Below are 57,270 nucleotides of genomic sequence, written 5' to 3' on the forward strand. Positions count from 1 at the left end.
AAGATCGAGACAAGTTCCCGCCTTTGTGTCCCGATTTTGTGATTGAATTACGTTCTCGTACCGATTCTTTAACCTCTTTACAGGACAAGATGCGCGAATATTTAGCTAGTGGTTTACGTTTAGGTTGGCTGATTAATCCGCAACAGCAGCAGGTGGAAATCTACCGACTAAATAGCGATGGGGAAATTATTAATTTACCTGCTATTTTATCCGGGGAAGATGTGTTACCCGGGTTTGTTTTGAATTTAACTTAGGAAGGATTACAGGGAATAACAAAGGGAATGACACCGAATCAGGCTATCTCTATTTTGTCAAGACATTTCCAGAAAAGCGATCGATTGTCAGCTTGGCGGTGTATAATCTCTCAAAAGCAGGCATCAAGCTACAGAGTTCTCAATATCGTCCACAAAAAACAATCAGGATTTCAGGAACAGATTCTCTCGCTACTGCTTCAAAGAAAGAGGAAACTCTCAGTCACAACATTGATATTTGTCAATAATGTCACCTAAAATTTTCAATCATCACTTTACTCCTCTTAAATCCCTCTCTCTGGGATTATTTCTCCTGCAAGCTTTCACTCCCCTCACCCTAGCAGCCCCCCCGCGAGAACTGGATCAAACCGTCGGCTGTGATATTCTGGTGGTGGGTGGTGGTTTAGCCGGTGCCGGTGCGGCCTACGAAGCTTTATTATTAGGAAAAACCGTCTGTTTAACCGAGATTACCGACTGGGTGGGGGGACAGATATCTTCTCAGGGAACCTCCGCATTAGATGAAAGACGAACACAAAGAGAAAAATTATTTTTCCCGAAAGGTTATCTAGAATTTAGGGAAAGAATTAGAAAGCATTACGGGAAACGCAACCCCGGAGAATGTTGGGTAAGCGGGTCTTGTTTTTTGCCTTTTGATGGACATAAATTATTATTTCAACAGTTAGAAGACGCTGCCAAAAAAGGCAAAGGAACCCTGAAATGGTTTCCCACCACGGTAGTCAAAGAATTAAATATTGAAACTTTACCCAATCGCGGTACCGGTCAACAGATTACCAGTGTAATTGCTATTCAACATAGTCCCGCAAAAGGTACTCCTCCCCTAAATACCGAGTTTTTGTCGCAAAAAATGGAGGATATCTATCGCTACGAAAATTCTCCCCGTTTTGATAAGAAAATCCTCCGTTTTGTCCCCAAATCCTCCCAACCGAATCAATTAGCAGATTGGTATGTGATTGAAGCGACCGAAACCGGGGAAATAATCGGATTATCAGATATTCCCTACCGTTTAGGTGTCGATAAGCGCAGTTATCTCGAACCTTCTTCCTCTAGCGTCACTGGCGACCCCTACTGTACCCAAGGCTTTACCTATACCTTCGCCATGGAGGAAACAGAAAAACCACAAACCCACGAGAAACCCGTTTATTATGAACGCTATGCCCCCTATTTTAGCTATGAATTGCCGCGATTAGCCGATTTTGACCTCGTTTTCACCTATCGTCGTATTTGGAGTCCGCAACTGGGTAAAGAGAAAACCTTTGGGGGAATTACTTTTACCGAACCCCTACCGGGGGATATTTCCATGCAGAATTGGACCTGGGGAAATGATTATCGTCCGGGGACTGCGAAGGATAACTTTATCTACACCCGTGAACAGTTGCAACAGCTAGGACAGTTATCTCCGGGGGGATGGATGGGAGGATTACGCACCGAAACCCTCGCGAGGGGCGAAGAACACGCCATTTCCTACTATTATTGGTTAGTAGAAGGAACCACCGATTCCCAGTTAGGGGACGGGGTAAAAGTTCCCCATTTGAATAACCGTTATCTCTCCGGTTTTGATTCTCCCATGGGTACTGCCCACGGTTTGTCAAAATATCCCTATATTCGGGAAGCAAGACGGATTATCGGTCGTCCTTCCCTGACTTTCCCCGATGGTTTTACCGTCACAGAAATCGATATTTCCCGACAAAATTTTCAAAGCGATTTCTATCGTCAAAATCTTTCCCCAGCAGAATATCGGCGCTTAATTGCCACCTTGGCAGGATTAGAGGGATTTTCCGTACTTGATGGCACATTATCCCCCGATCAGGCCGTTAAACGCAAGCGATCGACTATTTACCCCGATTCCGTCGGTATCGGTCACTATGCGATTGATTTTCATCCCTGCATGACGGAACATCCCCCCGAAAAACCGGGTAATACAGAAAAAGCAGGAGAAAGACAGGGACAAGGGCAAGCTTACCCCTTCGAGATTCCTTTAAGGGCTATAATTCCCCAAAAAATCGATAATTTACTGATAGCGGGGAAAAGTATCGCCCTTAGTCATATTGCCGCGGCCGCCTATCGTGTCCATTCCTTCGAGTGGTCCTCTGGGGTAGCTGCCGGCATCACGGCAGTGTATGCTTTAGATAATAATGTACTGCCCTATCAATTAGTAGAAAGTGATTTTCTCATCGGCAATCAACAACTGCGAGAATTACGGCAAAAAATCGACGCTAGTGGTAATCCAACTATGTTCCCCGATGCCTCAATTTTCCAGTCGATGGATAATTGGTATTAATTAGGGTTTGCTGAAAAAACTTTTTCAGCAGACCCTAGGTACTGCTCATCCATGTCTCTCAGATTGCCCGATTTCGTCCCCCCCCTCAACGGTTACGACTTTTTTGGGTTGAGAATACTATTAATAATCAGAGCGTTTTTGGGAAGATAAGGAGGATCAATCATTTCACGATGAATACCAGTGGCATAATGATTGATTCTTTCCCCTTTTGTTGCTTGTGTCCAATCATCTTGAGCTTCATAGTTTCCCTCAGCACGAATCAAATGAATAGTCCCTTGAATTTGTACATTTTTTAAGTCAGAATTCCAAAGAAAATTAAAGTATTCCCACACTTGATTATAAGTGCGATTGCGGAGTTTTTGATTCTCTAAAAAGTAACCTCTTAATTCCTGACGTTTGGGATTTAATAAGAAAGCATCAACCCCTTCTTGAATCTCTGACATATCAGCTTTTTTAGCCTCACGTCCTCCTCTGTAAGTATCCAGTAAAATGACATCAGAAACAACTCTCCCTCGACTTTCTAATTGTTGCGCCATTAACATCGCTAAAAATCCGCCGGCGGAATGTCCCATTAATTTTATATCTTGATTCTGAGCCAAATCCTCAATTAATTCAGCGTATTTTTCTAACATTAATTCATCGCTAATATACCGGAAAGTATAGAGAGCATAATCCGTTATATACTCTGCTAAATTGGCATAAGCAGCAGCGAAACCAAGGGCGGGGGGAAATAAAAAGACGGCTTTTTTTTGCTCCTTATTAAACACCACATAAGGACGTTCTTTCGGTTGAATATTCATCTCCTGAGCATAGATAATATAATCGCTTAATTCGGCTACTGTTGGCTTTTCATAAATCATTGATAAAGGAATTTCTATGGCCATTTTTTCATAAATTAAAGCCATAAGATTCATAGCTTGTAAGGAATGACCACCCAACTCAAAGAAGTTATCATTAACCCCTATCTTGCCAGCTTGTAGAAGTTGTTGCCAAAGGCTTACTAAGATAGTTTCCGTTGAATTGCGGGGGGCTAAATAGGGTGATTCAACTAGAGAAGTCTCATCCGGTATAGGCAATTTATGAACGTCTATTTTCCCATTAGGATTTAAGGGAAAATCCGACAACATGACAAAGGCAGAAGGGATCATGTAAACGGGTAATTTCTGCTGTAAGAAACGACGCAAATCCTGGGAAGTTAATAAAGTATCTTTTCTGATTACATAAGCAACTAACCGTTGATTATATAAGGTATCTTCCCGCATAATCACAACAGTTTGTTCAACGTTGGGATGAGTTTCTAAAACCGTCTGAATTTCTCCTAATTCAATGCGTAAACCTCTCAGCTTGACTTGATTATCAATCCGCCCTAAATATTCAATATTGCCCTCAGGAAGATAGCGAGCTAAATCCCCGGTTTTATATAATTTACCCTGAGCAAAAGGATGAGGAATAAATTTTTCAGCCGTTAATTCAGGTTGGTTGAGGTATCCACGCGCTAAACCCATTCCACCAATATGTAATTCTCCAGCAACACCAATAGGAACCGGTTGGAGATAACTGTCGAGGATATAAACTTGGGCATTAGCAATGGGACGTCCAATAGGAATTAACTGGGAATTTGGCTGACAGCACCAGACAGTAGCATCAACGGCGGCTTCTGTTGGTCCATAAGCGTTATATAATTCACAGTTTAACTGCTGAAAAAATCGTTGATTGAGTTCATAAGATAAGGCTTCTCCCCCGACAATTACTCGTTTTAAACAGTGGCAATCTTTGCTCTTGGGATGTTGCAGAAAAACTCGCAATATTGAGGGAACACAAGTGAAATAAGTTACTTGTTCTTGCACAATTAAATCTATTAAATAATCTATATCTTTATACCCGTCAGGTTTAGCCACGACTAGGGTAGCACCAGATGTTAAAGATGAGAAAACTTCCCAAACCGAAACATCAAAACTAAAGGGAGTAATTTGGAGAATGCGCTCTTCAGAGTTAAGATTATAATTATCAATATTGTATTTTAGAGTATTGCAAATTCCTCTATGAATATTCATCACACCTTTAGGTTTTCCTGTTGAACCAGAAGTGTATATAACATAAGCTAAATTTTCTGGTTTAACTGGAGAGGTCAAATTCTCTTGACTATAATTAGCTATCTTTAACCAATCTGTATCTAAACACAGTATTTCGGGGCAATTTTCTGGTAGAGATTGAACTAAAGATTGCTGAGTTAACAACAGAGAGATAGCTGAATCAGATATCATATAATCCAAGCGCTCAGGGGGATAATTAGGATCCAAAGGAACATAAGCTCCCCCAGCTTTCATAATTCCCAATATTCCGATGATCATCTCAAAGGAACGCTCAATAAAAATCCCCACTAATACTTCTGAAGTTACGCCTTTTTCTTGTAAATAGTGACCGACTTGATTAGCTCGATTATTTAACTCTCGATAGGTCAATTTTTCGCCATCAAAAATAAGAGCTATTGCCTCGGGATTATCTCTAACTTTTTCTTCAACTAACCGGTGCAGACACTGTTGAGGATAAGCAACTTCGGTTTGATTCCACTCTATTAGTAATTGATGCTGTTCTTCAGGAGTTAATAAATTAATCTCAGATAATTTACAATCGGGATTCTGAATTACACTTTTAATAATTTGTAAAAAGTGACCGTTCATTCTGGCGATGGTTTCAGGCAAAAATAAATCTGGCTCATATTCGATCACTAATGTAAGATTATGACTATCTTCAAAGAAGCTCCAAGTCATATCAAATTGAGCCATCCGTGGTTTTAAGGGATAAGGTTGATGTTCCAAACCAGGAATTTTTAAGACAGTTTTGCTTTCTTTACTCAGTAGAGAAAACATGACATCAAATAAGGGATTTCTGGACAAATCACGTTCTAAATTGAGAGCGGATACTAATTTATCAAAAGGATAATCACGATATTCATAAGCATCAAGACAGGTGTTAGTTACTTCCCCTAAGACTTGCTTAAAAGTTACTCCCTCTGGTAATAAAGATCTCAAAGCCAAGGTGTTAACATAAAACCCGATCTGGTTTTCTAAATCAGGATGATTTCGTGCTGAAATAGGGATACCAACTACTAAATCCCGTTGGCCGGTGTGGCGGTAGAGTAATATTTTAAAGAAAGTCAGTAGGGTAATAAATAGAGTTGTCTGATTTCGAGTTGCAAAGGTTTGTAATTGTTGGCTAAGACTCTCACTAAATTGATAAGTGTAGGAAGCCGCTTGAGAAGATTTTACTTGAGGTCGAGGGAAGTCTATCGGTAAGTTTAAGATAGGGGGATGTTCGGCAAAAACCTCGCACCAATACTCATGTTGTTCTCTAACTTCTTCACTTTCTAACCACTGATTTTGCCATGCCGCATAATCTTTATACTGTAGGGTAAGAGGGGGTAATTCAGCTTTTTTTTGTTGAGTATAAGCAGAGTATAATGTAAAGAACTCTTGAAAGATAATATCAAGTGATTGTGCATCTCCAATAATATGATGGACAGTCAAACCAAAGATAAATTCTTCTGACTTAATCTGCACCAATAAGACCCGAATAAGGGGCAAATTTTCTAAACTAAAAGGTAAATTTGCCGAATCTTGAATTAAATCATCTGCCAAGAGTTCAGCATCTTTTTCTTCTATTAAATCTTTAAAAATGATTAACTGTTCTGTGGGGATTTGCTCATGAATAACTTGCTTAATATTGCCCCCAACACTGGTAAAAGTGGTTCTGAGAATTTCATGACGGTTCACCAGTTCTTGAAAGGCTGCTGTTAATATAGAAACATCTAAATTGCCATTAATTCTCATGGCAAGCCTAATATTATAAGCACTAGAAGATTCGCTGATGTGCTGCAAAATCCAAAGCCTTCTTTGACCGTGAGAGACTTGGTAATATTTTTGTTTTTCCAGTGGGTTAATTGAGTCAGATTGTGGTAAGTTGATCATCGTTTTTGTCGGGATTGAATTAATACAGCTTGTTCTTTTAAAGTATTATGGGTAAAAATTTCCCGTAATCGGAGAGAAACTCCAAATTGATTACGGATTTGTGACACTAAGCGCATCGCCTTCAGACTGTTTCCTCCTAGTTCAAAAAATGACTGATTACTGTTACTAACTTCTGCTTCTAATAACTCACCCCAAAGGGAAGCTAATAAAGCTTCTTGTGGATTAAAATCTGGGACTTGGTTAGTTGAGTCAGTAATATTTTCTTCGGGTTTTGGCAAAGCTAGACGATGAATTTTTCCATTAGGTAACAAGGGAAAAGCTTCTAACCGCATTAAAAAGCTAGGCTGCATATAAATCGGTAAGAGTTGCTTTAATTTACCTCGAATATATTCCTGATGAACTGTATCCTCTGCCTGATAATAAGCAATTACGTTTACTAATTCCTCCTTTTTATTAGCCATAACTAAGGCTTTTTCTACTCCCTCAATCCCACTGAGGACATCTTCAATCTCTCCTAATTCAATCCGTACCCCATTTAATTTAATTTGATTGTCACTGCGTCCTATTACTTCTAAAGTTAGATCAGGAAGCAGTCTGCCTAAGTCTCCAGTACGATAAACTATATCCCTCCCCCCATTCAAAGGATTAGGCACAAAAACTGAATGAGTTAAGCTTTCATCTTGATAATAACCTTTTGTTAAATAGGGGGATTTAACGAACACTTCTCCTACTTCTCCTATTGCCCTGGCGCGATTTCCATCAACCACTGCATAAGCGGCATCTGGCAAAGTTTGACCACCCGGAACCCGTTCATAGGGAATATTATTAGGGTTAGGAATTCGATAAAAATGCTTAACAAATGTAGTTTCACTTGCCCCATAAATATTCACAAATTCTGTCTGAGAGCCAAAAATTTGATGCCATTCAGCCAGTTCTTTCACAAATAAAGGCTCTCCTCCTAAGACAAAAATTCGCAAACTTTTCAGGAGATTATGAGCATTAATTAAACCACGCCCCATCTTTAAAAATAGACGCATTACCGAGGGGACAGTGTGTAGTAAGTTAATTTTCCATTCTCCTATTCGCAGTAATAAAAGCTCTAAGTCTTCTCGCTCTGTACTCTCTGGAATATACAGAGTTCCCCCTGAGCATAAAGTCACACAGGTTTCCCTCAAATAAGCATCAAAATTAATTTGAGCAATTTGTAAACAGCGCCAACTTTCATTAATGCCAAATTCCCGTTTTTCCCAATCAATGAAATGACGTAAGCTGCCGTGACTGCCTAAAATTGCTTTAGGTTCACCGGTTGAGCCAGAAGTAAACATAATATAATTAGAATCATCAGCATCCGGCATAGCTAGAAGGGGTTGCAGTTTGCTTAATTGGCAAGGAAACTCTTGATAATCCATGCCATTCCACTGATGATATTGCTGAATTTTATGAGCCTTAACCACTAAGATATGAGGCGGTTTTTCTAATGCGGATAGTTGGGGTTTAATCCCCTCTAAATTCTCAGCCGCAACTAAGATAATTTCGGGGCTAGTTTTAATCATCATGCGTTGCCGGCGCTCCTCGGGTTCATCTAAACGTAGAGGTAAATAGATTCCTCCGGCTTTAAATACTGCCAGCATGGCGATTAACTGACGATAATCTCCCTCTAGGAGAACACCACAAACCTTGTCTTTTTCCACGCCTAATTCTTTTAAGGCATAAGCCCAAAAGTTAGTTAGTTCATGTAATTCTTGATAGCTAAATTTACCCCCTGGATAAATAATCGATGTTTTCTCCGGTTTGGCTTCAACTTGGTCAATAAAATCGTGGATAATAGTACGGGTTTCTAAGCGAGGAATAGGATTGATAAAATTGGCAATGAAAGCGGTTTCTGCCTCCGATAACAAAGAAATGTCTTTGACGGGTTGGGCGGGGTTAGATAGCATTTCATTCAAGAGTTTATCGAAGTGAATGAGACATTTTTTCATCCTCTCCTCTTGGAATAAGTCGGTGTTATAAATTAGCTCTAATCTGAGTTTTTCCTGATCTTCACTAAACACAAAAGATAGATCAAACTTACTGGTCGGGGTCAGGGAATCTAGAGATTTTATTTGTATATTTTCCAAGCCTACAGGTTGATCAAAATTTTGCAGAAGGACTAATATATCAAACAAGGGAGTGCGGTTAATTTCTCTAGAAACAGCTAATTTTTCTACTAAAATATCAAAGGGATAATCGGAATGTTCTAAGGCTTCGGTAACGGTTTGACGAACCTTTGCGAGTAGATTTTTGTAGCCTTTTTCGGGTTCAATTTGGTCACGAATAACTAAGGTATTGAGAAATAAACCGATTAGAGATTGCAGTTGAGGATGGCTTCTGGTGGCGATTTCTGTACCAATAGTAATATCATGTTGACCACTGTAGCGATACAGTAATATTTTGACAGCCGCTACCAATGCCATGAATAGGGTTATTTCGTTTTCTTGACAAATTTTTCTTAATTTAGAAATCGTTTCTCGGTCAAATGTCCAGCTTAAATGAGAACCCTTAAACGTCTTTATTTGGGGACGTTTAAAGTCTGTCGGTAAGTGAACTCTGGTCAGTTGTCCATTGTCCAGTTTTTGCCGCCAGTAATCTAGGTTTTTGGGATTATTTTCGCTTCTTAAAAGATTATTTTGCCATCCTGCATAATCTTTATATTGTATCGGCAATGGCTCTATACTAGGCTGTAATCCTTTGGCTAAATCAGAGTAGTATTGTAAGCATTCTTTAGCTAACAAACTCATTGACCAACCATCACAGATAATATGATGAATTTCTAACTCTAAAATATATTCATTCGGAGATAGTTTATAAATCTTAGAGCGCACCAGGGGACTTTTCTCTAAGTCAAACGGTTTTCTCTCTTTTGCAATCGTTTCTAGGATTTCTTCATCAGGTTTATTTGTCCAGTCTTTAAATTCCCAATCAAAAGGACGATTTTGCAGGATTTTCTGTTGTGGTTCACCGTTAATTAAAATGAAAGATGTCCGCAGGGATTCATGACGGGAAATCAATAATTGTATGGCTTTTTCAAAGACATCTGGACTAAAATCTCCTGCTATTTTGAGGGTGGAAACAATATGATAAGCTACATTATTGAGATCCATCTGTTGCAAGACATAGAAACGTCTCTGAGCATGGGATGTTTCGTAGGTTTCCTGTGCAGATACAAGGGGAATAGTGGCTACCGTCAGAGGGGTAACAGTGCTTAATAATGCTGCTTGTTCAGCAATGGTAGGATGGGCAAATACTTGTTTAATGGGCAAAGATTGCCCTAACTTTTCCTGAATTTTACTCACTAGAGAAATAGCTTTTAAGCTATGTCCTCCTAACTCAAAGAAGTTGTCACTAACCCCTATTTTGGATACCTGAAGAACATCTTGCCAAATCTGAGCTAAGAGGCTTTCTTTTTCATTTCTTGGGGCTATATAAGCAGATTCAATAATTGATGTCTCATCGGGGATAGGTAATTTTTTCCTGTCTATCTTGCCATTGTTATTTAAGGGAAAATCCGACAACATTACAAAGGCAGAAGGCACCATATAAGCGGGCAGTTGCTGCTGTAAGAAACGACGCAATTCTCCGATACCTAATGAGGGGGATTTCCTGACTATATAAGCGACTAAGCGTTGATTTTCTGAGGTATCTTCTCGCAAAATAACTACGGCTTTTTCCACTTCAGAATGTGTCTCTAAAACTGCTTCTATTTCCCCTAATTCAATCCGTAATCCCCTCAGCTTAACCTGATTATCAATGCGCCCTAAAAATTCAATATTGCCCTCTGGAAGATATCGAACTAAATCACCAGTTTTATATAATATACCCGAATTAAAAGGGTTAGAAATAAATTTTTCTTGAGTTAATTCCAGACGATTGAGATAACCCCGCGCTAACCCCAAACTGCTAATATGTAACTCTCCAGGAACCCCAATCGGAAGCGGTTGTAAATTCTGATCTAAAATATAAATTTTTGTGTTATAAACTGGCTTACCAATAGACGGGGATGGGGGGTTTCCTTCTTCATAGTCGGGAACTAATCCTGAAGTAGTTACTACTGAATTCTCTGTGGGTCCATAATTATTAATAAGCTTAAAAGGCATTGATACTGAAGGGTAATGATGGAGTTTATCCCCACCCGTTAAGATAATTCTAAGGGCTATATTTTCATCCCATTCTAAAGATAAAATCTTCTCAACTAGGGGAGTTGGTAAAAAGCTGACGGTGATTTCTTGGGCAATTAACCAGTCTCGCAAGTCTGGGGGAGATTGCATGATTTCAGGTTTAACTAAGACAAGACTCGCCCCCGCCGTTAAACAGGGCCATAACTCCAAAACCGCAGCATCAAAAGCGATTCTTGCTAGTTGAGTGGTTTTGTCTAAAGGCGTAATTTCAAAAGCGTCTTGATACCAACAAATTGAATTCATTAACCCTCGATGGCTAATTAATACTCCTTTGGGTTTTCCCGTTGAACCTGATGTATAAATAACATAGGCTAAATTCTCAGGAGTCGTTAGATTGAAGGGATTTTCTGGACTATAGGTAGCTATCTTTTCCCAATCCCTATCTAAACACAGTAACTCGGCCCCAGTTTGGGGAAGAAAATCCCCTAAAGATTCCTGAGTTAACACGAGAGAAACCCCCGAATCTGAGAGGATATCCCCCAAGCGCTCGGTAGGATAATCCGGATCCAAAGGTACATAGGCTCCCCCGGCTTTTAATATCCCTAATAAACCGATGACCATCCCTAGGGAACGCTCCATAAAAATCCCGACCAAACTTTCTGGACCTACACCCTTATCTCGTAAATAGTGAGCTAACTGATTGCCCCGGTTATTTAACTGTTGATAGGTTAATTTTTGGTCTTCAAAAATAACCGCTATTCCCTGCGGATTCTGTGCAACTTGTTCCTCAAATAATTGATGTAAAGACTTATCTAAAGGATAATCTGCCTCGGTATTGTTCCACTCTACTAATAACTGATGTTGCTCTTGTGTTGTCAATATAGGTAATTGTGTTACCCGTTGCCGAGTATCAGTAACAATCCCTGTTAAAATAGTCTGTAAATGTCCTGCCATCCGTTCAATCGTATCCTGAGTAAAACGGCTAGTATCATAGATTAACTGAATCAGTAACTCCTGTTTAGGAATAGCAACCACCGTCAAAGGATAATTAGTTTCCTCAAAATTCTCCACATCCTTAACCCTTAAGGATTGACGAGAATCTCTCGATAACGCTTCTCTGGGATAATTCTCAAAAACGACCAAACTCTCAAACAGGGGAACCCCCGGTGGAATATCACTTAATCTCTGTATTTCAGCCAGAGAAACATAAGCATAATCCTGAATTTCTGCTTGCTTTTGCTGTAATTCCTGTAACCAAGATAGCAATAAATCTGATTCTCTGATGGAGACTCGCAGCGGCAATGTATTAATAAATAATCCTACCCTATGTTCTACCCCTGATAAATCATGAGGGCGACCAGAAACCGTAACCCCAAATAAAACTTCTGACTCCCCACTATAGCGACTGAGAAGAATCGCCCAAGCGGCCTGTACTAGAGTAGATAAGGTCAGATTATGCTTTTGCGCCAAAGATTGCAGGTCTTTGGAGTGAGAAGCCGATAAATGACAGTTATACTCTTTATAAGTCGGCTTACCTTCAGATTTCATTAACTGGAGTCTGTCCACCCTCAGGGGGGTGGGAGTCATAAACCCTTCAAGAGTTCGCTGCCAAAAACTCTCAGCAATAGATGGGTTTTGCTGCTGTAACCAAACAATATAATCTTGATAAGGACGCGGCAAAGGAAGATGATAACTTTTCCCTTGAATACCTGCCTCATAAAACCCTAAAACTTCTTGATAAATAATAGGCATACTCCAACCATCCAGAATAATATGATGATGATTGCAGAGGAATTTATAAGTTTGGTCCGATAGTTGAATCATCAAGCAGCGCATTAAAGGAGCAACTTTGAGTTCAAACCCTTGTTGACGCTCTGTTTGTAACAATAAATCTAAACGTTGTTGTTGCTCTGTGGGGGAAAGATTGCGCCAATCTTGATAATCCCAAGGCAAATCAACCTTTTTTCGCACAATTTGCAGAGGTTTTTCCCGTTTTTCCCAAAGAAATAGAGTCCTTAATACCGAGTGACGCTCTACAACTTTTTCCCACGCTTGCCTAAAAACTGTAAGGTTAATTTCTCCCTCCAGAGTAATTAGAGTTTGACTACAATAAATCCCTGAATCAGGAGTATAAAGACTATGAAAGAGCATCCCTTCCTGCATGGGGGAAAGAGGATAAATAGACTCCACATTTTTGGCGGGTTGATTTTTTGTATCTGCCATGAAAGATTCTCCTTATTAGTCAATTTCTGCCAGAATATCGTCTAATTCCTGTTGATTCAAGTGCGCTACTGGAAAATCTGAGGGAGTGTAACCCCCAGCATCAGGAGATAAACAATGCTCAATCAATTTCAGCAAAGCTTCTTTATAGCTGCGCCCTAAATATTCTACCGTCGAACGTTCATAGATGAGATCGCTATAAGTCCAGTTTACTTGTAACTGTCCCTCGATAACTCTGGCCGTAATCTCTAACAAATGACTACGATGTCCCTTAAGACTGTGATTAGGCCCCTTAGACTCATCCGCTAATTTCCAATCCCCTTTTTGCAATTGTCCTTGCTCAAATTGACCTAAATAATTAAACAAAACTTCTCTGGCAGGAATTTCAGCTAATTGAGACTTAATATCAGCATCATCACTCAAATATCGCAAAATTCCATAGCCAATTCCCCTGTGAGGAATAGCTCGTAACTGTTCTTTAATAGATTTGAGCCGCTCACCGGGGTGATTTTCGGGGGGGAGTCGCAAAATAACCGGAAAAAGACTGGTAAACCAACCTACCGTCCTCGATAAGTCAACCTCACTGAACAAATCTTCTCGTCCGTGTCCTTCTAAATCAAGAGATATGGTCAAATTTTCTGTCCATTCTGTCAAAGTTTCCGCTAAAGCGGTTAACAAAACCTCATTAATTTGAGTGTTATAGGCAGCGGGGACTTTTTGCAAGAGGGTGCGGGTTTGTTCTTCATCTAGAGTCACCGTGACATCATTTGCCGTCGCTACTGTATTGTATGGTTTTCCAGTCTCGTCATCTACAGGTAAATTGCTTGCCTCTAACCAAGGTTGAGTTAACCAATAGTCTAATGGCTCTCTCGCTTTCTCCCCTTGTCCATAATCCCTCAAGAGAAGCGCCCAATCCTGAAAGGCTATGGTTTTAGGTGGAAGTTCTACATTCTCCCCCCTTTCTAGCTGTTGATAAGTCGTCAATAAATCTTCTAACAAAATTCGCCAAGATACACCATCAACCCCCAAGTGATGAATAATAATCAGTAACCGACTGGGTTGATAGGGTGCCAATTCAAATAGTACCGCCTTGATTAATAGTCCACTAGAGAGATTTAAACTTGCCTGTTGAGTTGTTGCCATTGCTAAGAGAGTTTCCCCTTGCTGAGATTGAGGAATAGAAGACAAATCAATCACTTCAAAAGGTACTTCCTCCGGCATTCCTTCATTAACTTGTTGCCATTGTCCTTCCTCCACAGTAAACCGTAACCGCAAAGCGTCATGATGTTCAATTAATTTTCTCAGAGATTGAGCTAACAAATCAGCTTTCAGGTGATGAGGAACTTCTAAGAGGACAGACTGATTAAAGTGGTGCATTTCAGCGCGATTTTGCTCAAAAAACCACAGTTGAATGGGAGTGAGAGGCACAATACCCGTCACTAAACCCTGTTTAGCTAATTCGGCTGTGGAATAATCGGCAACTGTAGCTAGTTCAGCAAGAGTAGGATATTCAAATATCTGTTTAGGGGTAATCTTCAACCCGGCTTGACGAGCGCGAGCGACAACCTGAATACTGAGAATAGAATCGCCCCCAACTTCAAAAAAGCGGTCATAACGACTCACTTGTTTAATTCTGAGAACATCTTGCCAAATACTGGCCAAAATCTTTTCTTTCTGAGTATGCGGGGGGACAAAATCCTGCTCAGATGTCCAAGGTATCTCAGGGAGGGGTAATCTGGAACGGTCAATTTTTCCATTGGGAGTCAGAGGGAGAGCTTCTAAGGAGACAAAAAGAGCCGGAATCATATACTCTGGCAATTTCTGTCCCAAGAAACGACGCAAATCCTCAGTATTTATCGGACCATTTTCTCCTACTAGATAAGCGACTAATCTCTTATTCCGATAGGAGTCTTCCCAAATCTTCACCACCTTTTGCTTAACTTGGGGATAAGTCCCTAGAGTTGCCTCAATTTCTCCTAATTCAATGCGGAAACCCCGCAATTTTACCTGATTATCACCCCGCCCCAAAAAATCAATATTTCCATCGGGTAAATATCGGGCTAAATCTCCTGTTTTATAGAGTTTGGCATTGGGTTCATTACTAAACGGATTGGAGATAAATTTCTCGGCGGTTAATTCAGGTTGATTCAGATAACATCGAGCTAACCCTTTACCCCCGATATATAAATCACCAATAGTTCCTAGAGGAACCGGTTGCTTAAAAGAGTCCAGAATATAAACTTGAGTATTGGCAATAGGCCGGCCGATACTCGGTTGTCCATGGTGCCCTTTAGGCACTAAGCTAAAAGTGGAATAAGTGGTATCTTCTGAAGGACCGTAGAGATTATAAACATTCTTAATGTTTTCCTGCTGGTAAAGCTTCTGTACCAATTGATTAGACAAAGCTTCTCCGGCGAGGTTTACCGTTTGCACAGTCTCAGGTATCGCCTCAATTTCCAGCAGTTGAGCGATCGCTGTAGGTACGGTATTAATTAATGTTACCTCTTTGGCTGCACTTAAACTAGGCAAATCTAGAACATTCTGGGCCAGAATAATCTTACCCCCCACAGCCAAGGGCAAAAATAGTTCAAATACTGACAAATCAAAACAAATAGAAGTAGCTCCCAAAACCCCCGCTAATTCCTCACTGCTAAAGACTTCCTTGGACCAATTGAGTAAGGTTGTGGTGCTGTGATGCTCAATGACAACCCCTTTTGGTTTCCCCGTTGAACCGGAGGTATAAATCACATAAGCGGTATTACTGGAACTTACGGGTAAAGAGAGGTTTTCGGGACTTTCTAGGGCTATATTTCTGGCTTCTGCCTCTAATATCACCAGATTCCCTGGATAATTCCCTAATTTCTCTACTAATTTTGCTTGTGTTAGCAACAAGGAAACTTGAGCATCTTCTAAGATAACATTGAGGCGTTCAGTTGGATAAGCTGGATCTAAAGGTACATAAGCTCCCCCTGCTTTGAGAATGGCTAATAACCCTATAACCATCTCAGGGGTCCGTTCTAGGCAAATTCCCACCAAAGACTCCAGTTTTACCCCTTTTTTGCCTAAATAATGCCCTAATTGATTCGCTTTTTCGTTTAATTGACGGTAGGTTAATTGTTCATTTTCTGTAATAATAGCGATCGCATCAGGACTGCGCTTAACTTGCTCCTCAAACAATTGATGAATACACCCATCCGGATAGTGAACCTCAGTATCATTCCATTCTTTTAATAATTGATGTTGTTCTTGCTCAGAAAGTAAACAACAAGTTTCATAACGTTCTAACCCTTCCGTTGCCATAGCGATGAGAGTTTTCTCGTAGTATCCTCCGATTAACTCCATCTGCTTTTCCCCTAGATAATTCCCATCATATTTAAGGGTAAGTTCTATTTGAGATGAAAGGGGATGAAGACTAAAATTAGCTAACAATGTAAAATTAGTTTGATTAAAAAACTTCCCTCCTAAGACCTCTAAATCTTTCACCCCGATGATACCTTGATAAACATGGAAATGAATAAAATTAAAAGCCGTATCAAACAAAGGTTGACCTGATTTTTGTAACTCAGCGAGGGGATATCTTCGCCAAGATAAGCATTCTCTTTCAACATCAAAAGCTTGCTTAACTAAATCGCTCCAAGGGCCTCCAGATAACTCTAAACGTAGGGGCAAAGTATTCAAAAATAAACCTAATATCTTTTCCCCATCGGCTGCTTCTAACCGTCCATTAGAGACTAAACCCGTAACAATATCCCTCTGATTATTCAGTAAACTTAATACCCGAAAATGAGCCGCCAATAAAACACTTTTTAGGGGTACTCCCACTTGTTTACCGAGTTGTTTTAATCCCTGAGATACCTGACTAGATATAGGAACTAACCAATCCCAATCTTGATTAACTTGATTAGATTTCGACCACTGAGGAAGTTTAGTCAGCGTCACATCTCTGAGTTTTTCTTGCCAATAATTCTGGCATTCTGGCGATTGGACAGTTTTCTTTTCTAAGGCAACAAAATCCCTAAAACTGAGAGCGGGAGTTGGAGAGAGAGGGAGAACTTTTTTGTCGAGAAGATAGAGATACTGTTGTAACAATTCTGTGAGCAACGAAGCTACACTCCAACCATCTAAAATAGAGTGATGAAAACTGAAAGTTAGGTTAAAGTTATCCTGACTGCGGCGATGGAGATGAAAGCGAAATAAAGGAGGACTATTCCAGTCAAAAGTGCGGATTTTTTCCCGCTCAATCCAATCATCAATAGCCGTGTCTTGTTCAGAAGTAGATAGATGGGTTAGGTCATCTAATCCTAAAGGAACATCGATTTGTCGATGAACTAATTGTAGGGGTTCCTGATATTCAAAGAGTGCGAAACTGGTTCGTAATACCGGATGCCGCTGGACAATCTCCTTAATAGCACTATGTAAAGCGGGAAAACTAAAATCAGCACGAATATGATAGGTAAACACATCATGGTACACCGATAGATTCCCCTGATATTCACTATGAAATATCATCCCCAATTGTAGAGCAGTTAGAGGATAAGCATCCTCCACTTCCTCTGGTAAATTGAGGCGAACTTCTTGAGAAATTAAACTAAAAACTTCCGTTTTTTCAGTCCCTAAAGTATCAATTTCATAGCTAACGCAATTGGCCAATTCTTGAATGGTTTGATGTTGCAATAATTGGGGTAAGGAAAAATGAAAACCCATTTGTCGCGCCTTAGCGATCACTTGTATGCCCCGAATCGAATCCCCCCCAAGTTCAAAAAAATTATCGTGAATACCAACCTCTTCGATGCCCAAAACTTCAGCCCAAATCAGTGCTAAAATTTCCTCAAGAGGGGTACAAGGTGCTACAAAATTCTCCGAATTCCTTAAACTGTTATAGCTTGGAGAGGGTAGGGCGCGACGGTCAATTTTTCCACTATTTGTCAGAGGAATAGCATCCAATTGCACAAAGGCATGAGGTATCATGTATTCTGGGAGTTGGTTTTGCAGATAACTCCGCAGTTGGGGAATCAGTTTACTGTTTAACTTAGACCTTAAAGGGTGATTTGCATAAAGTTGCCATTCAGGTTTTGCGGTGTGGGTGGGGGTAAAAGCGATGTAATTTCTACGGGAATTTTCCAGCGGGGCAAAAATCACATCGTAACGGTCTGGAGTATCCGACCAAGTTACCCAAACCGAAAGGGATAAATCCTCAGCTAAAGCCGAAAAATCTTCAGGTTCTACAGCATTTTCTGGTATAATGTCCGATTTAATAGCTCTAAATTCCTCGGTCGTCCCAAAGTCTTGAGAATTCCTCAACAATTCCGCACTTTTTAAAGGTCCGAACAAGCGAGAATTAGGGACACCTATCACCCTTAACCCCTCAGATTTCCCCAGTTGATTTCTTACCTCAGATAAAGTCAGCTGCTGTTCAGTCCAGTTTAATTCTGGAAAGTCGGTGCTAAAATCCAGAATCGTTTCAATCCGCAGAACAACATTATAACGGAATTGAGTTAATTCGTTGTGGTGTTGACCTCTCTCTAGATGAATCTCGACTTCAGTAATCTGAGGAAAATAGGACTGAATTGCTCTAAAAAAATCCGGGTCAATGAATAACTCATTTTCTTGCTCAATTTTTCTCTGTACACGCTGTTTAAAATCCTTAATCGCATCCTCAGGGTTAGCCTTATAAAGTTCTACATCAGCGTGAAAAGCTTCCATGAGTTGCAAGTTTCGCACATCTCCAAGGAAAATACACCCCCCCGGAGTTAGTACCTTGATAGCTCCCTCTAAAACCCGCAATAAGTAATCTATATGGGGGAAATACTGCACAACCGAGTTAAGGATAATTGTATCGAATCCTTCTGACTCCAAACCCTCAAAATTATCGGCTGTGCTATGCAATAGCCTGACTTGCTCTAGCTGAGGCCCTTCTTGATTAATTCGCTGAATATGGTCTAAGGCTACTGATGAAATATCGGTTCCCCAATAATGCTGACAATGGGGAGCAACTTGGAATAATATTAACCCAGTTCCACAACCTATTTCCAGAACTTTTTTAGGTTGTTGAGCGAGAATAACCTTAACTTTATCATCTAGCCATTCTCGCATCTGAGCAACTGGGATAGGTTCCCCCGTGTAACTACTATTCCAGCCAACAATATTAAATATACCCTCAGAATCTGCCGATGTTTGGCTGTAAATTTGGTTATAGAGGCTTTGCCATTGCTCGATTTGCTCATCGAATAATTGCCCTTTTTCTGAAGTCGCCAAGAGTTCCCCCTCTTGAGACTGACCCACAACATAAGCAATTAGTGTTTTACTCCCTGTTTCTGTCTCCGATGCAATGACTACCGCTTGCTCAACTGCTGGATGTTGACTGAGTATAGTTTCAATTTCCCCAAGCTCAATCCGGAAACCTCGAATCTTAACTTGATGGTCAATACGCCCCAAAAATTCAATATTTCCATCGGGTAAATACCGGGCTAAATCTCCCGTTTTATATAATTTTGCCCTAATTTCTCCCCCTATTTCTCCTTCGACCTTAGCAAAAGGATTAGGGATAAATTTCTCGGCCGTCAATTCGGGACGATTGAGGTATCCACGAGCTAAACCTATGCCACCAATATGTAATTCTCCCACAATCCCTATAGGAACTGGTTGTAAATCCGGATTAAGAATATAAATCTGAGTATTGGCAATTGGTTGACCAATACTCACTAGAGCTTTTTGATTCTCCGGCAAACAGGGCCAGTAAGTCACATCAATCGCCGCCTCAGTCGGACCGTAGAGGTTGTGAAGTTCACAGTCAAAATGCTCAAAAAAGCGTTGTGTTAAGTCTAATGACAAAGCTTCCCCACTACAGAAAACCCGCTTGAGAGAACTACATTCTTTTAGCTCTGGTTCTTGCAGAAACACTCGCAACATTGAGGGGACAAAATGAAGGGTAGTGATTTGCTGCTTTTGGATCAATTGTATTAAATAGGTACTATCTTTATGACCTTCTGGTTTAGCTACCACTAGGGTTGCACCGGCTAATAAAGGCCAAAAGAATTCCCACACTGAAACATCAAAACTAAAAGGGGTTTTTTGTAAAATGCCATCACTCTTAGTTAACTGATAAGTATCCTGCATCCACAACAAACGATTCCTAATCCCCTTATGATTATTCATTACGCCTTTAGGCTTACCTGTGGATCCCGAAGTATAAATAACATAGGCTAAATTTTCCCCCGTTACGCCACTGTCACAATTGTTCTGACTTTCTTGAGAAATTGCTGGCCAATCTGTATCCAAAGCAACAACAATTCCCCGGTATTCCCCCAACAATCCCCGCAGCGATTCCGCAGTAATGATCACTTTTACCCCAGTATCTTCTAATAGATAACTTAGGCGTTCTTGAGGATAATTAGGATCTAAGGGGACGTAAGCTCCTCCGGCCTTCAAAACAGCCAATAATCCTACTACCATTTCTAAGGAACGCTCTAGATAAATTCCTACTAATTCCTCTGGTTTTACTCCTAATTTTTGTAGGTAATGACCAAGTTGATTGGCTTTTTCATTTAATTCTTGATAAGTTAATTCTTGATTTTCAAAAATGACCGCCACTCTCTCAGGGTAAAGTTTGGCTTGCTCTTCAAATAGCTGATGAATCCATTGCTTTTCAGGATATTGAATGGCCGTATCATTCCAATCTCTCAGCAATTGTTCTCGTTCTTTTGTCGTTAATATATCAATTTCTGACAAATCTATATCGGGATTACTCGTCACTGTTTCTAAGATTTTCTGGTAATGTCCTAGCATTCTCTCGACAAAATCTCTGGGAAATTTATCTTGAATAAAAGTGACAGAAACACCACTATCATCCGCTGCTATGGCAAAAACTAATTGAAACCGATTTAACGAAGAAATGTCGGCGCACAGTCCTTCTTTGATCACAGCAACGTCAAAAATATTCTCTAGATTTCCTCCTCTTGCTGCCAAGGTTTTGACCAAACTATCCAGAGTATAGTTTTGATGGCGATATCCTTCTTGTAAATCTTTACGAATGATCCTTAGTAAATCTTTAAATGAACTAAAATTCTGTTGATTGAATCGGCAGAATATCAGGCTCTCTAATTTTTCTGTATTCAAAGCTGCTGTAGCCGTGGCAAACTCGACTTGAGCAGTATATTTAAACATTAAAACCTGGACAACAGCCAGATAAAATGCTAATTTATTAACGGAATTTTTTGCCGTTAAACTGTTGATTTTTTCCTGTAAATCTGTAGAGATAACTTCAATAACGCTATCTTGCTCCCCGGTTTTATTCTGACTTACATTACCAAATAGAGTAGTTACTGGATCTATTTCTTGAAGTTGCCGAATTTGGTAATCTATTGAAACCAGATGTGCTTCCATTGCTGTTCTAACTTTTTCCCTAAATAGTGGTTGATGGCGGTATTCAGAGTCATGGGGTACAATGCTTTTTTCCCCGTTCCCTGTTCCCTTAAAGCGATAATTCCCGTCTCTGACGAGTGGGATTATTGCTATACGAACTACAGGAAACCCGACTAGGGCTAAGGTCGAGGTTTCTGTCGCTTCTTCAAAATTGTTCTGAGCCTCGACATCATAGCATATTAACCGACATTCCGCACATCTTCATAATATACTTTTGTATATTTTTACATTCCCCAAGCTGTTTTGACGAAAAATCTTCATTGTAGAAACTACTGTGGGAGCAATAAATTAGTAAAAATTATTAATTAAATATTAAGAAGTGCGGAAAGTGTGACATTTAAAGATAGATTAGCGCAAGACTATCAGATCTGAAGATGCCACACCCCACACCGGGTTATTGGAGATGTCTGTTGACGATTACTACCTCGATCAGGTATGATTAGCTGTCTGGTCGTAATAGCTGAAGGGGTGACAACGAGGTGGAAATTTAAGTGAGGTGGGTGGAAATTTTCCTCACTGTAAGCCATCAAATTAATCGACTTACCCGGTAAAAACCAAATTCCCTCGTTATCTTTCGGCGAAAGTCTCAAGCTTTTTCCCTAAACCCGACACTCTACACCCTGTTTCACTTTCCATCTGCTTGTCACCCCGTCAGTCGCAATAATTATTCTTTTCCAAGTCGAGTCTAACAATATGGACTTTCAAGATAAAAAGAACTTATCCGAAAACGACCAATCAATCCAAGCTAGAGTTTTTAAAGCTCTTAGTGAAGCTAAAGAAAAATTAAAAGCTTTCGAGTCTCAACAAAGCGAACCCTTAGCTATCGTGGGTTTAGGTTGTCGTTTCGGTCATAATATTGCGACACCTGAATCCTTCTGGTCTTTCCTGAAAGCGGGTAAAAATAACCTCAGAGAAATACCTAAGGAGCGCTGGAACCAGCAGGATTTTTATGATTCAGATCGGAATAAAGTGGGTAAAATCTATGTTTCTCAGGGGGGGTTTCTCGATGATGTCTCCCAGTTTGATGCCCATTTTTTCGGAATTGCTCCCAAGGAAGCCGTCGCTATGGATCCTCAGCAAAGGTTGCTTTTAGAGGTAGCCTATGAAGCTTTGGAAAATGCAGGAATGGCAACAACGACGGCCAGAAGGGGAAAAACAGGGGTTTTTATCGGGATTACCAACAATGACTATGCCCGTATTCTTACCTCAAATGAGGACTATAATGCCATCGGAGCCTATCATATTTCGGGTAATCATACTAATGCGGCAGCTGGGCGTATTTCTTACCTTTTAAATCTTAATGGTCCGAGTTTGGCAGTAGATACCGCTTGTTCTTCTTCCTTAGTCGCTGTTCATCTCGCTTGCCGTTCCTTACGTTCCCAAGAATGCAGACAAGCGTTAGTCGGAGGAGTGAACTTAGTTTTAACTCCAGAAGTCGTCATCGCCTTGTGCCGCAATCAGATGTTGGCCCCAGATGGCCAATGCAAAACCTTTGACGAAAGTGCCGATGGGTTTGGAATCGGCGAAGGTTGCGGAGTCATCGTCTTAAAAAGACTCAGTGACGCTCTTCAAGATGGTGATCACATTTGGGCAGTGATTCGAGGGACCGCAGTCAACAACGATGGAGCTAGTGGCGGCTTTACCGTTCCTAATGGGCCTGTGCAGAGAGAATTAATCAGAGAAGCTCTGGCTGACGCTCGTTTAGATGCCGAGGTGATCGATTATGTTGAAGCTCACGGTACAGGAACATCTTTGGGAGATCCCATCGAAATTAAAGCCATAGCCGAGGCATTATGCGTCAATCGTCGGAAATCTAACCCGTTATTAGTCGGTTCTCTCAAAACTAATTTAGGTCATCTGGCGGCGGCGGCCGGAATTTCAGGATTAATTAAAACCGCATTATCGCTACACTACCGTGAAATTCCGGCTCATCTAAATCTTAAAAAACCCAATCCTCATATTAATTGGGATGCCTTACCGATTAGTATCGTCACGCAAAATTGTCCTTGGAATGTTAACAATGGCAAGCTCAAAGCGGCTGGAGTCAGTTCTTTTGGAGCATCGGGAACCAACGCTCATGTTATTTTAAGCGAACCGCCTCAACCGCAACCCCAAAACCCCAAAATATCCCCCATTCTCGTTACTTTTTCGGCTAAAGAACCCGAACGTTTACGTCTTTTTACGACTCAATTTGTGGATTATCTTGAGCAGAAAACATCTCTCAACGTCAAGGACATTGCCCTATCTTTAAATACCGGTCGTTTTCCCCATAAACATCGTCTCGCTCTTTTAGTTTCTAATCAAGAGAATCTGCGCCAAGGCATTCAGGCTTTTCTCAAGAGCGATGGGGATGAAAAGCAATTTCAAAATATTCAAAATAATAGCTTCGACATCATTTATGGAGAAGCGCAAAGCAATCCTAAAATTGCTTTTCTCTGCAATGACGAGCAAGAAATTAGTCCAGAAATCATTGAAACCCTGCTCAATAATGAGCCAGTATTTTATGATGCTTTTAGGCACTGTGATCATCTGTTTAAAAAATATTTAGAATTTTCTCTTCAGGAATTATTGTCATCTAAAAAAGCCTTAGAGCCTCAGATTCCTTTGTCTGTACAACCGGTATTATTTGCCTATCAATATGCTCTTTGTGAACTCTGGAAATCGTGGGGAATTTCTCCTTCTGCGATTTTAGGTTCTGGATTAGGGGAATATCTCGCCGCTCAACAAGCGGGCGTTTTTTCCCTTGAAGATACCGTCAAGCTGGTGGCGAAACGCGCTCAAATTGGTCCACAAAACCCCAACTCAGAAGACCTTTTATCCTTGCTCAAAAGCACCCCAGAAGTCGATTCTAACTCTCCCGATATTACCCTAATTTATCAGGGTGAAGTGGTGAAAAAATCGCTCAGAAATTCCGTGAATAGAGGGGAAAGGATTAGGCAAAAATCCGACGAAATCGCCCAGGGAATTTCTACTTTGCATCAAATGGGATATCAAATCTTCCTAGAAATGGGAATCAGTGCCAATCTCATTAATATAGGTCGTCAAAAGTTAGGGGTAAATTCAATTCTATGGTTATCTAGTTTAGGGGAAGATTGTCACAGTGATCAGCATGAGCAAAGGGTGCTAGGTCAACTCTATGTACGAGGATTTAATATTAACTGGGAAGCCTTTCATCGCTCACATCCCGGGCAAAAAATTAGTTTACCTAATTCGCCTTTTATCCGCAAACGCTACTGGATAAATTCTGGCAATAAATCAGAGTCTTCTAGCTATAAAAACCCTAATTATTACTCTGGACATCCCTTACTAGGCGATCGTTTTCCTTCTCCCTTAGCTCTCCTTCAATATCGAGGGAGCATTAGTCAACATAAACCTGCATTTTTAGGAGAACATCAGGTTTTTGATCAGGCCATATTGCCAGCATCTGCCTTGATAGAAATGGCTTTAGCTGCCGGGGAGAATCAAAGAGTTATTTTAGAAAATGTTGAATTTAAGAAGGCATTAATTTTAAAAGATACGGAAGACACATTACAGTTAATCATTGAGGAAAAAAGCTTTAAAATTTACCATGAACTTGAGCCAAATTGGGAAATATTAGTTACTGGAAAAATTGAGGAATTGAAATCAACTAATTTAACCCATTGTCATCTAGAAGAAATCGCCAAAAATTGTTCCGAAGAAGTCGATATCAACTCCTTTTATGAAACTTATCAAAAATCAGGGATAAATTACGGGAGTAACTTTCGGCTCATTCATCAACTGAAGCGGGGGGAAAATACAGCTTTTGCTCAAATCAAATTAACCGATAGGTTAGAGCGGGAAAAATATCATTTCCATCCTGCTATGTTAGACGCTTGTTTTCAAGGGATTGCTGCCATTTTATTTCAAGAAGAATCCTCAGTAACTTATGTTCCTGTTCGCCTTGGGCAATTGGCATTTTTCCACCCTCCTGATGAGCAGGTAATCAGCGCGGTTCGACTGAAAAACTCCACCACTAACCCTAACATTATTATCGCTGATATTGATATCTATTCCCCCCAAGGTCAACCCTTAGCATCCCTCACCAACTTAGAACTAAAAGCCGTTCAATCTCAAGAGATTATCCCCCAAGAAATCCCCCCTCAAATCTATCTAGAAGAATGGATGCCTGGCGAGGAATTATTAGGGAATGGTAGAGACACTTTAGTAGCTCCCCAGGTGATTAAAAATCAAATTCACCCCGCACAGTTAGAACAACAACTAGGGGAAAAATTGGGGCAATATGAGCGCTTAATGGAGGCCTTAGAAAAGTTAAGCGTAACCTATATTTGGCAAGCCTTAACAAAACTTAATAGACAGCCCAAATTAGGTCAAACTTATTCCGAAGCACAGATAGCAAATCAAGGTCAAATTGTCGATTTTTACCGACCTTTATTATCTCGATGTTTAAGCATTTTAGCTGAAGAAAAAATCGTTAATCAGACAAAAGATGGCTGGTTATTCGTCAAAGAATTAGAAGCACCTTCATCGCCATCGCAAATTAAAATTCTCCGCCAAGAATTTGCCGATTATCCAGCAGAAATTAGTCTCATGGAGCGTTGTGGCTCTGCTTTGGCAGCAGTCATGAGTCGTCAAGTTGAGCCATTAGAATTACTCTTTCCTCAAGGGGATTTAGAAGCGATCGCATCAATTTATTCGGAAGCTGCCGGAGCTAAATTGATGAATCAGTTAGTCGCCACCACAATCAGCCGTGCTATTGAGAATTTACCCCCCCATTATCCCCTAAGAATTCTCGAAATTGGAGGAGGAACAGGAGCCGTTACTGCTGGCATTTTACCTCACTTACCCACAGAACATATCGAATATGTATTCACCGATATTTCCTCTAGTTTCTTAACAAGAGCTAAGGAAAATTTTAGAAACTATCCCTTTCTTAAATATCAAACTTTAGACATTGAAAAAAATCCCTTTACTCAAGATTTTCTCCCCGGCAGTTTTGACATAATCATCGCCGCTAATGTTCTTCATGCCACAGCCAACCTTCAAAAAACCCTGGAAAATGTGCGCTCTCTCATCGCTCCTAAGGGACTACTAATCCTCTTAGAAAGTACAGGGGCAAGACGTTGGGTAGATTTAACCTTTGGCTTGACAGAAGGATGGTGGTTATGTAGTCAAGATCTGCGGCGGAATGGTTATCCGTTAATCAGCACAAAAGATTGGCAAAATTTACTGATTGAGAATCAATTTGAAGACATTAATATTATCGAACCAAGCCAAGCAAAAACCCGAAATTTATTAAAACAAAGTGTCATCATTAGTCGCAGCAGTGAGCAATTACCTTCTCTTCCGGCAAAATCTTACTATCATCAAATAATCTGGGCAGATAGTCAAGGAATTGCTAACGGTTTAATCCCTCTATTCCAACAGAGAGGAATAAGTTGTTCCTGCGTCTTTTCCCAAGATATTAACCCAGAGATGGCTGAAGATTACCTATCAATATTGAGAAACTCGATAACTTCAGAAACTCGTCAAATACTGTACTTCTGGGGCTTAGAAAAAATCCCTGGAGAAATGGATCAACAAGTCGAGATTCATTGTCAAAGATTTCTCTTTTTCTTACAAGCCTTATTGCAGCAAGAAAATCCGCCGGCTCTGATTTTAGTGACTCAAGGAGCAGTACCAGCAAAAGCCATTAAAACCCTGACCTCTCCCTCTCAAGCATCCTTATTAGGAATAGCCTTCAGCCTAGTCTTAGAACATCCTGAACTTAATTTTAAGGCGATTGACCTAGATCCAGATGAAGTAAACTCAGCCGACAAACTGCTGCAAGAAATCTACAGTAATCCCCAAGAAAACCGGGTTGCTTTGCGGGGGGAACAGCGTTTTTATCCCCGTTTAGTGCAGAGAAAACTTGAAGATGGAAATATCAATTTTAGTCCTGATGGCTATTATTTAATCACAGGAGGCACAGGGGGGTTAGGATTAGCAACAACCCGATGGATGATTGAAAAAGGGGCGCGGAATCTAGTTTTGTGTAGTCGTCGAGGGGCAGAAGGAGTTAGCCCTGAAATATTAGCCAATCTCTCCTCTAGTGGGGCAGAAATTACCCTCAAAAAACTTGATATTACCGATGCTGAAAAACTGCACACTGTCTTAGAAGAATGCCGTTCTAAATATCCTGTACGGGGCGTTTTTCACATTGCTGGAACCTTAGACGATACCACCTTATTAAGACTAACACCAGAGCGCTTTAATTATGTTTTAGCTCCCAAAGTTAAAGGAACTTGGTTGCTTCATCAACTCACCCTAAATGACCCATTAGAATTCTTTGTCTGTTATACTTCTGCTGTATCTTTAATTGGCTCAGCTGGACAAGCCAATGCCGCGGCAGCTAATGCCTTTGAAGACGCTTTTATCTATTATCGTCAGGCGCATCATTTACCCGGAACGGTCATAAATTGGGGTCCTTGGAGCGAAATAGGTGCAGCAGTAGATCGCAATGTTTTGGAGAGATTAGCCGCTAAAGGATATGCGGCTATGAAACCCGATTTAGCCCTTAATGCTCTCGAAAAAATTCTCCTAAATCAGATTATTCGCGCTGGTGTAATTAAGATTGACTGGCAACAATTTCCTTATATTCATCAAAGCTTTTATAAAAACTTTCTGCCTCAAGGAAACCCCCAAGCAGCCCCCTCATCTGAGTTTTTAAAACAATGGCAAAATTTAACCTTAAAAGAGCGTCCTAATTGGCTAACTAATCATATCATTATGCGTGTTTCTACTGTCTTAGGACGCTCAAATGATGAAACTTTTTCCCCTCAACAAGGCTTTTTTGATTTGGGGATGGACTCTCTCACTTCTACAGAGTTACGAAATCTGTTACAAACTGACTTTAATTGTTCTCTCCCTTCGACAATTACTTTTCGTTTTCCGAATGTTGAAGTATTAGCTAATTATTTACAGCGAGAAGTTCTAGATAATTGTCAACCGGTATTTACCCCTCAAATAAAAGCAGAAATTTCTCAAAAACAGCCAGAAAAATCACAACTCGATGATGATCCTATTGTTATTGTCGGCATGGCTTGTCGATTCCCCGGCGGTGCTAAGAATTTACAATCTTTCTGGGAACTTTTAGAACAGGGAAAAGATGCTATAACAGAAATTCCTCAAGCTCGCTGGGATCAGGAAACATGGTATGATCCTAATCCCGATGTCCCTGGCAAAATATACGCTCCTTACGGTGCATTTCTAGAACAAATTGAGGAATTTGATGGAGAATTTTTTGGCATTATTCCTAGAGAATCTGTCGCCATGGATCCTCAGCATCGTTTACTCTTGGAAACCACCTGGCAAGCTTTAGAATCTGCTGGACAAAATCCCCAAAAATTACGCAACAGTCAGACGGGAGTTTTTATCGGTTGCATGACTCAAGATTATGCCCAATTAAGTTATTCTCCTCAAGCCATTAATGCTTATACTGGTTCAGGAACTTCTGTTAGTATGGCGGCGGGTCGTCTTTCTTATGTCCTTGGTTTACAGGGTCCATCAATGACTATTGACACCGCTTGTTCCTCCTCATTAGTAGCGATTCATTTAGCTTATAATGCCTTACTTAATGGTGAGTGCGATCTGGCTTTAGCCGGAGGGGTTAATATTATTTTAACTCCCATTATTTCTTTAATCGAAAGTCGCGCCCATATGCTTGCCCCTGATGGACATTGCAAAACCTTTGATGAGAGCGCAAATGGCATGGTGCGAGGAGAAGGCTGTGGAATAGTTGTTCTGAAAAGATTGAGCCAAGCAGTTAAGAATGGAGACCAAATTTTGGCGAAAATTTATGGCACAGCCGTCAATCATGATGGTCCAAGTAGTGGGCTAACTGTTCCTAATGGTCAAGCTCAAGAAAAATTATTACATCAAGCCCTTAAACGTGCTAATCTCAAGCCTGAACAAATCGATTATATTGAAGCTCACGGCACTGGAACAGCCCTTGGTGATCCCATTGAATTAGAAAGTATGTCCGCCGTTTTTGGCCAACGCTCCCCTAATCGGCCTTTAATTATTGGTTCAGTAAAAACGAATTTAGGCCATTTAGAAGGTGCTGCCGGAATTGCCGGATTAATTAAAACCGTTCTAGCGTTACAACACCATAAAATACCTCCTCATCTTCACTTTAAAAATCCTAATCCCCGCTTTGATTGGAGTTCTCATATTTTTGAAGTTCCTGTACAAGGAAAACCTTGGGATATCAGCGAACGTACAAGGATTGCTGGAGTAAGTTCCTTTGGATTTAGTGGAACGAATGCTCATATCATTGTTGGGGAAATTGACGCTGATTTACCTCAACCTTCGGAGAATAATTTTTATCTATTACCCCTTTCGGCTCGTTCTGAAAAATCGCTGCAAGAGTTAGCGAGAAATTATCAAGATATTTTGACTGAGTCTATCAATTTAGCTGATGTTTGTTTTACCGCCAGTACAGGGCGGGGGATTTTTCCGCAACGAATCTGTATTTTAGCAGACTCAATAACCACGGCACAACGAGCATTAATTGATTACCAAGATGGTGAAAATTCTGACTCATTAATCCGACCGATTTTATCAGAGACTCCGCAAAAGATAGCTTTCCTATTTTCTGGACAAGGCTCTCAATATTCCGGCATGGGAGAAACCCTTTATAACCGAGAAGTTGTTTTCAAGGAAACATTAGAGCTTTGTGATCAAATTCTAGAACCCCTTTTAGAAAAATCTCTCTTAGATTTAATCTTTCACGAGCAAAATAGTGAGTTATTAGAGGAAACCCAAATCACTCAGCCGGTGATTTTTTCCCTTGAATATGCACTCGCCAAATTATGGCAATCTTGGGGAATACAACCTTCAGCCCTTTTAGGACATAGTATTGGGGAATATGTGGCGGCTTGTTGGGCAGGAGTCTTTTCATTAGAAGATGCCTTAAAATTAGTGACTCAACGGGGTAAATTAATGGGAAAATTGCCCCAGAATGGCAGTATGTCCGCTATTTATGCTGATTATGAGACGGTAGCAAACGCTCTAACTTCGTATGAAAATCAAGTTAATATTGCTTCAGCCAATGGCTCAATTACCGTCATTTCTGGATTTAAAGAGATTGTTGAGCAACTCGAAAAAGAATTTATTGATCAAGGGTATAAAACTAAACGTTTAGCGGTATCTCATGCTTTTCATTCTCCTTTAATGCAGCCCATTCTTGATGATTTTTCCCAGGTCTTAAAAACAATTTCTTTTCATGAACCTAGCTTAACGATTATTAGTAATCTGACAGGGAAACCTGTAGGTTCAGAAATTACAACTCCTGATTATTGGGTAGATCATCTGCGTAATACTGTACAGTTTAGTCAAGGATTTCAGTCTTTAATTGATCAGGGTTATCGTTGTTTTCTAGAAGTCGGTTCTAAGCCTGTATTACTGAGTATGGCTCGCCTTATTGCTGCCAACCAAGACCTATTATGGTTGCCTAGTATTGTACCCGGGCAGGATGAACAGGCACAAATGTATAGAAGTTTAGCGACACTTTTTGTTAATGGTTATTCCCTAGACTGGACTAAAGTATTTAAACAAGGTAAGCGAATTAGTTTACCGACTTATCCCTTTCAAAGAGAACGGTATTGGCTATCTAATTCGGAATTTTCTCTAGGGCAAATCAAGACTCAGTTACATCCTTTCATTAGAGATTTTAAAAAGTTAGCAACGGGAGACATGATCTTTGAAGGTGAGGTGAGTTCTCTTAACCCTAGTTATTTAGAAGAACACAAGGTATTTGAGAACATTGTATTTCCAGCTACCGGTTTTATTGAAGCCATTTTAGCCGCAAGTCAGAAAATATTTAATGGGCATTTTGTCACCCTTGAAAATGTCTCTATCCATCAGGGATTAATCTTATCTCCAACTCCCTCAATAATCCAAATAATTTTTAAACCTAAAAAATCATCTCAACTGATTTATACTTTTGAGATATTTAGCAGTGATTCTGCACAAGAACAATGGCTTCTTCATGTTACAGGTGAAGTCAAACCTAAGGATATACAAAGCTTGGCTGCCTCAGAATTAAACCCAACTAAATTAGAAAGAGAAAACCCTAAAGAATCGATTTCTATCCGTGAATTCTATGAGCTTTATCAGCAGATGGGTATCAGGTATGGGGAGCAGTTCCAAGCGATTCAAGAGTTATATTCTTTCAAAAAAGGCTCTCAAGCTAAAATTAGTATTAACCCTAGTTTAGCGGATCGGCGTTATTATTTTCATCCAGTTCTTTTGGATGCTTGCTTACAGAGTATTGGGGCAGCTTTCCCCGAAATTCATGGTCAAGAATTGCATCTACCTTATGGATTCTCTTCCTTGGAAATATTCCTAAATCCAACTTCGCAAGTTTGGACGGAAGTTCAGGTCATCTCAGATACTAATGGTGAAATGAGAGTAAATGTTAATATTTATGATGAACAAGGACAGCTTTGCGCTCGCTTTACTGACTTAACAGCACGGCGCATAAATCCGGCTATTTTACAGAGTTTATGGCAAGAAAAGTCAAATAATTGCTTTTATAAAGTGGAATGGAAAAAACTTTCTTCAATGCCAACTGTTGCCGTCGATCCTCAAAATTCTTGGTTAGTCTTGGTTCGTCCAGAAACAGACTTAAATTCCCTAATTAATTTATACAAAAAGGCAGGAGAAAAAGTAATTACTGTAGAAATGGGGCAGAATTATCAATGTTATTCTCAAGATTATTTTGTGATCAATCCGGCTCAGAAATCTGATTTTCAGCGTCTCTATCAAGAAGCTTATCCATCTGGAGAATTTCCGACTGGTGTTGTTTTTTGTTGGGAATCTTCAGAAGCTGAAGAAGTTCTAGATACAGTAGCTCAGAGTTCTCATGCCGTTTTAAATTTAGTGCAAACCCTCACTAATAACTGGGAGAAATTACCCCATTTATGGCTGATTACTCGCGGGGCTAATAAGATTATCAATGATACGGCTTTATATCCTCAACAGTCCCATTTATGGGGATTAGGAGCAGTCATTAATCAAGAGTATCCTAAAATGGGTTGTGTTTGTTTAGATTTACCAATCCATAAAGAAGCTAATGAAGCTGAACTTTTATTCAATGAATTAAAGTGTTTCCCCCATGAATTCCGTTTGGCTTTACGTCAAGGAAACCGCTACGCAGCCAGGTTAATTTCTGCATCTCTTCCTATCTCAGAAAAACGACAGTTTATTAATCAGTCAGGGGCTTATTTAATCACGGGAGGGGGAGGAAAACTCGGCGGATTAGTGGCTCAATGGTTATCAGAAATGGGAGCAAGTCACCTAGTTTTGTGTAGTCGCCATGTTAAATCTTCAACAGAATTGATAGCCCCATTAGTGGAGAAAGGAACAAAAGTAACCTTGATTGAAGCTGATATTACTTCCCCCACAGATATGAAAAATTTATTCTCTCGTTTTGGGGCAGACTTGCCCGTCTTACGAGGAATAATTCATGCAGCAGCGGTCTTAGAAGATGGGCTTATCAGTAATCAAAGTTGGCAAAAATATCAAAAGGTAATGAGTCCAAAAGTAGCAGGAACTTTATTATTAGATCGTTATACTCGCTCTCTATCTTTAGACTTTTTCGTAAGCTTTTCTTCTGCGGCTGTCATCCTTGGTTCACCGGGTCAAAGTAATTATGCGGCGGCTAATGCTTTCATGGATGCTCTAATGCAGCAACGGCAAAGTTTAGGATTACCTGGTATTAGTATTAATTGGGGAGCTTGGGAGACGAGCAACCAAATTGATCAACAACGTTTCGCTAATTGGGGTTTGCAGATGATGCCTTCTGAGCAAGCGTTTCAATATCTCAACCAGATAATTTTAGATGATATTAACCCAGGGATAGTTATCGATATTAATTGGTCGATTTTTAACCAAACTTTCAATATTAATCAACCCTTCTTTAGCGAGGTATTAACCCTAAAAAATCAACAACAAACAAGTCCAGCAAAACTATTAGAACGATTAAAATCTGTCTCTATAGACGAACGAATAAACGCTTTAGTAGAAGGACTGGAGAAAATATTAAGAGAAGTGACAGGGTTAAATGGGAACAAAGTTATTCCTCAACAAACATCATTCTTAGACTTAGGTTTAAACTCTCTAATGGTCATAGAATTTAAAAATCGCTTAGAAACAGATTTAGGGTGTAAATTGCCATCTTCGATCATTTTCGATTATCCTAATCTTCTCAGCTTAAGTACCTACTTAAGGGAACAAATTCTAGCCAATCATCTCGATTTTGAGATTAAAATAAATCCAATTCCTGACAATCATAATCCCTATGACAGCCTCAGTGAAGACGAACTGGCAAGATTACTTAATCAAAAATTAACGGAGCTTGATCAATATGGAGGTTAAATTTTAAAAATCATGCTTCAAAAGCCATAAGATGTGGTAGGCTAAGTAGGTGAACATGAGTAAGCTTAACTCTGTGGGGGTTAAACTTTTGTTTATATTCACTGATAGTAGCATCCTAATTTATGTTTAACGGCGTATAAACTTAGAAATTATCGAGAATGGGGCATGGTTGAGAGTATAGATTACAAAAAATTAATGGCAACGACCTTAAGCAAAATGGAGGTAATGCAAGCTCGTATCCATGAATTAGAGACGAGACAAAGTGAATCCATTGCGGTGGTCGGAATGGCTTGTCGTTTTCCTGGAGGTATTAATTCCCCAGAAAAGTATTGGAGTTTTTGTCAAGCCGGACTTGATGCTATAGTAGAAGTTCCTAAAAGCCGTTGGGATATCTCAAAACTGTATTCTCAAGAACCAACTTTAGGAAAAATGAACACCGCTTATGGGGGATTTCTTCAAGAGAATATCACAGAATTTGATGCCCGTTTCTTTTCGATCTCAGCAAGAGAAGCAGCCTCCATGGATCCTCAACAAAGGTTACTCTTAGAAGTTGCTTGGGAAGCGTTAGAAAATGCCAATTTACCTCTGAAAAATTTAGCCGATAATAAGGTAGGGGTATTTGTGGGGATTACTAGCATTGATCATGCCCTGAAGGTTTACGGCACAAACTATGATCAAATTGACTCTTTTTTTGGCACCGGCAATGCTCTAAGCGCAGCCGCCGGAAGGCTATCTTATTTTCTCAATCTTCACGGTCCTTGTCTCTCCATTGATGCAGCCTGTGCATCCTCATTAGTAGCCGTCCATCAGGGGATTCGTAGCCTGAGAAATCGTGAATGTGAACTCGCTTTAGTGGGTGGGGTAAACCTCATTTTAGAACCCGCAATTACGATTAGTCTTTCTCAGTCGGGAATGATGTCCCCCGATGGGCGTTGCAAAACCTTCGATGCCTCTGCCAACGGATATGTGCGAGGGGAAGGCTGTGGGGTTTTAATCTTAAAAACTTTATCAGAAGCCCAGAAAAACGGGGATCAAATTCTTGCCCTGTTGCGAGGTTCGGCGGTGAATCATAATGGTGCTGCTGCCGGTTTAACCGTACCCAGTGGACCCGCTCAGCAAGAATTGCTCCGTCAAGCTCTAGCTGATGCCAGAATACTCCCTGAAGATGTGAGCTACATAGAAGCTCATGGCACAGGTACTTCTTTAGGAGATCCCATCGAATTGAATGCCATTGCCTCAGTTTATGGAAAGCGCTCCGACCCTCTTTATGTCGCCTCAGTGAAAACCAATATCGGCCATCTTGAAGCCGCCGCTGGCATGGCTGGAATGATCAAAACGATTCTGATTCTTCAACAGGGTGAAATCCCGCCCCATCTTCATTTCCAAAGCCCTAATCCTCTGATTAATTGGCAAGACCATCCTATTAAAATTCCTACTCAAAATATACCTTGGCCGAATAACAATAAAGTCCCCATAGCTGGGGTAAGTTCTTTCGGGTTTTCCGGCACAAATGCCCATGTCATTGTTCAACAGGCTCCCGTCAGCAAAATCTCAGAAATTCAACAACAAATTCCTAGTCATCTCTTAACTCTTTCAGCCCACAACAAAACCGCTTTAAAAGAATTAGCTAAACGTTTTCATACCCTCCTAGAATCTCATCCTGAAATTGGAGATATTTGTTATAGTGCAGCTGTCGGCAGGATAGATTTACCTGAACGTTTAGCCATTGTTGGCGATACTTGTCCAGAATTACAACAAAGATTAGCCGCTTTTGCTGAAGAAAACCCGCTTGATGATTTGACTTTTTATCAACGTTTTACATCGGAAAAATCCCCTAAAATTGTTTTTCTTTTTACAGGGCAAGGGGCTTGTTATCCTGGCATGGGACATCAACTCTATCAAACTCAGCCGACATTTAGTCAATATATTGATCAATGTGCCGAAATATTAGCGAAGTATTTAGACCATCCTTTAACTGAAATATTATTTGGTGAACAGACCGATTTACTCAATCAAACCGCTTACGCTCAACCGGCTATATTCGCCCTAGAATATTCCCTAACAATGCTATGGAAATCTTGGGGAATTACTCCCAGTTTACTGATTGGCCATAGTGTGGGAGAATATGTAGCAGCTTGTATCGCAGGAGTATTTAGCTTAGAAGCTGGACTCGCCTTAGTTGTCAAACGGGGGCAATTAATGCAAACCACGACCTCTGGGAAAATGGCTTCAATTTTTGCTGATGAAGAGACAGTAATTTCCCTAATTAAAAATTATACTCAAACAGTTTCAATAGCTGCCATTAATCACCCTCAACAGATTGTTATTGCTGGAGAAAGTGCCAGCCTTGAGGAAGTTATTAGCACCTGCAAAAAGGAAAAAATTCCCGCTCAATATCTTCCCGTTACTCAGGCTTTTCATTCCCCTTTAATGGAGCCAATTTTAAAAGAATTTGAAAAAGAGGCTCGTCAAATTTCTTATCAACGCCCCCAAATTCTCTTACTTTCAGGACTTAATGGAGAGGTTTTAGAAAATGCACCAGATGCCACTTACTGGAGCAAACAATGCCGAGAACCAGTAAGATTTTTGTCGAGTTTAATAACCGCTTTCAACAAGGGATATAACCTATTTTTAGAAGTGGGACCAAGACCAATACTGGCAGAACAAGGTCGTCGTTATAAAGATGAGGTCATCTGGTTAAGTTCTCTCAATCGTGGCTTAGATAACTGGCAGACAATTCTTTCAGCCTTGGCACAACTCTACCTCAATGGCCTGCCTTTCAACCCAGAACAATTCAATCAGAATTATGGCTATAAAAAAGTCAGATTGCCGAACTATCCCTTTCAAAGGAAACCTTTCCAATTTCAGCCTAATCCTCGAACAGAAAATCAGAGCATTGACAAAATATTCCTAGACTCACAAACCTCTAACCTTACCGATACCGAAACCACAGTTTTCAATATGCAAAAACATCAACAGGAAATCCGTAATCAATTAAAATCAATTCTAGCTTTACTTCTGAAAGAAGATGAGAACGATCTGCCGGAGGATGAGACATTACTAAACTTAGGAGCAGACTCAATTATCTTGACTGACTTTTCTCGCAAAATTGAAGAAAAATTTCAAGTCAAAGTGAAAATAGATCAACTATTTACCGATTTACAAACTCTTGTTGATATCGCCGAATACCTCTGCCAATTTGTCAAAGAAAAACCCTTAGAAAATGCTTCAGAAATAACGGCTAAAGTTATCGATGACGAGACAGAATTAAGCAATTATCTGCAAGTCATTGATCAATTGCAACCCATCGCTACAGCCTATATCATCAAGGCTTTAGAGTCCTTAGGGAAAAAACTTAATCAAGGGGAACAATGGACAATAGAAACCCTAAGACAAACCTTACCTGTTGCCCCCAAATATCACATTTTGCTCAATCGTTATTTGCAGGATTTAGAGCAAGCTAATATTCTTCAAAATCAAGGGAATATTTGGACTGTCAAAAACTTGCCTGAGTATTTTTCCTTACCCCAAGCCCTACAAAAGCTAGAAAAAACTTGTCCATCTGCAAAACCTGAATTAGAAATGTTGCAACGCTGCGGCGAAAATTTAGCAGAAGTTCTCAAGGGAAATATAGACCCCTTGACATTAATTTTCCCAGAAGGTTCCGTTGCTCATGCAGAAAGTATCTATGGCAATTCTCCCGTATCTCGATTGATGAATCAACGAGTTGCCCAAGCTATTAACCAGATTTTAACGAACTTTTCTAATAGTGATCGCCCCTATCAAATTCTCGAAATAGGAGGAGGAACTGGTGCCACTTCAGAAGCAATTCTTCACCAGTTAAACCTCGATCATGTCACTTATTCTTTTAGCGAAGTTTCTCCCTTCTTACTGCATCAAGCTAGGCAAAAATTTCAGAAAAAATATAACCTAAACTTTCATCAACTAGACATTGAAAAGTCCCCCATTTCTCAGGGGATACCTGCCCATAATTATCATATTGTTGTCGCCGCTAACGTCCTTCATGCGACCCGAAATATTACAGAAACTCTAACCCATATTCGGGAACTTCTGCGCCCCGGCGGTTACTTAGTTCTCCTCGAAACCGTAGAAAATAACTCATGGCTGAATTTAACCTTTGGATTAACCCCCGGATGGTGGCGCTTTCAGGATCAACAATTACGCTCAGATACACCCTTATTAAGGGGTGAAAATTGGTGTTCCGTTTTAAAAAGTTGTGGGTTTGCTACGGCGAATAGTTTCTCTAAACAAAACAATATTCCCATTAACAATGGCCAAGAATTAATTCTTGCTTGTGTGCCAGATGAACCCCTCTCAATTCCTGCAAGGACTAAGCTTACTGTCTCCGGTGAAAGCTCCGGTAAAGAAGCCTTAATGATGGCTCAATTACAATCTTTAAAAGACCTAAAAGAACTCCATGAGAAAACCATTATCAAGCAATTAGAAGTTCTTCAAACTGCCCCCGTTTTTCCAGGTATAGTCCCCGAAATATTAACGAATCAGACTCAAATCATTCCTGCCCAAAGCTCTAAAATAGAAACTTACCCGCCGGTTTCTCAAGAGAAGCCCAAATCTCCTGAGAAACCTAGTTCTCCCAATTTAAACCCCTTAGCCTTAAAGCTCACTGAGAACAAATCCTTAACCGAACAACAACAAGCCTTTATTCAAAATTTACAGAGTATTTATAACCAGAAAACCGCCAAATCAAAAGCCTATTCACAAAATAGCCGTAAGACAATGGTAGATGTTAAACCGACCATTGACTTCCGCATGGCCTTAAAAGAATTTCAATATCCCATTGTTTCAGAATCCGCTCAAGGGGCTTATTTTAAGGACATTGATGGCAATAATTACATTGACTTAGCTATGGGGTTTGGGGTTAACTTTTTTGGGCATAGTCCGGATTTTGTCATTGAAGCGGTTCAAGAACAAATGAATCGAGGAATAGGCTTAGGAATGCAGTCAAATCTTGCCGCCGAAACCGCCGCTTTAATTAGTGAAATGGGCCGAGTCGAAAGAGTCGCTTTTAGTAATACGGGAACCGAGGCGATTATGGCGGCTGTTCGCATTGCTCGCTCCCGGACAAAACGTCAAAAAATCGTTATGTTTGCCGGCTCCTATCATGGAACTTTTGACGGCATCTTAGCACGAGTAGGAGAAGATAAAACCACTGCTCAACCCTTAAGTCTAGGCACCCCTTTAGGAATGGTTGAAGACGTAATAGTCTTGAGTTATGGAGTTGAAGAAAGCCTCGATATTATTGCTACTCATGCTGATGATTTAGCCGCCGTATTAGTCGAACCAGTTCAAAGTCGCAAACCCGATTTACAGCCTCAAGAATTTCTGCAAAAACTACGACAAATAACCCATAAAAAAGGAATCACACTCATTTTTGATGAAATTATTACCGGCTTTCGGATTGCTCCGGGAGGAGCGCAAGAATGGTTCAATGTTGAAGCTGATATAGTCATTTATGGTAAGGCCATTGGAGGAGGTTTACCAATTAGTATGATCTGCGGTAAAGCAGATTTATTAGATACCGTTGACGGCGGTTTCTGGCAATACGGAGATGACTCTCATCCGCAAACCGAGTTAACCGCTTTTGGGGGAACTTTTTGTCGTCATCCTTTAGCCCTTGCTGCTTGTCGTGCTGTGCTGTTACATCTTCGGGAAAACAGCCCAACGATTCAAGAAAAAGTGAATCAATTAACTCATCGATTAGCCACCCAAGTCAATCAATTCTTTCAAGAAATAGGCATTCCGATTCGGGTTGTTAATTTTGGGTCTTTATTCCGCTTTGAACCCTTTGGAGCTTATAGTATCTTCTTACAACCCATCGAATTACCCCTCTTTTATTACCTATTAAATCTTAAAGGAATCTACACATGGGAAAAACGAGTTTGTTTTCTCTCCACCTGCCATACTAATGAAGATATAGACAAAGTTATAGTAGCCGTCAAAGAAGCGATTACGGAATTGCAGCAAGCCGGTTTTTTTGCTAATGCTAAACGCCCCCAAGTCAAGAAAGAAGAAAAAAAGCCGCTCTCTGAAGATGAAGATGGTAGGGGACATTTACCATCTTTAAATCAATCCTTTCCCACCAGTGAAGCTCAACGTCAGCTTTGGTTATTAGCTGAATTAGACCGTAATGCTTCAGCATCCTATAACGTCACAACATCTCTAGAATTACGAGGTTCTTTAGATGTTTACATTTTAGAAAAAACGATTAATCAAGTTATTAATCGCCATGAAGCTTTGCGAACCCAAATTATAGAACAAGGAGAATTACAGGAAGTTGTCAATAAAGTTAACATTAAATTAAACTTCATTGATTTGAAGGATGAAGATAATCCCGAAGCGACGGCATTAGCGTTACGATCTCAGTTTTCCCAAAAACCCTTTGACTTGTCGATTGCTCCCTTATTTGCTGTGATTTTAATGCGCTTAAAACCTGACCATTATCTGCTGTCTTTAAAAACTCATCATATTGTAGCAGATGGTTGGTCACTAGGATTAATTTTGCAGGAAATTGGTCAACTTTATTCATCCCAAAATAACACAACTAAAGAGGTTCTCACACCACCGATGCAGTTTCGGCAATATTTAACTTTGCGAGCGCAAGAGACGCAAAGTCCACAAATGTTAGAGCATCGGGATTTTTGGTTGAAAACCTATCAGGAAGATCTCCCAACCTTTGAGCTTCCCACCGACTTTCCCCGTCCCGCCGTTAAAACCTACACTGGCGGACAAGAAAGTCAAGTCATTCCCTCTGAAGTTGGGCAAAATTTGCAGAAAGTAGGACGCAAAAATAAAGCTACATTATTTATGACGATGTTCGCCGCTTATACTGCTTTTTTGCGTCGAATTTCTGGTCATAAGGATTTAGTCATTGGTATTCCTATTTCTGGGCGACAAATAGAAGGCAGTGACAACTTAGTAGGCTTTTGTTCTCAATTTTTACCCCTGCGGATACAAGTCGATGCTACCACCTCTTTTATTGAACATTTACAACATACTAAACAAACCCTGATCGACGCTTTTCGCCATCAGAGTTATACTTTAGAGGATTTATTAGCAGCTTTACAATTACCTAGAGATTTTTCTCGTTCTCCTCTCATTTCTGTATCTTTTAACATGGATCCTAGTTTAACTCTGCCTGAGTTTAAAGACTTAAAAGTATCCTTGCCACCGTCACCAATTAGTTACACCCCTTTTGATCTAGGATTTAACTTAATTGAACTTAATGATAACCTCATTATTTACTGCAATTACAATACAGAACTATTTAAACAAGAGACAATTAAACAATTTATTGAAAGCTTTGAAATTTTGCTGAGGGGAATCATTGACGATGCTAATCATATCCTTTATCAGTTACCTTTATTAACCCCAGTCCAACAAGAGAAGTTACTCAGACAATTAACGGGAAAAACTCGCAAACTCCCAGAAAAAGCCACCATCATTGATGACTTTGTAGCTCAAGTTAAATTAACCCCTAATGCTCCCGCCTTAATTGCGGGAAAAATTAGCCTTAGCTATCAAGAATTAAATGAAAAAGTCAATCGTCTTACTCATTATTTACAGCAGGAATATCAGCTAGGTGTAGGAAAAGTGATTGGGGTCATGCTCCAGCGTAATCACCACTTAATCATCGGGATTCTGGCTACCTTTAAAACTGGAGCGACTTACGTTCCTATAGACTCTCAATATCCTAACAGTCGCATTGAGTTTATTTTAAAAGATAGTGGCTGTCATGTTTGCCTAACGGAGAGTAATTTTATCTCTAAGTTACCTGAAAAAATGGAAAAAATTTGCTTAGATAAAATTGATCCTATTGTTGAAAAATATGACAAAGATGAGCCTAAAATATTCCGCAACTCTAGCCAAACCGCCTATATTTTCTACACTTCAGGTTCAACTGGTAATCCCAAAGGAGTCATGGGCCGTCACATCTCAATTTTGAATGTTATTCAAAGCTTACGACTTACCTTTGATTTAGATAAACATCCTGAATGGCGCTATATTTTTACAGCTGCTGTTACTCATGATCCATCTATTCGTAATATTTTTCTCCCCTTAACCATAGGTGCATCCCTATATATGTACGAAATAAAATATATAGGACATTTGGTTTCTTTCCTACAGGAAAATCAAATTAATGCCCTACACACCACCCCATCTATCTATCGAGAAATCTTGGGGCTACTTGAACCAGGAGAAACCATTTCCAGCTTAAAATATATCTCGGTAGGAGGGGAAAAATTAGATCGGGAAACTGCCTTAGCTTTGCGGAAACGTTTTCCAGCAGAAATTATTAGCAATGTCTACGGATCTACAGAAACTTGTGTGGGAGTATCCCAGTATGAAATCAAGGAAAACTTAGACAGCGAAATCCCCCTCGGTCAAGTTTTCCATAACAATCGCTTAGGGGTTCTTGATGAATTTAATAATCCCGTTCCCCTCCATGTAATCGGCGAAATTTGTGTAGAAGGTGCCGCCCTAGCATCGGGTTATCATAACCAACCCGAAATGACTCAAGAAAAATTTAAACCTAGCTTTCTTGATGAGACAAAAACTCTCTTTAGAACCGGCGATTTAGGCAAACAAACTGCTCCCGGTATCATTGAGTTTATGGGACGAAAAGATAATCAAGTTAAGGTCAATGGTTATCGAATTGACCCCGGAGAAATTGAATATCAATTGACTCGTTATGCTCCCATTGAAAGAGCGATTGTTTTACCAGTTCAAGTTAATAATCAAACTCAATTATCTGCTTACTGTCAAACAGACAAAACTCTAGAAATTGCTGAGATTCGAGAATTAATTGCCAAATTTTTACCGGTTTATATGATTCCGAGTTACTTTATTTTTTTAAAGCAATTCCCCTTAACTCGACATGGGAAACTTGACCTGCACTCCCTGAGAGAACTCAGAGAAACTGGTAAATCTCTGGTGAATTCTAATTATGTTGCGCCCCGGAATTATTTAGAATCCAATCTCGTTAGTATCTGGGAAAAAATTCTCTCTAAACATCCTATCGGTATTTTTGATAACTTCTTTGAAATTGGCGGTCATTCTCTACTCTTATCAAGGGTTGTAACCCGGGTTCATAAAGAACTAAATGTATCCGTAAAATTGGCTGACTTCTTTAAAGTTCCAACCATTGCTGGATTGGCGACTTTAATCTCCCAGACTCAATACAATTATCAAGAACCCATTTCGGCAATTCCCCCCCAAAAATCCTATCCGATGTCTCATGGTCAGCGTCGTCTTTGGGCTTTAGAATTTCTAGATCAAAATCATAATGCTTACGGAATGCCCAGTGCTTATCAATTCAAGGGCAATCTCAATATTGATGCTTTTGAAAATGCCTTTCAACAGTTAATTCAACGCCATGAAATTTTGCGGACAACCTTTACTTTAATCAATAATCAACCCCGTCAAGTTGTCCATAATCAAATGAACTTTGTCATTAAACAAATAGACCTGACAGCTTATGTTAGCACAGAACAAGAAAACTTGATCGAAGAAGCGATCAGCCATAATGCCAAAACAACTTTTGATTTAGAAGTCGGACCGTTACTTAAAGTTAACTTACTTAAACTAAGCCAAGAGAATTACATCGTCTTGTTTAATATGCACCATATCATTTCTGATGGTTGGTCAGCAGGGGTTTTAATTAAAGATTTCCTCAGCCATTATCACGCCTATGGACAAGAAAATTCCCAATTAATGTCCCCTCTCAGAATTCATTATAAAGACTATACTTCTTGGCAAGAAAGTCAATTAGAAACCTCGAAACTTCAAGATCAACGGGATTACTGGTTAGCTAAATTAACTCCTGTCCCTGTGCGTCTTAACTTACCTGTTGATTATCCGCGCCCACCTGTTAAAAGTTTTCAAGGAAATACAATTACATGGCAACCTGAACCCGAATTGATCGATACTTTTGAGAAGTTAATTAAAGCACAAGAAGCCAGTTTATTTATGGGTTTAGTTAGTTTGGTTAAGAGTTTTCTCTTCCGTTACACTGAGCAAAATGAAATTACAATCGGCTCTGCTATCGCCGGCAGAAATCATCCTGATTTAGAAGATCAAATCGGATTTTATGTTAACACTCTCGTCCTGCGGGATCAGATAGCAGATCACGACAGTTTTACGGATGTCCTTAGCAAAGTAAAAACAACCACTTTAGAGGCTTATGATAATCAAGACTATCCCTTTGATCAGATCGTATCTGATTTGAATTTACAACGAGATCCTAGCCGGAATGCTCTCTTTGATGTGGCAATTGTCCTGCAAAATAATCAAAATGTAGATCTCGCCTTGAACGGAATTACAGTTAACTCCATTGACCCCAAAATGATGACCGCTAAATTTGATTTAGAATTTATCTTTGTTGAGGAAGAAGAACTTTATCTCAAGCTAATCTACAACACAGATATATTTATCCATGAGCGAATTTTATTGCTCATAGATTTGTTCAAAAACTGGCTAGAGCAAGTTTTAAAATTTGCCCATGAACCTTTGATAAACTTATCCTTAGCTTCCTCAGAAAATCTTATTCAAGAGGGGCAGGATCTGTTCACAGAAGATTTTAATTTTTAGTCAACAGCAATTATACGAGCAGGAGATTTTAATGAAGACAAAACTACCGATTCTTGGCGTTTTAGGGGGTATGGGACCAGTGGTTACCGCCGAATTTCTTAAGTCGATTTATGAATATAATCCTTTTATTGATAAGGAACAAGAATCCCCTAATGTCATCGTTTTTTCTCTTCCCTCTGCACCCGATCGCACAGGTTCTATTGATAGTGGAAAAGAAAGAGAATTTATTGATTTTATCCAAGTCAATCTGGAACATCTCAATAAACTGGCTGATTGCATAGTCATTGGCTGTTGTACGGCTCATTATGCTCTACCCCAGATCTCCGAAAATCTGAAGGATAAACTTCTTTCCTTAATTAAAATAGCGGATCAAGAACTCCAAGAATATAATGAACCTACCCTTTTACTTGCTAGTACAGGGACTTACCAGAAAAAATTATTTCAGGAAGGCTGCACCACCGCAGATCTGATTATTTCTCTCTCAGAAAGCGATCAAAAGTTGATTCATGAAATGATCTATAAAGTGCTAAAAAGAGGACACGATCCGTTAAGTATTCTTAGGGATATAGAAGCATTATTAGAGAAATATAACACTCGCTCCTATATTTCTGGGTGTACCGAATTTCATCTCTTAACAAAATCTCTCAAACTCAAAGGAATTGACTCCATTAAAGCGATCGATCCTTTAAGTACCATCGCTCAAAACTTTTCTCAGTTAATCATCAAACAAGCTCAGGTAGACCGAGGGACCGACTGCCATCAACCTTCAACCCCAAAAAGCCCTTGACCATCGCAGCCCTAGGAGGTACAATTCAAACTTGAATTGGCCACTTCTGACTTTTAACTTGCGCGTAGCGATATACTGATTCATAGGGTTTTCGAGATTGGTTCTATTTTTGATCAAGAGGTGTAAAAAAAGTGTCTAAGCATTCAATCAGTTTTGGAGGACAATTGGAAGATAATTGGCGGACTCTGTCAGAAGTCTTAGAAACTGCCACTAAACATAATAATCATGGAATTACTTATATCAAAAATGACGCAACTGAATATTTTCAGAGTTATCAAGACTTATATCAAGATGCTCTCGTTATTTTAAATGGACTGGAACAAAAAGGAATAAAATTAGGGCATAAAGTCATTCTACAAATTGCCAAAAATCAAGACTTTATTCCCGCACTCTGGGCTTGTTTTTTAGGGGGAATTATTCCAGTTCCTTTGACCGTTGCTCCTAGCTATGATCTGGAAAATTCTGCCGTCAAAAAACTAGAGAATGTTTGGAAAATTTTAGACCATCCTTTGATATTATCCGATAGTGAACTAATTACTGAAATTGAAAAATTAGGAACTTCCTCTCATCTAGAAGGGTGGCAAGTTATCTCAGTTAATGAACTCAGAAAAGCCCCCTCTAAAGTCCATCAATTGCCGATTCTTGATCCACAAGATCCAGCCTTATTACTCTTTACTTCGGGTAGTACAGGTATGCCCAAGGGAGTAATATTAACTCATCATAATATTCTGTCCATGACTGCTGGTACAGTGGCAATGAACCACTTTACCCAACAAGAAGTTACCCTTAATTGGATGCCCTTAGATCATGTAGGAGCTATCGTATTTTTAGGAATTATGGCGGTAGATTTGGCTTGTCATCAAATTCACGTTCCGATGGAATTAGTCCTACGCCAACCCCTCCAATGGTTAGAACTCATTCAAAAGCATCAAGTAAGCATTTCTTGGTCCCCTAACTTTGCATTTTCCTTAATTAATCAACAGGCAGAAGAACTTAAGCACGCCTCTTATAACCTCTCCTCAATGAAATTTTTAGTGAATGCTGGCGAGCAAGTTTCAGTAAAAACGATTCGCCTATTCTTAGAAATTCTTGAAAAACATCAACTACGGGAGAGAGCGATTAAACCAGCTTTTGGCATGACTGAATCCTGTTCTGGGATTACTTGGTCAGCCGGTTTAAGTAAAAATGAACTCACCGAAGAAAATAGTTTTGTCTCTCTAGGAAAGCCGATTCCTGGAGCAACTATCCGGATAGTCGATCAGGAAAATAATCCTTTACCTGAAAGAGAAATTGGAAAGCTTCAAATTCAAGGTAATTCTGTTACTAAAGGATATTATAATAATACTGAACTCAACCGGGAAGTTTTTCAAGAAGGGTGGTTTACTACGGGAGATTTGGGGTATTTATTTAAGGGCGAACTCTTTATTACTGGGCGAGAAAAACAAGAAATTATAATTAATGGTGTTAATTACTTTGCCCATGAACTTGAAACAACAATCGAAGAATTAGAAGGGGTTAAAGTATCTTATACAGCCGCCTTTGCCGTCTTTGATCAAAGTCGAGAAACTGACTTATTAATTATTACTTTTAGCCCAGAATCTGATCAATTTGAACACTGGATAAAAGTTGTTAGAAAAATTCGCAGTCATTTGACCCAAAAATTCGGAATTGCTCCAGCTTATGTCATTCCCTTAGAAAGAAATTTAGTTCCTAAAACCTCTATTGGCAAAGTTCAAAAATCTAAATTAAAAAAGGATTTTGAACAGGGATTATTTAGCAGCCGTATCCAAGAAATAGATCAATATTTAGCAAAAGAGCGTCAGAAAAATCAAACCTTACCTCAATCAGAAAATGAACGTCAAATAGCAGCAGTTTGGAGTGAAGTTTTACAGTTAACCTCAGTTGGTTTAGAGGATAACTTCTTTGAACTAGGGGGACATTCTATACACTTAATCCGAGTTCAAAATCAACTTGAAAAACTTTTTAACCGTCAGCTATCCCTTGCTGAAATGTTTAAAAATCCTACCGTTGCCACCCTAGCCCGTTGCTTAAGCGAAGAATCAAATACCACTCAAGTTATAGCACAAAAAAGCCGTCAACGTGCCGAAAATCGGACCCGTCGCCATAATGAAACCCATGACATTGCAATTATTGGTATGGCGGGGCAATTCCCGGGAGCTAAAAATTTAACAACCTTCTGGGAAAATTTAAAAAATGGAATCGAAACTATCTCTTTCTTTTCGGAAGAAGAATTACAAGAATCGGGAGTGTCTCCAGAACTCTCGAATCAGCCTAATTATGTTAGAGCTAGACCAATTCTCGAGCAAGTTGAATACTTTGACAGCGAATTTTTTGGCTATACAGATAGAGAGGCAGAATTACTAGACCCTCAGCAACGTTTACTTCTTGAATGTAGTTGGGAATGTTTAGAAAACGCCGGTTATAATCCCAGTAATTATCAAGGATCAATTGGTATATTTGCTGGCGCAAGTATGAACACCTATTTGATCAATAATTGTTATCCTAATCGGGGTCAATTAGATAGTAATGACGAGTTACAACCCTTCACACTAGATTCAACGGGAGGGTTTCAAACAATGGTAGCTAATGACAAAGACTATTTAACAACGCGAATTTCTTATAAACTAAACTTACACGGCCCAAGCGTTAATGTTCAAACTGCTTGCTCTACTGGATTAGTTGTAGTTCATCTCGCTTGTCAGAGTCTAATTAGTGGAGAAAGTGACATGGCTCTAGCTGGAGCTGCTTCAATTAATTCTCCTCAAAAAATTGGTTACTTATATCAAGAAGGACTGATCATGTCTCCTGATGGTCATTGTCGCGCCTTTGATGCGGAAGCAAAAGGGACTATTTTTGGCAGTGGAGTAGGAGTAATTCTGCTCAAAAGATTGTCAGATGCTTTAGCCGATCATGACCATATTTATGCAGTTATTAGAGGCTCTGCTATTAATAATGATGGTGGCCAAAAATTAGGATTTACTGCGCCTGGTGGAGAGGGTCAAATTGCTGCCGCTACGGAAGCCCTAGCCTTTGCCGGTGTTGATGCTAATACAATTAGTTTTGTGGAAGCTCATGGCACAGGAACCCCCCTTGGAGATCCCATTGAAGTTGATGCTTTAGCTAAAGTTTATCAGGGTGCAAATGAGGGAGAATGTGCTTTAGGTTCAGTAAAAACCAATATCGGACATATGCAGATTGCTTCCGGTATTGCTGGTTTAATTAAAGCGACTTTAGCCCTCAAATATAGAGTTATTCCGCCTACATTACATTTCCAAAATCCTAACCCTCAAATTAATTTTTCTCAGACTCCTTTTTATATTAATAATGAAGCTATTTCTTGGACTACTAAGCAAGACAAGGACGAAAAATTACCCCGACGGGCAGGGGTAAACTCTTTAGGTATTGGCGGGGTTAATGCTCATGTTATTCTAGAAGAAGCTCCTCCCATTATTCCTCAAGACAATCAGAGCAAACGTCCCTATCATTTGCTCACCCTTTCCGCTCGAACCGAACCGGCTTTGAAAGAGTTAGTAAGTCGCTACATAGACTTTTTAGAAAGTCAACCTGAAAAGGATATGTCTGATGTAGTATTTACGGCAAATACAGGCCGAGTTCATTTCTCGAATCGTTTAGCCTTAACTGGCTATAAAAACAGTGATTTGCTTGAACAATTACGTCAGTTCAAGCAACTAGATTATCAGTCAACTATTCATGGTATAGTTGATGAAAAAAGACCGCCTAAAATTGCCTTTTTATTTACAGGACAAGGTTCTCAATATGCAGGGATGGCTCATCAACTCTATCAGACTCAACCCACCTTTAGAAAAACTTTAGACGCAGGGGAAAACTACTATCAAAAACTAACGGGTAAATCCCTGCTAAACGTTGTATTTGCCGATACAGATGACCCCTTAAACCAAACCGCTTATACCCAACCGGCACTATTTCTGATTGAAGTTGCTCTCGCTCAATTATGGCATTCTTGGGGAATTCAACCAGCCGCCATTTTAGGGCATAGTTTAGGAGAATATTCTGCTGCTTGTTTTGCTGGCGTTTTTGATCTTGAAAGTGGCTTAAAACTGGTCACCCATCGAGGCAACTTGATGGGGCAATTACCCCAAAATCAAGGGGAAATGGCCGCTATTTTTCTCGATAAGAACTCAGTTATTGAGCAGTGCCAAAGCCAAGGCATAAAAATCGCTATTGCTGCCATTAACGCGGAACAACATACCGTTATTTCTGGAGAAAAAAGCGTAATTCAAAAACTCTGTAACCATTTCACTAATGCCGGGGTGAAAGTTCGTCAACTCAAAGTTTCCCATGCTTTTCACTCCCCTTTAGTAGAGCCAATGGTTGCAGAATTTAAAACGATTCTTCAAGAGATTTCTTTCAGTCAACCTCAAATTTCTCTGGTCTCTAACCTAACAGGAGAAATTGCTGATGACAGCATTATGACTCCTCAGTATTGGCTTCAACATTTACTAAATACGGTACAATTTCATCAAGGGGCTTTATTCCTACAATCTCTCGGATGTGATACCTTTATTGAAATTGGACCTCAACCTATTCTCTCAGGAATTATTCAATCATCCCTATCTTCATCTGAACCTCTAACTCTACCCAGTTTACGCTCAGGATTTTCTGATTGGCAAGTTTTATTAGAAAGTCTGGGCAAACTTTATGTTTGCGGTGCAAAGATAGACTGGTTTAGTTTTGATCAAGACTATCATCCTAGACGATGTGCTTTACCTACTTATCCCTTTCAAAAACGTCAACACTGGATTCCTTTAAAAACCCCATCTGCAACTGTTCCACAGGAATCTAATCTAGTCAAAATGTTATCTGAAAAGGACAAAAATACTTTGATGCAAACCCTCTTAGAAACAGGTCATTATTCTGAAGATGAAAAACCAACAATATCCGCCATTGTTCAACAGTTGATTAAACTCTATTATCAAGAAAAAGAGGACTTTAATTTTGCCAAATTACTTTATCAAGTAGCTTGGCTTCCCTGGGATTTAGCCAACGGTAAGCTACAAAATTTGCCCCCCCTTAAAACTGATTTAGAGGTTTACTTAGAACCCCAATTACACTCCTCAGAATTGATGGGAGTTTCTCTCGCTTTTTCCGAAATGGAAAAACTGGCAGCTGACTTTGTAGTTAAAGCTCTGAAAGATTTAGAACTCTTTCAAATGAATACCTTTCTTGATCCCGATCAAAGTTTTATTCAAGCTGAACTCAAACAAGAATATAGAGCTTTCTGGAATCATGTTCTAAAAATATTAGCGAAAGTCGGCATTTTAGAAAAGCAAAATACCCTATGGAAAATTGTTAAAGAACCCGAACACTCTAATCCTGATTTAGCGTTAGAGGATTTAATCAATCATTATCCTAATGCTCAAATAGAACTCAATCTATTTCGACAAGTTGCCACTAATTTAGCAGCCATTATTACGGGAAAAATATCTCCTTTATCTATCCTATTTTCTCAAGATGGACAAGGAGGAGCCAGCGAATTTTATAAAAATACATCTTCGGCAAAAATTCTCAATCTGGGTATCTCTAAAACCGTTGAACTTCTCCTCTCAAGTTATGCTCCCTCAGCCTCCCTCCGCATTCTCGAAATTGGCGCGGGAACTGGAGCTACAACCCAACAGGTTCTTAAAGCTTGTAAGTCTCGTCAAATTACCTACACATTCACTGATGTTTCCCCCTTCTTTCTAGAGAAAGCTAGAGATAATTTGGCTGAATTTTCTGGACTAGAATACAAAGTACTCGATATTGAAAAAGCTCCGAAATTACAAGGGTTTTGCTGTCATTCTTATGACTTGATTATCGCGGCTAATGTCTTACACTCTACCGCCAATTTACAAGAGGAAACCTTGCCTCATATTCAAAGTTTACTACGTCCAGGCGGTCATTTATTACTGTTAGAATTAACTCAGCAATCTCCCTGGATTGATTTAATCTTTGGTGTGACTCAAGGTTGGTGGCGTTTTAGCGATTATCATTTGCGCCCAAATCATCCTATAATTACAGCATCGACTTGGGAATCTATTCTGCTTAAATCGGGGTTTTCTCAGGTAGAATTTGTTTCTCCTGATCAAAAAATAGGTAGTGTTTTATTTCAGCAAAGTATTATTCTGGCTCAAAGTTCAGAAATCCCCCCTAACCTCGCTAAAAACTGGCTAATTTTTACCGATGTTGACCCAGAACAAAATACTTTTCCCTTAGGGATTCAAGAGCAACTACTTAAAAAGTGTGATTCCTGTAGGATAATTTATCAAGGGGAGAAAAATACACAAATATCATCTTCTGAGTCTTGTTTGAATGCTAATCAACTACAACAATTAGAGGAATGGTTTGCGTCCAATCCATCTCCAGATCGGATCATTTATCTTTTGAATAGTGATGGCAAAGAGCAACCAGAATCCATTTTATTGAATCGCTGTAACTATCTTTTAAATCTTCTCAAAGCTATTCAAACAATCCCTAATCCTCCTCAATTATTCCTTGTCACTCAGGGGGCCCAACCCTTTGAATTAGAACAGCCTTCTTTAGGGTTTCAGTCTCCTCTTTGGGCAATGGGGCGTGTTATTGCCCTAGAAAATCCGCAATTATGGGGAGGTATGCTGGATCTTGATCCCGACGTTGATATTAATCAAAATATTACCGCATTACTATTAGGATTAACTCATGCTCACGATGAGGATCATTTGGTCTTCCGCAAAGGTCAAGGCTATATTGCTCGTCTGCTTCCTCTCAAGTCTCTAGAGACAACAACCGTTAAGATTCAACCTGAGGCTACCTACCTAATTACGGGAGGAATAGGACATCTAGGCTTAGAATTGGCGGAACATTTAGTCAATTTAGGAGCAAAACATCTCATTTTAACGACACGCCGCTCATTACCGGCTCGCTTCCTGTGGGATTCAGCAACCGAATTAGCCCAAATATCAGAAAAAATCAGAAAATTAGAGGAAAAAGGAGCATCAATCGAAGTTATTTCGGCAGACGTTGGCAATTTTGAGGCTATGCAGGCCATATTTACCCAGATTGAAAAAACCGCTTATCCCTTGCGTGGCATTTTCCATCTTGCCGGAATCTCAGGCCGACAAGCTCAATTAAAAGACTGTACTTTGCAGGATCTCGAAGCAGTTTTTCAGGCAAAAGTTAAGGGTTCTTGGAATTTACATCAACTATCTTTGGGTACTCAATTAGACTATTTTGTGCTGTTTTCTTCGGCGGGTGCAATTTGGGGGGCAAAGGAACAAGGCTTATATGATACTGTTAGTCATTGGCTGGATGCTTTGGCTCATTTCCGTCATCTTCAACAACTTCCTGCAACGACTTTAAATTGGGCATTATTGGCGGGTCATGGTATAGTGTCTCAAGACTATGAGGACTGGCTCAAACAGATTGGCATCAGGGAAATTGCTCCAGATATGGCCTTGAGGGTGATGGATGCTATTATGGCTTCTAATCAAACACAAGTTTTAATCGCTGATGTGGATTGGGTTCGTTTCAAAAATATCTATCAATTTAAAGGCGAGAAACCACTCCTAAAAAATTTAGGACTCTCAGAAATTCCCATTAAGTCTGTTCAAGAATCAGACTCTGTACTGCATCTTTTAGAGGATATTCCTTTAGGAGAACGCCGGGAATATTTGTTAGAATATGTTAGCAAACAAGTCAGAATTATTTTAGGGATTAAATCTATGCCAGATTCAGAACAAGGATTGATAGAAATGGGGATTGATTCCTTATCCTCTATTGAATTGAAAAATCGTTTAGAGAAAGGATTAGAAGTTCTCTTACCAACTTCTTTAATCTTTGACTTTCCTAATATTAGACGCTTAGTTGATTATCTGTTTGACCGTATTTTCGGTGAAAAAGTTCAAAAAACAGCCGAGAAGATGATTAACTTCACTGAAGTCCAGCAGGAGATTAGTGAGGATTTAATCTTACAAGAACTTACTGATTTGGAGGCTTTTTTAGGAGATTAAATAATCCTAAGCCTTGAAGTTAGAAAGCTTGAAGTTAAAAAAAATTCAAGGCATTTCCTAAAAGTTACCCTATATTCAAACTATGCAAACTCCATTTTTTCAACAAGAAACCGTAAAAAGTTCTCATCAATTTTTTGACAATTTGAAATTGATTGCCGCTCCTTACTGGTATCCAACCGATCCTAAAGGAAGGACATTTTCAGAGGTAATAAGTTCATGGGGAATGCTGTTTCTCCTTGTTTTAGTAATTGTTGGACTGGTGGCCTCTAATGCAGTTAATAGCTTCGTTAATCGCTATTTGGTTGATGTCATTATTCAAGATAAAAATGCCTCTAAGTTTATGACAAGTTTATTACTTTATGGCTTAGGATTACTTTTAATTACCCTGTTTACTGCATTTTCTAAATTTGTTAAAAAAAGAATTATTCTGGATTGGTATGAATGGCTAAATCAGCAGGTTGTTACCCAATATTTGAGCCATCGCGCCTATTATAAAATTAATTTTAGGTCCGATGTGGATAATCCGGATCAAAGGATAGCCCAAGAAATAGAACCCATTGCTAGAAATGCTGTTAATTTTGGGGCTATTTTATTAGAAAAAGTCTTAGAAATGACGACTTTTTTAGTGATTCTTTTCTCAATTTCCCGACTAGCCGCCTTGATTCTAGTGGCTTATACAATTATCGGCAACCTAATTGCTGTTTCTTTAAGTCGAGAATTAGATAAGATTAGTCAAGAAGAACTGGAATCCAAAGCTAATTACACCTACACCTTAACTCATGTTCGGAATCATGCTGAATCTATTGCCTTTTTTCAAGGCGAAAATCAAGAGTTGAAAATCATTCAACGTCGATTTAATAATCTCGTCAGAAATTCTCTCAGTAAGATTGATTGGGAGAAAAATCAAGACATTTTTAGTCGAAGTTATCGCTCAGTTATTCAAATATTTCCCTTTGTCGTCTTCGCTCCAGCCTATATTCGGGGGGAAATTGATTTCGGACAAGTTAATCAGGCTATCATTGCTTGCAGTATGTTTGCTAATGGTTTTTCTGAGTTAATCCTTGAATTTGGTTCTTTGGGCAGATTTTCCAGTTATGTTGAGCGTCTATCTGAATTTTCCTCGGCCTTAGAAGAAATGGACCGACAACCCAAGGATGCTAGTACCATTAAAACCCTTGAACAAAATGAGATCGAGTTTGAGGATGTTACTTTACAAACACCGGATTATGAAAAGGTAATTGTTCAACATTTATCCCTATCTATCGAACCAGGCGAAGGTTTATTAATTGTCGGACCGAGTGGACGAGGTAAAAGTTCTCTATTAAGAGCTATTGCTGGCTTATGGAATGCAGGAACTGGTTGTTTAAAACGACCTCCCTTAGAAGAATTTCTCTTTTTACCTCAACGTCCTTATATTATTTTAGGAACTCTAAGAGAACAGTTACTTTATCCTAAAACAACCCGTGAAATGACCGATGGAGAACTTGAAGCGGTTTTACAACAAGTTAATCTTCAAAATATAGCCACAAAAGTTCATGGCTTTGATGCGGAAGTTCCTTGGGAAAATATATTATCTTTAGGAGAACAACAACGCCTTGCTTTTGCACGATTGTTAGTAACCCATCCCCGCTATGTAATCTTAGATGAAGCCACAAGTGCTTTAGATTTGAACAACGAACAAACCTTATATCACCAGTTACAAAAAGCACAGACAACTTTTATTAGCGTAGGTCATCGAGAAAGTTTATTTAAGTATCATCAATGGGTGTTAGAACTTTTAGAGGATTCTAGTTGGCGACTTGTTTCCATAGATGATTATCGAGCCTCAAAATCTCTGTAACTGTTTCATTGCTAAAACTCAATTTAGGAAAAATTACGATGACTACTACTTCACCAAAAACTCTGACTATGGATATTCAAAAACACAGGGTTCTTTTAATCGGAAAAATGTATGATGAAGCGGGGGAAAAACTTCTTGAAGAATCTACTAATCTAGAGATTTTGTCCAACCCTACACTGGATAAAATTAATGAGGCCATTCAAGAAGTATCTGGCGTATTTGTGCGTTATCCTAATAAGTTAGAGGCTTCATCAATCCGATTAGCAAAACACTTAAAAGTAATTAGTACCTCTGGATTTGGCACAGATTCTATTGATATTATGGCAGCAACAGAACAGGGGGTTATCGTTGTTAATAATCCCGGAATGTCAACTACAGCTGTAGCAGAACACACCTTATCTATGATTTTAGCCCTTGCCAAAAAGCTCCCTTTTTTCGATCATTGTGTGAAAAAGGGTAACTATTTAATTCGCAATCAGATCCAACCGATTCAACTCGAAAACAAGATCCTTGGTATTGTGGGTTTAGGAAGAATTGGTACTCTGGTGGCTCACAAATGTAACCTAGCACTGGGGATGAGAGTATTAGCTTATGATCCCTATGTTCCAGCCAGCAAAGCGGAGACAGTAGGAGCAACTTTGGTCAAAGATTTAGATGTTCTTCTGGCTGAATCTGACTTTGTTTCTTTGCATACTGAACTAACAAGTGAAACGCGGGAAATGTTTAATATCTCAGTTTTTAAAAAGATGAAACCAACAGCTTTTTTAATTAATACCTCCCGGGGAAAAGTCGTTTGTGAAAAGGATTTAGGGATCGCCCTTAATCAAAAATTGATAGCTGGATGCGCCCTCGATGTCTTTGAACCAGAACCGCCGGCTTTAGATAATCCTTTATATAATTTTGAGAATGTCATTCTCTCACCTCATTTAGCCGGAGTAACCCCTGAAGCGAGTCTAGCGGCTGCTGTTTCGGCGGCGAATCAAATATTACAAGTGCTTCAGGGAGAGAAGCCTCCTTATATGATTAATCCGGAGGTGTGGAATCTTTTTTAAAGCATCTAGAGAATCTCAGGGATTCGGTTAATTAAAAATGGCAATATTTCTGCAAAATCCTTAGGAGGATAATAATTTGGAAAACATCGGCAAAATTCCCCTCAAAGATGAATGGCGTAATCGCTGGGCAACCATCAAACAATTTATCCTTAATCCGGTTCGAGAAATGGCGTTTTTGCAAGATCAGTTTCAAGTTTCTGAACTGTATACTAATATAGCGAAACGCGATCCTCATCTTCATGATCCTAATTTTCCCCAATGGCTTAATTTTGGTTATTGGCAAGAAGAAACAACTTATAACGGAGCTTGTGCCGCTTTAGCGCGTAAATTAGCCGAAGTAGCCGAACTTAAAGCCGGAGATCACCTTTTGGATGTGGGTTTCGGTTTTGCTGAACAGGATTTACTCTGGGTAAGAGAAAACAATGTTGGCTCAATTATCGGTCTAAATACAACCGAGTTACAAGTAGAAATTGCTCAAGAAAGAGTAGCTAAAGCAGGTTTATCGGACAGGATAAAACTTCAAGTCGGCTCGGCTACTCAAATACCTTTTCCTGAGAATTCTTTTGATAAGTTGACCGCTTTAGAATGTGCTTTTCATTTTGACACTCGTGAGGATTTTTTCGCGGAAGCTTTTCGAGTTTTGCAGCCCGGTGGAAGGTTGGCTATAGCGGATTGTTTGCCTAGAGTGGGTCGAGAAATTAACTTCTGGCTGCGGGTTAATAGTAAGAAAATGTGTATTCCCTTTGCTAATCAATACGACCGACATACTTATGTAGAAAAACTCAAAAAGCATGGATTTGTTAATATCCAAGCTTTATCTATTAGTGAATATGTTTGGCCGGCAATGGTTCATTATTTTGCCCAGATTAGCCAAGGAATTAGTAAGCATGATTTAGTTATCGATCTCCAGAAAGATAACCCTGGACTTGAAGCTTGGTCAAGCAATCGGGGTTGGTTTATGGCGTTTGATGATTATCTTTTGTTTTCGGCAGAAAAGCCTAAATTAACCTGAGTTCGGGTTAAGCAGATTGAGGTAAAACCCAGTCCATCGGTAGGGAGGAATTCTTGTTAAGCTAAGACGCATTTAAACCGCTTATTCTTAGATTAGCCGAACCTCCTCCAATCCCTTTACTGTTGCCTTTTGCCTCTTGCCTCGTCTCAACAAGCAATTTAAATTACGAACAGCTTAGTATAGGCTACATATCAGGACAGGCACTCATGCA

At 39.7% G+C, this 57,270-nt stretch carries 12 protein-coding genes; 9 read left to right on the top strand and 3 right to left on the bottom strand.

Annotation, left to right across the window (positions count from 1 at the left end; genetic code table 11):
- Both IM477_RS03510 and IM477_RS03515 read left to right on the top strand, forming a co-directional pair.
- Nucleotides 1-254: Uma2 family endonuclease (locus IM477_RS03510; RefSeq protein WP_287730544.1), on the top strand; the 254-nt coding region annotated here is incomplete at its 5' end.
- 244 nt (nt 255-498) lie between these two features.
- Nucleotides 499-2,550, top strand: a complete 2,052-nt coding sequence (locus IM477_RS03515) for an FAD-dependent oxidoreductase (protein WP_287730545.1) — start codon at nt 499-501, stop codon at nt 2,548-2,550.
- A 92-nt stretch (nt 2,551-2,642) separates the two neighbouring features.
- Here IM477_RS03515 and IM477_RS03520 read toward each other — a convergent pair whose 3' ends face one another.
- The 3 genes from IM477_RS03520 to IM477_RS03530 are packed head-to-tail and all read right to left on the bottom strand — an operon-like array spanning nt 2,643 to nt 21,274.
- Entirely contained in the window at nt 2,643-6,518 is a 3,876-nt protein-coding gene (locus tag IM477_RS03520) for a non-ribosomal peptide synthetase (RefSeq protein WP_287730546.1), read from the bottom strand.
- Nucleotides 6,515-12,895, bottom strand: coding sequence for a non-ribosomal peptide synthetase (locus IM477_RS03525; protein ID WP_287730547.1), 6,381 nt, complete (start codon nt 12,893-12,895; stop codon nt 6,515-6,517). The genes IM477_RS03520 and IM477_RS03525 overlap by 4 nt, the downstream gene beginning before the upstream one ends.
- A gap of 15 nt (nt 12,896-12,910) precedes the next feature.
- Nucleotides 12,911-21,274: a non-ribosomal peptide synthetase gene (locus tag IM477_RS03530; RefSeq protein ID WP_287730548.1), complete on the bottom strand. Its 8,364-nt coding sequence runs from the start codon at nt 21,272-21,274 to the stop codon at nt 12,911-12,913.
- A 732-nt stretch (nt 21,275-22,006) separates the two neighbouring features.
- Between IM477_RS03530 and IM477_RS03535 the strand changes: the two genes are divergently transcribed.
- The 7 genes from IM477_RS03535 to IM477_RS03565 all read left to right on the top strand — a co-directional run bounded on the left by IM477_RS03535 (nt 22,007) and on the right by IM477_RS03565 (nt 57,059).
- Nucleotides 22,007-33,712, top strand: a complete 11,706-nt coding sequence (locus IM477_RS03535) for a type I polyketide synthase (RefSeq protein WP_287730549.1) — start codon at nt 22,007-22,009, stop codon at nt 33,710-33,712.
- 195 nt (nt 33,713-33,907) lie between these two features.
- Nucleotides 33,908-44,341: a non-ribosomal peptide synthetase/type I polyketide synthase gene (locus tag IM477_RS03540; protein ID WP_287730550.1), complete on the top strand. Its 10,434-nt coding sequence runs from the start codon at nt 33,908-33,910 to the stop codon at nt 44,339-44,341.
- 31 nt (nt 44,342-44,372) lie between these two features.
- Nucleotides 44,373-45,128, top strand: a complete 756-nt coding sequence (locus tag IM477_RS03545) for an aspartate/glutamate racemase family protein (protein WP_190723008.1) — start codon at nt 44,373-44,375, stop codon at nt 45,126-45,128.
- 131 nt (nt 45,129-45,259) lie between these two features.
- A complete protein-coding gene (locus tag IM477_RS03550; RefSeq protein ID WP_287730551.1) occupies nt 45,260-53,155 on the top strand; it encodes a type I polyketide synthase in 7,896 nt (2,631 codons plus the stop codon).
- 82 nt (nt 53,156-53,237) lie between these two features.
- Complete coding sequence (locus tag IM477_RS03555; RefSeq protein WP_287730552.1) at nt 53,238-54,995, top strand: ABC transporter ATP-binding protein/permease; 1,758 nt, start codon at nt 53,238-53,240, stop codon at nt 54,993-54,995.
- 38 nt (nt 54,996-55,033) lie between these two features.
- A complete protein-coding gene (locus IM477_RS03560; RefSeq protein ID WP_287730553.1) occupies nt 55,034-56,047 on the top strand; it encodes a hydroxyacid dehydrogenase in 1,014 nt (337 codons plus the stop codon).
- Nucleotides 56,048-56,123: 76 nt separating this feature from the next.
- The gene (locus IM477_RS03565; protein WP_287730554.1) at nt 56,124-57,059 is read left to right on the top strand and encodes a class I SAM-dependent methyltransferase; all 936 of its coding nucleotides are present in this window, start codon (nt 56,124-56,126) and stop codon (nt 57,057-57,059) included.
- Nucleotides 57,060-57,270: the final 211 nt, after the last annotated feature.

The organism is Microcystis sp. M090S1 (assembly GCF_020246295.1).
Classification (GTDB): domain Bacteria; phylum Cyanobacteriota; class Cyanobacteriia; order Cyanobacteriales; family Microcystaceae; genus Microcystis; species Microcystis aeruginosa.

Coding starts and splice junctions, on each gene's coding strand:
- IM477_RS03530 (WP_287730548.1), bottom strand. CDS start 21,274: ATGGAAGCACATCTGGTTTCAATAGATTACCAAATTCGGCAACTTCAA.
- IM477_RS03560 (WP_287730553.1), top strand. CDS start 55,034: ATGACTACTACTTCACCAAAAACTCTGACTATGGATATTCAAAAACAC.
- IM477_RS03555 (WP_287730552.1), top strand. CDS start 53,238: ATGCAAACTCCATTTTTTCAACAAGAAACCGTAAAAAGTTCTCATCAA.
- IM477_RS03515 (WP_287730545.1), top strand. CDS start 499: ATGTCACCTAAAATTTTCAATCATCACTTTACTCCTCTTAAATCCCTC.
- IM477_RS03520 (WP_287730546.1), bottom strand. CDS start 6,518: ATGATCAACTTACCACAATCTGACTCAATTAACCCACTGGAAAAACAA.
- IM477_RS03525 (WP_287730547.1), bottom strand. CDS start 12,895: ATGGCAGATACAAAAAATCAACCCGCCAAAAATGTGGAGTCTATTTAT.
- IM477_RS03545 (WP_190723008.1), top strand. CDS start 44,373: ATGAAGACAAAACTACCGATTCTTGGCGTTTTAGGGGGTATGGGACCA.
- IM477_RS03540 (WP_287730550.1), top strand. CDS start 33,908: ATGGCAACGACCTTAAGCAAAATGGAGGTAATGCAAGCTCGTATCCAT.
- IM477_RS03535 (WP_287730549.1), top strand. CDS start 22,007: ATGGACTTTCAAGATAAAAAGAACTTATCCGAAAACGACCAATCAATC.